The organism is Ancylobacter mangrovi (genome assembly GCF_024752335.1).
In the GTDB taxonomy this organism is placed as follows: domain Bacteria; phylum Pseudomonadota; class Alphaproteobacteria; order Rhizobiales; family Xanthobacteraceae; genus Ancylobacter; species Ancylobacter mangrovi.
On the sequence record NZ_JANTHY010000001.1, the window covers coordinates 1,112,373 to 1,170,043 of the forward strand.

A 57,671-nucleotide genomic window follows, 5' to 3' on the forward strand; every position below is an offset into this window, starting at 1 on the left:
GTCCGCATGGCGGCGACCGGGCAGACAGCGCGGAGGATCCGGCACCCGTGGTGCTGATCACTTACGCTACAACGGAAGACGCGGTTCGCCGGGCGATCGAGGCGATCGACGCGGACGGCGTCATCGCCTCGCCGCCGCAGGTGATACGGATCGAGAAAGACTGAGAGGGGCTCCGAATATGGCTGAAATCACGGTCAAGGCTGGCCAGGCTCTCGAGCGCATCCTGACGCTCGAACTGGTGCGCGTTACCGAGCGCGCGGCAGTTTCATCGGCCGGCCTGCGCGGTCGCGGCGACGAGAAGGCGGCGGACAAGGCGGCGGTGGACGCCATGCGCCGCGAGCTCAACCGCCTGCCGATCGCCGGCCGGATCGTGATCGGCGAGGGCGAGCGCGACGAGGCGCCGATGCTGTTCATCGGCGAGGAGGTCGGCACCGGCAAGGGGCCGGCGGTCGACATCGCGGTCGACCCGCTCGAGGGCACGACGCTCTGCGCCAAGAACATGCCGGGCTCCATCGCCGTGATGGCGATGGCCGAGGGCGGCACGCTGCTCTACGCGCCGGACGTCTACATGGAGAAGATCGCCGTCGGCCCGGGCTATCCCAAGGGCACGATCGACATCGACGCCTCGCCGGAAGAGAACATCCACTCGCTGGCCAAGGCGAAGGGCGTGAAGCCGTCCGAGATCACCGCGCTGATCCTCGACCGCCCCCGCCATGCCGGCCTGATCGCCGCCGTGCGCGGCACCGGCGCGGCGGTTCAGCTCATCACCGACGGCGACGTCGCGGGCGTGATCCACACCACCAACCCGGACGAGACCGGGGTCGACATCTACATCGGCACCGGCGGCGCGCCCGAGGGCGTGCTGGCGGCGGCGGCGCTGCGCTGCATCGGCGGCGAGATGTATACCCGCCTGATCCTCGACACCGAGGAGAAGCGCGAGCGCGCCAAGAAGATGGGCGTCGCCGACCCCAAGAAGATCTACACCATCTACGACATGGTGCGCGGCGACTGCCTCATCGCCGCCACCGGCGTCACCACGGGCAACCTGCTCAAGGGCGTGAAGTACGAGAAGGGCGTGGTGAAGACCCACACGGTGGTCATGCGCTCGGCCTCCGGCACGGTGCGCTGGATCGAGGCCGAGCACCGCGACCTGTCGAAGTTCCATCTCGGCTGAGCGGGCCCGCAGCGGTCGTTCTTGACGGACGGGGCGCTTCGGCGCCCCGTTTTCGTTTCCGCCCGCCGGTGGGGCCAACCGGGCCGTTTCACCGGCGGAAACGACGCGCTTTCCCGCCTCGACCCTTTGGCGATCGTCCTGTGTGCTGTATACCAAGGGCGTGACACGGCGCATTCTTCGTGAATGCCGAAGACCAGTTACAAGGGAACGACCCATGTCCGCTATGCATTCTGAGCTGCCCGGCCTGCTGAAGAACCTCACCGCCCTGATCGAGGCCAGCAAGTACACCGAGGCCGCCGAGGCCTACGCCGCCTTCGTGAAGGAGCACCCCACGACCCGCTTCCTCGCGTCCGAGCCCGTGCCGTTCAAGCTCGGCGACCATTTCGCGAAGAAGTTCGGCTCGTCGGCGACCTCGACCTTCACCCTCCAGCACATCACCTGGGCCGAGGACGTGAAGAAAGCGCTGAACGAAGGCCCCGCCGCCTTCGCCGAGCTCGCGACCCGCGACGAGGGCCGGGTGGCCGAGATCGCCAAGACGGTGAAGAAGGTCGCCTGAGCGACCTCGCATCCCGATGAAGAAAGGCCGGCTTCGCGCCGGCCTTTTGCTTGTCAGGGGAGGAAAGCCGCCCGGCTTCAGCCCCGCCGGGCGACGTCGCGCAGGAAATAGTCGACGCCGAGCTGCACCATGGCCGGCTGCGAGGCGTGCGGGCCGGGATGCTCGACATAGGTCAGATCGTAGCCGGCGCGGCGCAGCTTGCGCGCATGCGAGCGACCGGCGGTGCCGATCGGCGTCTGCGTGTCGCGCTGGCCGTGGGCGATGAACACCTTCGGCTCGCCTTCCTGCGCCAGCACGGTCATGAAGCCGGCCGAGAAGGCTAGGATGTGGCTGACGATCCGCCCGTTGCTGAGCCCGGTGGAGAGCGAGTAGCTGCCGCCGTCCGAATGGCCGGCGAAGGCGAAATGGCCGGGATCGAGGGTGAAGCGCGAGGCGACCTCGGCGAGGCCGACGTCGAGCCGCTCGCGGTCCGGCCCGTTGCCGGCGATGACGATATCCCAGGTCGGGAACAGCGACTGCGGCACCAGCAGCAGGAAGCCGCGCGTCTGCGCATGGGTGCGCAGGATCGGCATGATCTTCTCGGCGCTGCCGCCCCCGCCATGGAACAGCGTGACCAGCGGGGTCGGCGCTGCGGGATCGATTCCCTCCGGCACCACCAGCACATAGTCGCGGGTGTCGAACAGGCCGAGATCGTGCCGGCCGGGCGGAAGAGCGGGCCGGGTGGGCGGCGCATGCCGGAAGCTGAGCCGGCCCATGAGCGAGAGGTCGAGCATGGCGCGCACCATAATGCGCGTACCGGCCCGCGAAAAGCCGCGAGCGGCGGCGGAGGGCCCTCGGCCGCACCATGCCGTGGGTTTTTCACAGGCGCCGCGCCCCGGGGCCGCTCTCTCCGGACCCATCCTCCCAAAGTCGCATCCGGGACGACGCGCCGCGAGGGCGCGCCCCCTTTGCTTCGCGCGACGGCGGGGCTATTGCCGTGTCGTCGGCGCCGCCAAACCCGTGCGAATCGCCATCCTCGCATCATCTCCGGTTTGCCATGCCGATCCGGCACTCGATTCTCGCGCTCGCCGTCGTCTGTCTGTGGGCGCTCAACATGATCGTCATCAAGCTGGGCGTCGCCGAGATTCCGCCCATGCTGATGTGCGCCCTGCGCTTCATCCTGGTCTCCGCGCTCGTCGTGCCGTTCACGCGCTTTCCGCTGGGGCGCCTGCACGGCGTGCTGCTGGTCTCGCTCACCTTCGGCTCGCTGCATTTCGGCGCGCTGTTCGTGGCGCTGCAATCGGCCGAGGCGGGGACCAGCGCGGTGATCATCCAGCTCGGCGCGCCGATCGCGACGCTGCTGGCGTGCCTGTTCCTGCGCGAGCCGCTCGGCGCGATGCGCCTTGCGGGGCTCGCCATTTCGGTGCTCGGCATCGCCATCCTCGCCGCCGGGCCGACACTGCCGGGGCTGGCCCCCTTCGCGCTGCTCGTCGTCAGCGCCACCGCCTGGGCGGTGACCAACCTCATCATCAAGGCGATGCCCGATGTCGGGCCGATGGCGATGATGGGATGGTCGTCGCTGTTCGCCACGCCCCAGCTCCTGCTGGCCTCGTGGCTGGTCGAATCCGATCGCTGGAACATGGTTCCGCTGGCGGGCTGGAACGGCTGGTTCTCGGTGGTCTACAGCGCCATCGGCTCGTCCATCGTCGGCTACGGCGTGTGGTACTGGCTGCTGCGGCGGCACTCCATCAATGCGGTGGTGCCGTATTCGATGCTGAACCCGCTGCTGGCGGTGCTGTTCGGCATCGTGCTGATCGGCGACGACCCGTCCCCGGTCAAGATGATCGGCGCGCTGGTGATGGTGCTCGGCGTGGCGCTGATCCTGCGGCGCCGGGACGCGGCGTTGCCCGACACGGCCTGACACGCAAAAGGCCGGAGCGTCGCCGCCCCGGCCTTTGCCAATGCATGGGCTAGCAAGCCGGCGGGCGTCGAGACGCCGTCACTTCGCCTTCAGGAACTCGCCGACCTCGAGCAGGATCAGCTCGTTGTCGTCTGCCTTGTTCGGGTCGCGGCTGGAGGAGAAGGGCAGGTTGTTGTCGTTGCCGACCACGATGTGGGTGGCGTCGACCACGTCCACGTCCTCGATGGTGAAGAACGGGAAGGTGAGCACGCCCTCATTGAGTGGCTTGCGCGCCAGCTTGTCCGGATCGGCGATCTTCATCAGGTCAATATGGCCGATCTTGCGCGCCGGGCCGCCGACGTTGGCGTCGGTCATCTCGATCTTGTAGATGCGCTTGAATTTGGCGATGTCGCTGAAGCAGTCCGAACCCTTGGTGCCCTGCGCGCATGCCTTGTCGGCGGTGCCTTCGCCATTGTCGCGCTCGATGATCATGCCGGTGGTGGCGTCGATCATGTTGAAGTCGCCGATGGCGTTGCCGTTCTGGCCCAGCACATACTGCCAGGAGCGGCCGGTCCACTTCTCGTTCGCCACGTCGAATTCGAGGATCAGCAGATAGTCCTTGCCGTCGGCGGTCTGCTGCCAGGCCTTCTTGTCCGCGTCCCAGAGCGGGCCTTCGAGCAGCGGGTAAAGGAACCGCCCGTCCTTGGAGGCGGCCATGCCCTCGAAGCCCTTGGAGCGGCGCGCGTTGAACTTTCCGGTCTGGTCCGGCGCGGAGGGCGAGGCAACCTGGTAGTTGTCGGGCGAACGCACCGGCGTCTCGCCGGCCATGGTCTCGTAGATCGCCAGCACCTTGCCGCTCATGTCGGCCTTGATGAGGAAGGGGCCGAACTCTTCGCCGATCCACAGCGTGTCGCCGATGATCTGGAAGCTCTCGAGGTCGAAATCCGAGCCGGTGAGGTAGCGCGCATCCGTGTCCTCGTGGACGATGCGGAACGGCACCTTCTTGTCCGGGTCGCGCAGGAAGATGGTCTCCAGCGGCTCGAACGTGCCGGCCTTCCAGTCGATCCGGTAGCGATTGAGGTAGAGCGCCGAATCTGGGCTGTTGGCCTTCGAGCCGAAGCCGTTGTCGGTGAGGATCCAGAAGCTACCGTCCGGCATGGTCTTGATGCCGGAATTGCCCTGCCGGGGCTGGCCCTCGAAGGGCAGGGACACGCCGGTCGGCCGGCCGGCGGAGGTGCCTTCCACCGAGCCCAGCGTCTCGACGCGCTTGCCGGTGGTGTACTTGCCGGCGTTCCTGAGGTCCGCGGGCGCGTCGGCGGGCATCGCGATGAAGCTCTCGGCCGGCAGCACGGCGTGGCCGGCGAGCGTCGCGGGAAAGGCGTCGTCGGCGCGGGCGGCGGAAGCGGCGCCGAGCGCGGCGAGCGCCAGCGCGGCGCTCGCGAGCAGCGAGGTGCGGGACATGAGCGGTTCTCCAGTGGTTCGGCAGCAATGCCGCCGAACTTCCTGACCCCCGCTCATGTAGTTGACGTAACGGACGGGTGACGGGGGCGTGACATCCCCCGTCACGTCACCTCACGCCGCGTCGACCGACTGGCAGGCGAAGCAGATCTGCTCCACGTGGCGAAAGTCGGTACCGCAGCAGCCGCCGACGACATTGAGCCGGCGCAGGTGGCCGCGCAGGTCGCGGTACTGGCGGCCGAGCTCCACCGGATTGCCGTCGTCGAGGTCCGGCGCGGAATCGAGCTCGGCATGGCTGCGCATCGAGGCGTTCGCCCTCAGCCCGCGGATGCGGTCGAGGAACGCGCCGCCCCCGGCGACGATGTGATCGAAATGCGTCGGGTGGGCGCAGTTGATCATGAAGTAGACCGGCGCGGCGTCAGTCGCGTCGTCGACCTGCTCGATCGCCTCCGCCAGCGCCTGCCCGCTCGGCAGCCGGCCGTCGGTCTCCAGCGTGAAGGAGATCGCCGAGGGCAGGCCCGCCTCGCGCGCGGCGAGGGCGACGCCGATCGCTTCCTCCACGTAGTTGAGCGTGTAGGCGCTCACCATGTCGGCCGAGGTGTCCGCGAAAATGCCGATCTGCCAGGCGTGGTAGTCCGCCGCCTCCCCGGCCGTCATCCGCGCGCCGGGCGTGTAGCCGTCGCCGCGCGGGCCGACCACGCCGGAGAGCACGATCGGCGTTGCGGGCGTCTCGAACCGCTCGCGCAGGCGCGACATGAGGCCGATGCTGGTGCGGTTGAGCCAGCCCAGCTCCTCCTGCGTCAGGCCGAGCGGCGCCGCCCAGTCGGCGCTGGCCCGCCAGCTCGGCGCGTCCATCACGAAGCCGGTGCCGCGCTCGCGGGCAAGCTCGAGGAAGCGGGCATAGTAGGCCCGCAGCGCCTCGCGGCCACGCTGGCGGCGCATCAGGTCGATCGCGGCGAAGTGGGGCAGGTCGATGCCCTCGTGAAAGATGAGGCTCGTCTCCATGCCGCCATCCATCAGGAAAAGGCGGTCGGCGAGCAGGGGGAGCTCGTCGCGATACTTGGCGCGGACCGTGTTGAACCCGCGATTGTCGATACAGGTCATGATGATGTCCTCTCGTTCCGGGTGGCGGAAGGGCCCGCCGGTCGTCCGCTAGATGGCCAGAAACGGCGCGCCCGACCTAGCCGTCTCGTGGTCAAGTGGAGCGAAGAAACGAAATTGATTATTGTCTTCAATATATTATGACGATGAGGGTGCTTCGGCATCGAGGCGGAGAAGTCCGGCCGCGCGAGCTTACTGTACCTGTGGTACAGTTACGTCATGCTGGAACAGGTACCTCGGCGCCGCACCGACACACGCGAGCGCCTGCTCGGTCTCGCCGAGCAGGCGATTCTGGCGAAGGGGTTCGCGTCGACTTCGATCGACGAGCTGATCGCCGGCGTCGGCATCACCAAGAGTGGCTTCTTCTACCATTTCAGGGACAAGAACGACCTCGCCCGCGCGCTGCTGGAGCGGCACATCGCCCGTGACCGGGAGCTGCTGGACGACATCTTCCGCCGCGCCGACGAGCTGAACGACGATCCGCTGCACGGCTTCCTGGTCGGCCTGAGGCTGTTCGCCGAGATGATGGATGCGCTGCCGGAGGCCCATCCCGGCTGCCTCGCCGCGACGCTGTGCTACCAGGACCAGCTTTTCGACCGCACCGTCCATGCGCTGAACGCGGAGAGCGTGCTGGCTTGGCGCCGCCGCTTCCGCGCCCGGCTGGAGGCGATCGCCGCCAGCTACCCGTCGCGCCAGCCGGTCGATCTCGACGCGCTCGCCGATATGCTCTCGACGCTGGTCGAGGGTGGGCTGGTGATGGGCCGGGCGCTGAAGGACCCGACCATACTGCCGCGCCAGATCCTGCTGTTCCGCGATTTCCTGCGCCTGACCTTCGCTCCGTGAGCCCGCACGGGCTGCGCCCCCTCGACGTGGCGGCCGGCTTCGGGCTTATCCTTGCCGCATGAGTCTCGTTCAGCCCACCGCCGCGCCCGCGCCGCGGCCCTTCCTCGGCGTTGCGCATTCGGCCTGCGGCCGCTTCTGGCGCGAGCGCATCGATCTGCGCGGCGCGCAGGCCACCCTCACCATGGTGCAGCGCTTCGGCATGCCGGAAATCCTCGCCCGCGTGCTCGCCGGCCGCGGCGTCGGCATCGAGGAGGCCGAGGCCTGGCTCGACCCGACCGTGAAGCGCCTGCTGCCGGACCCGGATTCGCTCACCGACATGCCGGCCTGTGTCGCCCGCCTCGCCGACGCGGTGACCGCGGGCGAGAAGGTCGCGGTGTTCGGTGACTACGACGTCGACGGCGCCACCTCGACCGCGCTGCTGGTCGAGGTGCTGCGCGCGGGCGGGCTCGACCCCGCCTTCTACATTCCCGACCGCATCTTCGAGGGCTACGGCCCCAACGTGCCCGCCATCGAATCCCTCGCCGCCCAGGGCGCCACTCTGCTGGTCACGGTCGACTGCGGTACGATGAGCTTCGAGCCCTTCGCCCGCGCCCGCGAACTCGGCCTCGACGTGGTGACGATCGACCATCACCAGGCTGGCGAGGCGCTGCCCGAGGTGGCGGCGCTGGTGAACCCGAACCGGGCCGACGACCTGTCCGGCCTCGGCCATCTATGCGCGGTCGGCCTCGTCTTCGTGGTGGCAGTCGGCCTGCTGCGCGAGCTGCGCCGGCGCGGCTGGTGGACCGGCGCCCGCCCGCAGCCGGACCTGCTCGCCAGCCTCGACCTGGTGGCGCTCGGCACTGTGGCCGACGTGGTGCCGCTGGTCGGGCTCAACCGCGCCTTCGTCACCAAGGGGCTGATCGCGCTGCGCCAGCGCCACCGGCCGGGGCTGACCGCGCTGATGGACGTGGCGCGGCTTTCCGGGCCGCCCAAGGCATGGCACCTCGGCTTCCTGCTCGGCCCGCGCATCAATGCCGGCGGGCGCATCGGCGATGCCGCGCTCGGCACCAAGCTGCTGCTCAGCCAGGACCCGATCGACGCGCAGGTGATCGCCGCCGAGCTCGACCGGCTGAACGGCGAGCGCCAGGTGATGGAGCGCACCATCGTCGCCCAGGCCGAAGCGGAGGCCGAGGCCGCGCTCGGCCGCGAGGGGGCGACACCCGTCATCCTCGCCAGCGGGCAGGGCTGGCATCCCGGCGTGGTCGGCCTCGTGGCGGCGCGGCTGAAGGAGAAGTTCGGCCGCCCCGCCTTCGCGGTCGCATTCACCGGCACCCATGGCGCGGGTTCGGCGCGCTCCATCCCCGGCGTCGATGTCGGCCGGGCGGTGCGCGGCGCGGTCGAGCGCGGGCTGCTGGTCAAGGGCGGTGGCCACGCCATGGCGGCGGGCCTCACCGTGGAGCGCGAGCAGCTCGGCGCGCTGCGCGCCTATCTGGAAGAAGCGCTGGCCGACGCCGTGGACGAGGCCCGCGCGGTGGACGAGACCATGATCGACGGCGCGCTCTCCGCCGCCGGGGCGACGACCGAGCTGATCGAGCTGGTGGAGAAGGCCGGCCCGTTCGGTGCCGGCAACCCGCAGCCGGTATTCGCCTTCCCCGCGCACCGTGTGGTCTATGCCGAGGCCGGCAATGGCGACCATGTGCGGGTGCGCCTGCGCGGTTCCGACGGGGCGGTGCTGTCCGCCATCGCCTTCCGCTCGGCGGCGACCCCGCTCGGCCAGGCGCTGATCGCCGCGCGCGGACGGCAGGTCCACGCCGCCGGCGTGCTGGAGATCGACAGCTGGCAGGGGCGTTCGCAGCCCTCCCTGCGCATCACCGACGTCGCGCCGCTGGAAATGCCATGACAATCAGGACCATGCGGCAGCTTTCGGAATCGATGCCCGACCTTCCTGAAACGACATGTGAAGGGCCGACGGCGCACGCGCGGCCGGTGGAATCGGTTTCTCGACCGGCCGCGCCAGTCGTTTGCCGGCGCGGTTCTTTTCCCGGCGGGACCGGCTTGAATCGGATCGCGAGCAGGTGAGCGCAACTCCCTCGCGCGACTCGCGAAATCCGCGCATCGCCATCGTCGGTGCCGGCCCGGCGGGGCTGATCGCGGCGGAGGCGCTGGCGCAGGCGGGGTGCCGTGTGACGGTGTTCGACCGCATGGCCTCGCTCGCGCGCAAGTTCCTGATCGCCGGCCGCGGCGGGCTGAACCTCACCCATTCCGAGCCGCGCGAGGCCTTCCTCGCCCGCTACGGGCGCGCCGCCGACTGGCTCGCGCCGATGATCGACGCCTTTCCGCCCGGCCGGCTGCGCGCCTTCGCGGAAGGGCTCGGCCAGCCGACCTTCGTCGGCTCGAGCGGGCGGGTGTTTCCGCGCGCCTTCAAGGCCTCGCCGCTGCTGCGCGCGTGGATGGCGCGGCTCGCCGGGCTAGGCGTCGAGCTGCGGCTGCGCCATGACTGGCGAGGCTGGGGACCCGGCGGCGACCTGCTCTTCATCACCCCCGATGGCGAGCGGGCGGTGAGCGCCGAGGTGACCCTGCTCGCGCTCGGCGGGGCAAGCTGGCCGCGGCTCGGCAGCGACGGGCGCTGGACCGCGCTGCTGGAGCGGGACGGCGTCGCGCTTGCGCCGCTGCGCCCGGCCAATAGCGGCGCGCTGATCGCGTGGTCGGAGATCTTCCGTACCCGCTTCGCCGGCGCGCCGCTCAAGCGCATCGCGCTGTCCGCCGAGGGCGCGACGGTGCGCGGCGAGGCGGTGATCGCGCAGACCGGTCTGGAGGGCGGCGCGGTCTACGCCCTCTCGGCGGGGCTGCGCGAGGCGGCGGCCTGGGAGGGGCGGGCGCGTCTCCTCGTCGATTTGCGCCCGGACCTCTCACCTGAGGCGCTGGCGGCCCGGCTGTCGGGCAGCCGCAAGGGCGAGAGCATGGCGAACCGCCTGCGCAAGGCCGCCGGCCTGTCGCCCGCCGCCGCCGGCCTGCTGCGCGAGGCGGTCGCGGCGCTGCCGGCGGAGGCGGAAAAGCTCGCCGCGCTCATCAAGGCGGTGCCGCTGGAAGTGAGCGGCATGAGCGGGCTGGAGCGCGCGATCTCCTCCGCCGGCGGCATTTCCCGTTCGGCACTCGACGCCGGGCTGATGCTGCGCGCGCGGCCGGGCACCTTCGCGGCCGGCGAGATGCTGGATTGGGAAGCGCCGACCGGCGGCTACCTGCTGCAGGGATGTTTCGCCACCGGCCATGCGGCGGCGTGCGGCATGCTCGCCCATCTCGGCCTCGCGCCGCCCGACCCCTGGCGAGGGGCGTGGAGCGCGGCGGATTTAGGGGAAGCGAAAGCGCGGGACGACGGCTGAGGGAGCGCGTGCCGTCGTCCCGCGCGGTTCACGAGACCTGCCGGGAAGATGGCCTCGCGAAGCGGGCGCCGATCAACCTGCGTTCCGAAAGAAGGTAAGCAGGGCTGCCGGCGACTTCGCGTGGAGAAATACGCCGCTGCACTGCATTCGACAACGATTATCTTTAAATATTATTACAGTTCTAAACTATTCGCGCGTGCGATTACTTAGGAGCCGCGCCGTCGCCGCGCCGGCTTGCGACGCGCGGGCAGGCGGCGTACCCCCTAGGGGCGCGCAAGCGCGGGCGAACGGCCGGCCGAAATGCCGAGCGAGGAGTGGAGGACGGAATGGCTCGGCTGTTTTTCCGCCGCGGGCAGAGCGCCGAGGCGGCGCCGGACGCGGCGCGCGAGCTGGCCGCGCGGGCGCGGGCGCTGCTCGGGGTCGACGAGGAAACCACCATCTCCATCACCGAGATCGCCTGCGGCGACCCGGCCTGCGGCGGCGCGGAGACCGTGGTGCTGGTGATGCGCCCCGGTCGGCGTACCGAAGCGGCGAAACTCTTCAAGCCGCTGTCCGAAGTCCATGACGACGATTTGCGCGAAGCCTTGCAGCCGCTGCTTGACGCTGCGTCATGAGTATTTATTTAATCTCAAGTATTACTGAAGAATTACATGCGGTGGAGGGAGTTGCGGCCGGAGTTTTGATGTAAAACAATTCTAAAGTAAGTTCAAACACTTGCGAGTGTTTGATGCGCTGGCGTAGGAGTCTCCGCCAACACGGGCGCCGCTTTGGCGGCTGGGAGGAGATATCATGCGAGCCAGATCATTATTTGCCGCGCCGCTGCTGGCGGCCGTCGCGCTGGGCACCGTCGTCGTCGCCGGTCCGGTACGGGCCGAGGATGCGCCGAAGGTCCACGACATCGTCGTGAACTACGCCGACATCGCCGAGGCCATGTATGGCGACAGCCTGACCACCGCGCAGACGCTGCAGACGGCGGTCGACGCCTTCCTCGCCGCGCCGACCGAGGCCAATCTCGACAAGGCGAAGGCCGCGTGGAAGGCCGCCCGCGTTCCCTACCAGCAGAGCGAGGGCTACCGCTTCGGCAACGCCATTGTCGACGACTGGGAGGGCCGCGTGAACGCCTGGCCGCTCGATGAGGGGCTGATCGACTATGTCGACAAGAGCTACGGCGATTCCTCGGACGAGAACCCGCTCTACACCGCCAACGTGATCGCCAACACGCAGATCCGCGTCGGCAAGACGACCATCGACGCGACCACGATCACGCCCGAGGTGATCGACAGCCTGCAGGAAGCGGGCGGCGTCGAGTCGAACGTGGCCATCGGCTATCACGCCATCGAGTTCCTGCTGTGGGGCCAGGACCTCAACGGCACGGGTCCGGGCGCGGGCAAGCGGCCGGCGACCGACTACGACACCAAGAACTGCACGCACGGCCATTGCGACCGCCGCGCCGCCTATCTCAAGTCCGCGACCGACCTGCTGGTCTCCGACCTCACCGACATGCACAACTGGTGGGGCAAGGACGGCAAGGCCCGCGCCGCGGTCATGGAGCAGGACGACAACGCCGCGCTCGGCACCATCCTCACCGGCCTCGGCTCGCTCTCCTATGGCGAGCTCGCCGGCGAGCGCATGAAGCTCGGCCTCATCCTCCACGACCCGGAGGAAGAGCACGACTGCTTCTCCGACAACACCTACAACTCGCACTATTATGACGAGCTGGGCATCGCCTCCATCTATCGCGGCAAGTACACCCGCGTGGACGGTTCGGTGGTCGAGGGTGCGTCCGTCGCCGGCTATGCCGCGGCCAAGGCGCCGAAGGCGGCCGACGAAGCCAAGACCAAGGTCGACGCCGCGCTCGCCGCGCTGAAGGCGATCAAGGACGAGGGCGATAGCGGCAAGGAGGCCTATGACCAGATGATCGGCGAGGGCAATGTCGAGGGCAACGCGCTGGTGCAGAAGGGCGTCGATTCGCTCGTGGCCCAGGCCCGCGCCTTCGAGGGCGTGGTCGCCGCGCTCGGCCTGCAGATCAAGGTCGAGGGCTCCGACAGCCTGGACGATCCCTCCAAGGTCGGCCAGTGAGGTCGTCATGACGAGAAGCGGCGCGGGATTCTCGCGCCGCGCCTTCCTTCGTGCGGGCGCGGCTCTGGGCGCGATGGCGGCGATAGCCCCCTCGCGCACGGGCCGGGCCCATACGCCCGAGCCCTTCGTGCCGACCCGCACGCTCACGCTCACCTCGGGCGAGACCGAGCTGCACCTGCTCGGGCCCGACAAGCCGGCGACCCGCGTCTACGCCTATGACGGCCAGCCGCTGAGGTTGCTGCGCATGCCGCGCGGCACGCGGCTCGAGGCGACCTATGTGAACGGGCTCGACGAGGGCTCCTCGCTGCATTTCCACGGCATCCGCATGCCGAACGAATATGACGGCGTGCCGCCGCTGACCCAGCCGCTGGTCGGACCGGGCGAGCGCTTCGTCCACCGCTTGCCGCTCGACGATCCGGGCACCTATTTTTTCCATCCCCATTGCGACGAGACCGGCCAGTCCGGCCGCGGCCTTGTCGGCACGCTGATCGTCGAGGACGAGCGCGATCCGCCCTTCGATCTCGACGAGGTGCTGTGCCTCAAGGACTGGCGTCTCGACGACGACGGCAGCTTCCTCGAGCTGACCGAGCCGTCCGGCGCCTCCAAGGCGGGCACCTTCGGCCAGACCCGCCGCGTCAACGGCGTGCCGCAGCTCGAACTCACTGCGCCCGCCGGCGGCGACGTGCGCCTGCGCATCCTCAACGTCGATGCGAGCCGCGTCATGGGCATCGGCGTCGAGGGCGCCAAGGCATGGCTGATCGCGGTCGACGGCCACGCGCTCGATCCGATCCTGCTCGACGACCTGCCGGACGGCATCTGGCGCATGGGCCCGGCCCAGCGCATCGACGTCCATCTGCGCATGCCGACCGACGGCGCCCCGGTGCGTGTCGGCGACTACGCGGCGGCGGACATCTACTATTTCGCCAGCCTCGCCGCATCCGGCCCGGCCAAGGCGCATCCGGGGCAAGGGCCGCTGGCGCTGCCGCGCGCGGAGCTGCCCTTTCCCGACCTCGATTCCGCCGAGTTCCATTCCTTCACCCTGCAGCAGGCGACCGACCAGGCGGTGAAGCAGCTCGGCCTGCCGCCGGACGATCCGCTGTCCAAGGCGCTGGTGGCAAGCTTCTGCGTCGGCGCGACGACGTACTGGTCGATCGGCCAGGTGTCCTGGGCGACCGGAAACCGCCTCGGCCTGCCGCCGCCGCTGGCGGTGATGAACGAGGGTCGCAGCTACCGGATCCAGATCAAGAACGAGACCCGCTTTTCCCATCCCATGCACCTGCACGGCCACGCCTTCGCGGTGCTGAGCTCGTCGAAAGGGCGGCTGCCGCAGCATTTCGCCGACACCGTGCTGGTGCAGCCGAACGAGGCGGTCGAGATCGGCTTCGTCGCGGCGCAGGGCGACTGGGTGTTCCACTGCCACATCCTGGAGCATATGGAGACCGGGATGATGGGCTGGTTCCGGGTGATATGATGAACGCGCGCCGCCGGCAGGGCACTGTCGCTCCAGCCCCGCGCCGGGCGGGGCGGCGCGCCGTTGCCATGCTCGCCTTTCTCGGCACGCCGCTGTTCGGTCTCGCGCTGGCGACCTCCGCGACGGCGGACGATACCCGCCTCGACGCCGCCATCGGCAAGGCGCTGTTCGAGCGCCCCTGGGTGCCGGCGCCGAGCTCGACCCGCGCCAATGACGGCCTCGGCCCGCTCTTCGACGCGCGCTCCTGCTCGTCCTGCCATCCCGGCTCCGGCCACGGCGCCACCGCGCTCGATGCCGCCGGGCGACCCGAAGGGCTCGGGCTGGTGCTGTCGCTGTTCCGCGACGATGGCGGGCCCGATCCCGTCTACGGCCACAGGCTGGAGACGATGACGCTGCCGGGCGTTCCGGCGGAGGGGGCGATTGGCGTCTCGGTGGTGGATGGCCGGCGCGTGCCCCATGCGGACGCTCTCGGCTACGGCCCGCTCGATCCCGCCACTCATATCTCGCTGCGCGTGGCGCCGGAGCTGCACGGGCGCGGGGCGCTGGAGCGGGTCTCGGACGCGACCATCCTCGCCCTTCAGGACCCCGACGATCGCGACGGCGACGGCGTGCGCGGGCGCGCGCGGCGGCTGGAGACGCCGGAAGGCGGCTCCTCGATCGGCCGCTTCGGCTGGAAGGCGAGCCACGCCACCATCGCCAGCCAGACGGCGGAGGCGTTCTCGCTCGATCTCGGCCTGTCGACGCCGGAGCGCCTGGAACCCTGGGGCGACTGTACCGAGGCGCAGACCGCCTGCCGCAACGCCCCGCACGGGCGCGACGCCGAAGGCGAGCCGGAAATCTCCGACGCGATCGTCCGGCGCATCGTGCTCTATCTGCGCGGACTGAAGGCCCCGGCCGCCGCGCCGGACCCGAAGGGTGCGGCGCTGTTCGCGGCGGCGGGGTGCGCGGCGTGCCATCGGCCCTCGCTGCCGACCGAGGGCGGCGGGCAGGTGTCGCTCTACACCGACGTGCTGCTGCACGATCTTGGCAAGGGGCTCGCGGACAGCGCCGGCGTGCCGGGCGCGGGGGCGGGGGAGTGGCGCACCGCCCCGCTCGCCGGCCTCTCACGCTCGCTGGCGCATGGCGCCGGCCTGCTGCACGATGGCCGCGCGGCGAACGTCGCCGAGGCGGTGCGCTGGCACGATGGCGAGGCCGCCGGCGCGCGGACCCGATTCGAAGCGCTCGATGCGCGCGACCGGCAGACGCTGGTCGATTTTGTGTCCTCACTCTAGCGAGGCGATTATGAGACGTTCCCCCTATGCGCTGGCGCTCGCGCTGGCCGGCCAGTTCGGCCAGGCCGTGCAGGGCGTGCCCACCGTGGCCACGGTGGCGACCTTCCTGACCGGCATGTTCACGGTGCGCGCCCATGCCGCCGCCGTGTCCGCGCCCGAAGTGGTCGAGCAGTGGCTGCTGCCGCGCTACGACAAGCTGCGGACCGACGCGAAGACGCAGCTCGCCGCCTGGGAGGCGTTCTGCAAGGCGCCGTCCGCCGAGGGGGTGAAGACGCTGAAGGAGAGCTTCACCGCGCTCTCGCTCGACTGGTCGGGCGTCGAGTTCGTGTCCTTCGGCCCGGTGATGCTGTCGCTGCGCGGCGACCGGTTCAATTTCTTCCCGGAACGGCGCAACGCGGTCGGTCGCTCGGTCGCCGAGATCATCGCCGACGAGACCGACGAGCGGCTCCAACCCGACCATTTCTTCCGCCTCAGCGCCGCAGTACAGGGCCTGCCGGCGATGGAGCGCCTGCTCTATGACGAGGGCGCGGATGCCGACCTCGTCTCCGGCCCCGAATCGAAGCGCCGCTGTGCGCTCGGCCTCGCCATCGCCGGCAACCTCGCCAAGCTGGCGGGCGAATTGCGCGAGGGCTGGGGCGACCGCAGCTCCGGCCTGCTCGGCCAGCTCTATGCCGGCAAGTCCGACCCGGTCTACTTCCCCGACCCGAATGCGCTGCTCAGCCAGATGGTGACCGACCTCGCCGGTGCCTATCAGCGCGTCAACGACCTGCGCCTGCTGGTGGTGCTCGGCAAGAATGTCGACCAGGCCAAGCCGCTGCTCGCCGACCGGCGCCGCAGCGGGCTCTCCAAGGAGACCATCGTCGCCATCGTGACCAGCGCCGACGCGCTCGGCCGCCGGCTCGCCGAGGGGCTCGACGCGACGACGCAGGCGACCATCGACAAGAAGATGGCCGATGCCGACGCGGCGGCGAAGGCGCTTCCCGACGACATCGGCGCGGCCGCCGAGACCGAGGCCGGCCGCAAGCAGCTCAGCGATGCCATGGCGGTGTTCAAGGCGGCGCAGGCGAGCGTCGCCGATCCGCTGGCGTCCGGGCTCGGCGTGCCGCTCGGCTTCAACGCGCTCGACGGCGATTGAGGAGGCAGACATGGGCATTCTCGATCTCTCCCGCCGCAACCTCATGGGCCGGTTCGGCGATCTCGCCCGCGCTCCGCGCGTGCTGTTCGGCGGCGCGGCCCACGCCCACGACCATGCGCTCGACGCCGAATGGCTGGCGACCGCAGGCGTCGAGGGCGGCTTCGCCCCGGTCATGCTCGGCGCCGACTACGCCGCCACGCAGGTGAAGGCCGGCGCGCAGCGCCTGCACTGGGTCGAACCCAACCCGGACGGGCGCACGGCGATCGCCGTCGCCCGCCGTCCCGGCACCATGGCGGTGCTGTTCGAGTGCCGCTCCGGCGCCGTGCTCGCGACCTTCGAGCCGGGCGAGGGGCGGGTCTTCTCCGGCCATGGCCGCTTCATCGACGGGGGGCGCCGCTTCCTCGCGGTCGAGATCGAGCGCGCGAGCGGGCAGGGCGTGGTGACGCGCCGCGTGGTCGAGGCCGACTTCGCCATCGAGGCGGAATGGGCCTCCGCCGGCATCGGCCCGCACGACATGCTGCCCGCCGGCGGAGCGCTGGTGGTGGCGAATGGCGGCGTAGAGCCGCACACGCCCGAAGCGGTCGGTGCCGAGGTTGCCGGCGCCAGCGTTGCGCGTCTTGATCCGCAGACCGGCGAGGTGCGCTCGGTGGCGGAGCTGGGCGAGGATTTGGAGTCGCTCTCGCTGCGCCATCTCGCCAGCGGGCCCGACGGGCTCACCGTGATCGCCGCGCAGGACCTGCTCGCCGACGGCATGGCGCGCCCGCTCGTCTACGCGGTGGAGGGCGAGGGGCTGCGCGCCTTCGACGCTCCCGAGGAGGAATGGCGCGGGCTGCGCACCTATGTCGGCTCGGTCGCGGTCGACGCGTCCGGCTCCTTCGTCGCCGCGGCAAGCCCGCGCGGCAACCGCGTCGCGGTGTGGAAGCGCGACGGGCGCTTCCTCGGCTCGCTCACCCTTGTCGACGGCTGCGGCCTCGCGCCGACCCGCGAGGGCGGGCAGTTCCTCGCCACCAGCGGGCTCGGCGAAGTGGCGCTGATCGCCGCCGACGAGGTAGGCGTGGGCGTCGTCGCCCGCCGCTCGGGCGGGCCACGCTTCGACAATCACGCGGTGTTGGCGGCAGGCTGAGCCCGGCGCTGCGCCGGCGTTGCCTTTTGCCGGCGGCGGGCGGATAAAACAGCGGTGGCGCGACTTTCGCGCCTTTCCGCATGGATCGCCTGTAAATGAACAGCCTCTTCGCCGGCCTGCCGACCACCGTGTTCGAGACCATGTCGCGGCTCGCGCGCGAGCATGCGGCGGTCAATCTCGGACAGGGCTTCCCGGACGATCCCGGGCCGGAGGATGTGCGCCGCAAGGCGGCCGAGGCGGTGGTCGAGGGGTGGAACCAGTACCCGCCGATGATGGGCGTGCCGGAGCTGCGCCACGCCGTCGCCGCGCATTACCGCGACTGGCAGGGGCTCGATCTCGACCCGGAGGCGGAGGTGATGGTGACCTCCGGCGCCACCGAGGCACTGGCCGGCGCGCTGTTCGCGCTGATCGAGCCGGGCGACGAGGTGGTGCTGTTCCAGCCGCTCTACGACGCCTATCTGCCGCTGGTGCTGCGCGCGGGCGGCGTGCCGCGGCTGGTGCGGCTGGTGCCGCCGGAATGGCGGCTGACCGAGGAGGCGCTGGAGCGTGCCTTCACCCCGCGCACCCGCCTCGTCCTGTTCAACAACCCGCACAACCCGACCGGCCGCGTGTTCACGCGCGAGGAACTGGAGCTGCTCGCCCGCTTCTGCACCCGCTCGGGCGCGGTGCTGGTGAGCGACGAGGTGTGGGAGCACGTCATCTTCGACGGGCTGACCCATCATTCGGCGCTGGACCTGCCGGGCCTGCGCGAGCGCGCGGTGAAGATCGGCTCGGCCGGCAAGATCTTCGGCATGACCGGCTGGAAGGTCGGCTTCGTCTGTGCCGCGCCGGAGCTGATGCGCACCCTGTCGAAGGCGCACCAGTTCCTCACCTTCACCACCCCGCCGGCGCTGCAATACGCGGTCGCCTACGGCCTCGCCAAGGAGCGGGACTGGTTCGTCTCCATGCGCGCCGGGCTGCAGCGCTCGCGAGACAGGTTGGCGGAAGGGCTGAGCGCGCGCGGCTTCCCCGTACTGCCCTCGTCGGGCACCTATTTCCTCAATGTCGACCTCGCCCCGCTGGATCCAGCCGCGCGCGACGAGGCGTTCTGCCTCGATCTGGTGCGGCGCCACGGCGTGGCGGCGATCCCGGTCTCGGCCTTCTATGCGCAGGAGCCGGTGGAGAGCGTGGTCCGCTTCTGCTTCGCCAAGACCGACGCCACGCTCGACCGCGCTCTGGGGCGGCTGGAAAAGGCGACGGGAAAGGCATCGGATCGGCTTTCGTCGGAAAATGTATACACATAAATCCGGGAATGGACTCATTTTCGCCTGATATCGGGCACGACGCCTAAGTTTTGGGCGCGCCCGGCGGCAATCGTCGTTTTTGACCTTCGTCGTAGTGCGGGCTGGCGTCCGGCGGCCTTTGGCACGGCCATTGCAAAACTTTCCCTGGCACGCGGACGGGGGTCCTGCGTGCGAACTCCAGAAGGGAAAGAATATGCTCAACCTGTTCACCCAGGCGCGGCGCATAGCCGGCCGCGCCGCCGTCGGCGCGGCTGCCGTGGCACTGGCTGCGGCCAGCGTCCCCGCTCATGCGCAGGAAACGATCAAGGTCGGCGTTCTGCACTCTCTGTCCGGCACCATGGCCATCAGCGAGACCACGCTGAAGGACACCGTGCTGTTCATGGTTCAGGAGCAGAACGCCAAGGGCGGCGTGCTCGGCAAGAAGCTGGAGGCGGTGGTCGTCGACCCGGCGTCCAACTGGCCGCTCTTCGCCGAGAAGGCGCGCGAGCTGATCTCCAAGGACAAGGTGGCCGTGGTGTTCGGCTGCTGGACCTCGGTGTCCCGCAAGTCCGTGCTGCCCGTGTTCAAGGAGCTGGACAGCATCCTGTTCTACCCGGTGCAGTACGAGGGCGAGGAGAGCGAGCGCAACGTGTTCTACACCGGCGCCGCGCCGAACCAGCAGGCCATTCCCGCCGTCGACTACCTGATGGAGAACGAGGGCGTGCAGCGCTGGGTGCTCGCGGGCACCGACTACGTCTATCCGCGCACGACCAACAAGATCCTTGAAGCCTACCTGAAGTCCAAGGGCGTCAAGGACGAGGACATCATGATCAACTACACGCCGTTCGGCCAGTCCGACTGGCAGACGATCGTGGCGGACATCAAGAAGTTCGGTTCGGCCGGCAAGAAGACCGCCGTGGTGTCGACCATCAACGGCGACGCCAACGTGCCGTTCTACAAGGAGCTCGCCAACCAGGGCATCAAGGCGACCGACATTCCGGTCGTGGCCTTCTCGGTGGGCGAGGAAGAGCTCGCCGGCATCGACACCAAGCCGCTGGTCGGTCACCTCGCGGCCTGGAACTACTTCCAGTCGGTCGACACGCCCGAGAACAAGGACTTCATCGAGAAGTGGCGCGCCTACACCAAGAACGACAAGCGCGTGACCAACGACCCGATGGAAGCCACCATGATCGGCTTCAACATGTGGGTGAAGGCGGTCGAGAAGGCCGGCACCACCGACCCGGACGCGGTGATCGACGCGCTGATCGGCGTCTCGGTGCCGAACCTGTCGGGCGGCTACTCGACCATGATGCCGAACCACCACATCACCAAGCCGGTGCTGATCGGCGAAGTGAAGGATGACGGGCAGTTCGACATCGTCGAGCAGACCCCGGGCCTGATCGTCGCGCAGGAATGGTCCCCCTATCTCGAGGGCTCCAAGGACCTGATCGCCGATTGGCGCAAGCCGCTCAACTGCGGCAACTTCAACGTCAAGACCGGCAAGTGCGGCGGCGCCGGCCAGTGAGCCGCCCGCGCACGAGGCCCGTCCTCGCCTGACCTGTGCCGGTCGCCTCCGGGCGGCCGGCTTCCGCTTCCACATCCCGGGAAAGGCATCGGCGCCTTTCCGCCGCCGCAGGCGCCATTCCGGCCGTCCGCAGCGCTACACCGACGGATTGTGATGACCTCACCCGCCCGCTGCCGCAGCTTGTCCTGCGCGCTTCTCTTCGCCGCGCTGGCTCTCGCCACGCTCCTCTGCGCCGGCCGGGCCTCGGCCCAGGACATCAGCGGCGCCCTCGACCAGTTCACCCAGGGCAATTACGGCGCCACGGAAGCGGCGCTGGGCGAGCTCGCCGTCAGCGGCAGCCCGGCCGCCGCCGGCATCGTCCAGGCGCTCGCGGACGGCAAGCTGGTGTTCAGCAATGCGTTGCCGCGCAAGGTGTTCATCGAGACCGACAAGGGCCTGCTCGACCCGCTCACCATGCAGCCGGTGCCCGATCCGGGTCCGGTGAAGCCGGTGCGCGTGAACAACCGCATCCGCCGCGCCATCGAGGCCGCCAGCGGCACGCTCTCACTTACCAGCCCCGACGCCGCCACGCGGCTCTCCGCCGCGGGCGCCGTGCTGCGCACCCGCGACGAGGCCGCCCTGCCGGCGCTGGAGAAGGCGCTCGCCAAGGAGACCGACCGGCACGTGAAGTCGGCCATGACGCTGGCGCGCTCGGCCATCGTCATCGGCATGGACGGGGTGCCGCCGGAAGAGCGCATCAAGGCGATCGAGGTGGTCGGCGCCGAAGGCAACCAGGACGCGCTCGCGGTGCTGCGCGGCCTGCCCGACAACGCGCTGCCCGAGGTGAAGGAAGCCGCGGCGAAGGAGATCGCCGGCATCCAGCACAGCCTCGCCATGTGGGACGTGGTGCAGAACGTCTGGTACGGGCTCTCGCTCGGCTCGGTGCTGCTGCTCGCCGCCATCGGCCTCGCCATCACCTTCGGTGTGATGGGCGTCATCAACATGGCCCATGGCGAGATGGTGATGCTCGGCGCCTACACCACCTTCGTGGTGCAGCAGGCGATCCGCACCTACGATCCGGCCCTGTTCGACGCCTCGCTCATCATCGCCATCCCGCTGGCCTTCCTGTTCACCGGGCTGATCGGCGTCATCATCGAGCGCACCGTGATCCGCTTCCTGTACGGCCGGCCGCTCGAGACACTGCTCGCCACCTGGGGCATCTCGCTGATCCTGCAGCAGGCGATCCGCACCATCTTCGGGCCCACCAACCGCGAGGTCGGCGCGCCGAGCTGGATGTCCGGCTCGTTCGACATCGGCCAGCTCTCCATCACCTATGGCCGGCTGTGGATCATCATCTTCGCGATGCTGGTCTTCGCCGCGCTGCTGGCGGTGCTGCGGCTCACCCGCATCGGGCTCGAGATGCGTGCCGTCACACAGAACCGGCGCATGGCCGCCTCCATGGGCATCCGCACCAACTGGGTCGACGCCATGACCTTCGGCCTCGGCTCCGGCATCGCCGGCATGGCGGGGGTGGCGCTGAGCCAGATCGACAACGTCTCGCCCAATCTCGGCCAGGGCTACATCATCGACAGCTTCCTCGTCGTGGTGTTCGGCGGCGTGGGCAATCTGTGGGGCACGCTGGTCGGCGCCATGTCGCTCGGCGTCGCCAACAAGCTGCTGGAGCCCTATGCCGGCGCCGTGCTCGGCAAGATCGCGCTCCTCGTCATCATCATCCTGTTCATCCAGAAACGGCCCCGTGGCCTCTTCGCGCTCAAGGGGAGGTCGATCGAGGCATGAGTACGAGCGATACGCGCCCGCCCGCCCTGCTGGGCACGAGCGGCCTCATCTTCATCGCGGTCCTGGTCGCGGCGGCGATACTGGTGCCGGTGCTGAACCTGCTCACCGCGCCGGGATCGGCCCTGCATGTGCCGACCTATGTCGTCTCGCTGCTCGGGAAATACCTGACCTATGCGCTGCTGGCGCTCTCGGTCGACCTGATCTGGGGCTATGTCGGCATCCTCTCGCTCGGCCACGGCGCCTTCTTCGCGCTCGGCGGCTACGCGATGGGCATGTACCTGATGCGTCAGATCGGCACGCGCGGCGTCTATGGCGACCCGATCCTGCCGGACTTCATGGTGTTCCTGAACTGGAAGGAACTGCCCTGGTTCTGGTACGGCTTCGACATGTTCCCCTTCGCCGCCGTCATGGTGGTGCTGGCGCCGGGAATCCTGGCGCTGGTGTTCGGCTGGTTCGCCTTCCGCTCGCGCGTGACCGGCGTCTATCTGTCGATCATCACCCAGGCCATGACCTTCGCCCTGCTGCTGGCCTTTTTCCGCAACGACATGGGCTTCGGCGGCAATAACGGCCTGACCGATTTCAAGGACATACTCGGCTTCAACATCCAGGCCGACGGCACCCGCGCGACGCTGTTCGCGCTCTCCGCGCTGGCGTTGGCGCTCGGCTACGTGCTGTGCCGCTATCTGGTGCGCTCGCATTTCGGCAAGGTGCTGATCGCCATCCGCGACGCCGAGACCCGGGTGCGCTTCACCGGCTATAGGGCGGAGAACTACAAGCTGGTCGCCTTCGTGGTCTCCGCCGCGCTGGCGGGCATCGCCGGCGCGCTCTACGTGCCGCAGGTCGGCATCATCAACCCGTCCGAATTCTCGCCCGCCAACTCGATCGAGATCATCGTCTGGGTCGCGGTGGGCGGGCGCGGCACGCTGGTGGGCGCGGCGCTCGGTGCGGTGCTGGTGAACTACGCCAAGACCTATTTCACCTCCGGCTTCCTCGCGCCCTACTGGCTGTTCATGCTGGGCGGGCTGTTCGTCGCGGTGACGCTGTTCCTGCCCAAGGGCATCGTCGGCACCTTCTACGAGTGGCGCGACCGGCGGAAGGCAGCTGCCGGCGAGGCGGACGAGCCCGTTGCCGAACCCAGGCCCGCCGAGTGAAGGACGAGTCATGAGCGACATCGAAACGCTGGCTCCCGAAACCGCCGACGCCCCCGCCGAAGGGCTGGGTGCGGCCAAGACGGGCCTCACCGAGGCGCTGCTCTACCTCAACGGCGTGACCGTCACCTTCGACGGCTTCCGCGCCCTGAACGAGCTTTCCTTCACCGTCGACCCCGGCGAGATGCGGGCCATCATCGGCCCCAACGGCGCCGGCAAGACGACGATGATGGATGTCATCACCGGCAAGACGCGGCCCGACAAAGGCGACGTCTACTTCAACGAGGGCACGACCGACCTCACCAAGCTCGACGAGACCGAGATCGTCACGCTCGGCATCGGCCGCAAATTCCAGAAGCCGACCGTGTTCGAGAGCCACACCGTGCTCGACAATCTGCGCCTGGCGCTGAAGGGCCAGCGGGCGGCGCTCGCCAACATCTTCCGCAAGGAGACGGCGGCCGAGCGCGAGCGCATCGACGAGATCTTCGAGACCATCAAGTTGACCGAGCATCGCGACCGCCTCGGCGGCAATCTCTCGCACGGGCAGAAGCAGTGGCTGGAGATCGGCATGCTGCTGGCGCAGGACCCCAAGCTCCTGCTGGTCGACGAGCCGGTCGCCGGCATGACCGACGCCGAGACAGCCCAGACCGCCGAACTGCTGCGCGAGATCAACGCCAACGGCCATTCGGTGGTCGTGGTCGAGCACGACATGACCTTCGTGCGCGACCTCGGCGTGAGGGTGCTGTGCCTGCACGAGGGCTCGGTGCTGGCGGAAGGCACGCTTGACCAGGTCAGCGCCAATGAGCGCGTCATCGAAGTCTATCTGGGGCGCTGACGCATGCTGGAAGTGAACGACATCAACCTGTTCTACGGCGCCGCCCAGGCGCTGCGCGGCGTCTCGCTCAAGGCCGAAGCGGGCAAGGTCACCTGCGTGCTCGGGCGCAACGGCGTGGGCAAGACCAGCCTGATGCGCGCCATCGTCGGCCAGGCGCCGGTCGCGAAGGGCTCGATCCGCTTCGACGGCGAGGACATCACCACCATGGCGTCCTCAGAGCGGGCGCGGCGCGGCATCGCCTTCGTGCCGCAGGGGCGCGAGATCTTCCCGCTGCTGACCGTCGCGGAAAATCTCCAGACCGGCTTCGCCCCGCTCAAGCGCTCGGACCGTTCCATCCCCGACGACGTGTTCTCGCTGTTCCCGGTGCTCGATTCGATGATGCGCCGGCGCGGCGGCGACCTGTCGGGCGGCCAGCAGCAGCAGCTCGCCATCGGCCGGGCGCTGACCATGCGGCCCAAGGTGCTGGTGCTGGACGAGCCGACCGAGGGCATCCAGCCCTCCATCATCAAGGATATCGGCAATGCGATCCGCTACTTGCGGAGCAAGGGCGATATGGCCATCGTGTTGGTCGAGCAGTATTTCGACTTCGCCAAGGAGCTCGCGGACCATTTTATCGTGATGGAGCGCGGCGCGGTGGTGATGTCGGGCGATGGCGCCGCCCTCGAGGACCCGGATGTACGCAACCGAATTGCCGTGTGAGCCCGCCCGTCCCGCCTCGATCCCGGTCGAGCGGCGGGGGCACGGGCGGCTCTCGGTGGAGGCGCTGGCCCAGGCCGGGCGCACGGTGCGCGGGCGGATCGAAGAGTCGGGCTTCGCCCGCGCGCGCTTTCCCCTGTCGGGCCGGCGCGGCCACGCTCTGGAGGCGGTGCTGATCAACACCGGCGGCGGGCTCGCCGGCGGCGACACCTCGCACACGTCCATCCGCGCGGCATCGGGTGCCCATCTCGTGGTCACGACGCAGGCGGCGGAGAAGATCTACCGCTCCGACGGCTCGCTCTCGCGCATCTCGGTCGACCTTTCGGCCGGGGAGGGGGCGAGCCTCGACTGGATGCCGCAGGCGACCATCGTGTTCGACGGCGCGCGGGTCGAGCGCACCATCGCCGCCGAGGTCGCGCCGAGCAGCCGGCTTCTGCTGGTGGAGCCGGTCGTGCTCGGGCGTACCGCGCGCGGCGAGCGCTTCTCCATCGGCAGGCTGCACGATAGCTGGCGGGTCCGGCGCGGCGGGCGCCTGATCTATGCCGACGGGCTGGTGCTGGACGGCGACATCGCCGCCACGCTCGATCGCCGCGCCGCTGCCGGCGGCTGGGCGGCCTTCGCCACGCTGCTTCTTGTCGCGCCCGATGCCGAGGGCCGGCTCGCCGCGGTGCGCGCCGCGCTCGGCCTGCCGGACGGCGCCTCCGACGAGCCGCCGGACGTGCCCGGTCCCGCCGGTCGCGGCCCGGAAACGCTCGAGGCAGGGGCCAGCGCCTGGGACGGCATGCTGTCGGTCCGCCTGCTCGCGCGCGACGGCGCACCGCTTGAGACCGCCATCCGCCGGGCCATCGCCGCGCTCGGCGTGGCGGAGGTCCCGCGCATCTGGCATTCATGATGCAAGCATCGCCGACGCACGAACGCCGGCACCGACGACCCCGCCCGATTTAAGCTCAGCTTTTCAGTATCCGGAGACGCCCGATGAATTTGAGCCCGCGCGAGAAGGACAAGCTCCTGGTCTCCATGGCGGCGATGGTCGCCCGCCGCCGCCTGGAGCGCGGCGTCAAGCTCAACTACCCCGAGGCGGTGGCGCTCATCACCGACGTGGTGATCGAAGGCGCGCGGGACGGCAGGACGGTGGCCGAGCTGATGGCGCTGGGCGCGCAGGTGCTCACCGTCGATCAGGTCATGCCCGGCGTGCCGGAGATGATCTACGAGATCCAGGTCGAGGCCACCTTTCCGGACGGGACCAAGCTCGTCACCGTGCACGAGCCCATTCCCTGGCATCAGGGTTCCGGCGCGCCGGGCGAGTTCATCCTGGAGGAGGGCGAGATCGAGCTGCTCGCCGGGCGCGACTTCGTCACGCTCACCGTCGCCAATACCGGCGACCGCCCGATCCAGGTCGGCAGCCACTACCATTTCTTCGAAACCAACCCCGCGCTCGCCTTCGAGCGCGACAAGGCGCGCGGCATGCGCCTCGCCATCCCCTCGGGCACGGCGGTGCGCTTCGAGCCCGGCCAGTCGCGCGAGGTGAAGCTGGTGGCCCTCGCCGGCGACCGCGAGGTCTACGGCTTCCGCCAGGAGGTCATGGGCCCGCTCTAGCCCTTCGTTCGCCCGCGTTTTCCGCCGCCCTTCGCCGCCCGTTGGCCCGAGACGGATTTTTCCATGTCGATCAAGATTTCCCGCTCCACCTATGCCGAGATGTTCGGCCCCACCACCGGCGACCGCGTGCGCCTCGCCGACACCTCGCTCGTCATCGAGGTGGAGAAGGACCTCACCGTCTATGGCGAGGAGGTGAAGTTCGGCGGCGGCAAGACCATCCGCGACGGCATGGGCCAGTCGCAGGTGACGCGCGCCGGCGGCGCGGTGGACACGGTCATCACGAACGCGCTGATCCTCGACCACTGGGGCATCGTGAAGGCCGATATCGGCATCCGCGACGGTCGCATCGCCGGCATCGGCAAGGCCGGCAACCCGGCCATCCAGCCCGGCGTCGACATCGTCATCGGCGCCTCGACCGAGGTGATCGCCGGCGAGGGCAAGATCATCACCGCCGGCGGCTTCGACAGCCACATCCACTTCATCTGCCCGCAGCAGATCGAGCACGCGCTGATGAGCGGCGTCACGACCATGCTCGGCGGCGGCACCGGCCCGGCGGCGGGCACCAACGCCACCACCTGCACCCCCGGCGCCTGGCACATCGAGATGATGCTGCGCGCCTTCGACAGCTTCCCGGTCAACCTCGCCCTCTCGGGCAAGGGCAACGCCTCGCTGCCGGACTCGCTGGTCGAGCAGATCGAGGCGGGCGCCTGCGCGCTCAAGCTGCATGAGGACTGGGGCACGACGCCGGCCGCGATCGACAACTGCCTGTCGGTGGCGGACGACTACGACATCCAGGTGATGATCCACACCGACACGCTCAACGAGAGCGGCTTCGTCGAGGACACCATCGCCGCCTTCAAGGGCCGCACCATCCACGCCTTCCACACCGAGGGCGCGGGCGGCGGCCATGCGCCGGACATCATGAAGGTGGCGGGCCTGCCCAACGTGCTGCCGTCCTCCACCAACCCGACGCGGCCCTTCACCGTGAACACGCTCGACGAGCATCTCGACATGCTCATGGTGTGCCACCATCTCGACCCGCTGATCGCCGAGGACCTCGCCTTCGCCGAGAGCCGCATCCGCAAGGAGACCATCGCGGCGGAGGACATCCTGCACGACCTCGGCGCGATCTCGATGATGAGCTCGGACAGCCAGGCCATGGGCCGGCTCGGCGAGGTCATCACCCGCACCTGGCAGACGGCGCACAAGATGAAGCAGCAGCGCGGCCTGCTGCCGGGCGACAGCGAGCGCAACGACAACGCCCGCGCCAAGCGCTACGTGGCGAAGTACACCATCAACCCCGCCATCGCGCACGGCATGTCGACGCATATCGGCTCGGTGGAGAAGGGCAAGCTGGCGGACCTCGTGGTCTGGTCGCCGGCCTTCTTCGGCACCAAGCCGGACATGGTGATCAAGGGCGGGGCGATCGTCGCCGCGCTGATGGGCGACCCCAACGCCTCGATCCCGACCCCGCAGCCGGTGCATTACCGGCCGATGTTCGGCGCCTTCGGCAAGGCGCGCACGGCGACCAGCTACACCTTCGTCTCGAAGGCGGCGGTCGAGCTCGGCGTCGGCGCGCGGCTCGGCCTCGCCAAGCAGACGGTGGCGATCGAGAACGTGCGCGGCGGCATCGGCAAGGCGTCCATGGTCCACAACGGCGCGACCCCGGTGCTGGAGATCGATCCCGAGACCTACGAGGTGCGCGCGGATGGCGAACTGCTGACCTGCGCGCCCGCCAGCGAGCTGCCCATGGCGCAGCGCTACTTCCTGTTCTAAGGATGAATCGACGGCCCGGAGCCGGCCGGCGCTTGACCGGCCGCGGCGCGGCCACGACATGCAGGGCCTCATCCGGCCGCAATGCGGCGCCAGCGTTGCCGGCCAGGCCCTCGAGGAGACGATCATGATCCACGCCCGTTCGCTGCTGCCCGCCGGCACCTGGGATCCCGCCACCGCGGCCGACCGCGTCGTCCTGCCCCATGACGGGCGCCACCGCCGGCGCATCGCCATGCGCGGCGAGGCCGACGTCGCCTTCCTGCTCGACCTGCCGGAGGCGATGCGGCTGAAGGACGGCGACGGGCTGTCACTGGACGACGGGCGCACCGTCGCCGTGGTCGCGGCCGAGGAGCCGGTGGCGGAGATCGTCGCCACCGACCCGCACCACCTCGCCCGGCTGGCCTGGCACCTCGGCAACCGCCACGTGCCGGCCGAACTGCTCGCCGACCGCATCCGCATCGCCCGCGACAGCGTGCTGGAGGAGATGGCGCGCGGGCTCGGGGCGAGCGTCGAGATCGTCGAGGCGGCGTTCGAGCCGGAAGGCGGCGCCTATGAGGCGGCCGAGGCGCATGGCCATCATCATGGCCACGAGCACCATGCCCATGGCGAAGCCTGCGGCTGCGGCCATGACCATGGCGACCACGACCATGCCCACCATCACGACCACGGGCACGATCATGAGCATGCGCACACCAATGACGAAGGGCACAAGGCGCACGCCGGGAAGCATGAACACGCCCACGAACATGGCGAAGCGTGCGGCTGCGGCCACGACCACGGCGATCATGGCCATGGCGAGCACGACCACGCCAAGCACGACCACGCCAAGCATGCCCACGACCATCATGCCCACGACGATCACGCCCATCATGACCATGCCCATCACGATCATGGCCACCGCCATGGGTGAGCGGTGAGCGACGCCGACGGCGCGGCGGGAGCCGGCGCGGCGGACCTGCTGGCGCTGTTCGTCTGGCTGTCGCCCGCCTATCCGGTCGGCGCCTTCGCCTATTCGCACGGGCTGGAATGGGCGGTCGAGACCGGCGACGTCGCCGACGCGGCGTCGCTGCGGGGCTGGGTCGGCGATCTCCTGCTGCATGGCGGCCCGTTCTCGGACGCGGTGCTGCTGGCCCATGGCTGGCGCGCCATGGCGGCCGGGGACGAGGCGGGCCTGCACGAGGTGCTCGAGCTTGCCGCCGCCTTCGCGCCCTCGCGCGAGCGGCAGATGGAGACGCTGAACCAGGGCGACGCGTTCATGGCCGCCACCCGCCACGCCTGGCCGGCGGCGGCGCTGGAACGGATGGCGGCGATGTGCGACGGGCGGGTCGCCTATCCGGTCGCGGTCGGCGCGGCCGCCGCGGCGCATGGCCTGCCGCTGCCGGCGACGCTGGCCGCCTTCCTCAACGCGGTGGCGGCGAACCTGATTTCCGCCGCCGTGCGGCTGGTGCCGCTCGGCCAGAGCGACGGCAACCGGGTGCTGGCGGCGCTGCTGCCGACCGTCCGCCTCGCCGCGACCGAGGCGGGCGAGGTGCCGCTGGAGCGGATCGGCGGGGCGGCACTGCGCTCCGACATCGCGTCGATGCGCCACGAGACGCAGTATACGCGGCTATTTCGAAGCTGAAGGCGAGGGGAAGGTGATGGCACAGGACAGTTCGGGCCCGCTCAGGGTCGGCATCGGCGGGCCGGTCGGCTCGGGCAAGACGGCGCTGATGGAGGCGCTGTGCCGACATCTGCGCGAGCGCTACGACCTGTGCGCCATCACCAACGACATCTACACCAAGGAGGACGCGGAGATCCTGACCCGTGCCGGCGCCCTGCCGGCGGAGCGGATCATGGGCGTCGAGACTGGCGGCTGCCCGCACACCGCCATCCGCGAGGACGCCTCCGCCAACCTCGCCGCGATCGCCGAGATGCGCGGGCGCTTTCCCGCGCTCGACCTCATCCTGATCGAATCGGGCGGCGACAATCTCGCGGCGACCTTCTCGCCCGAGCTCGCCGACCTGACGATCTACGTGATCGACGTCTCCGCCGGCGAGAAGATCCCGCGCAAGGGCGGGCCGGGCATCACCCGATCGGACCTGCTGGTCATCAACAAGGTCGACCTCGCCCCCTATGTCGGCGCCTCGCTGGAGGTGATGGACCGCGATTCGCGCCGCATGCGCGGCCGGCGGCCCTTCGTCTTCACCAATATCCGCTCCGGCCAGGGCGTGGAGGACGTGGCCCGTTTCATCGTCGAGACCGGCGGGCTGGACGAAATGGCGTCCGTCGGCGCCGCGCACCCCTGAGACTCGAGCGATTCTATGGACGGGCGCGCGAAAACACGCTGAAATGCCGTTTGGTTTGCGCGCGGCGGCCGTACCGTATTCGGCATAGTCGAACCCCGTCGTCGCGCCGGGATGGCTTGGCGGGCGAGGGGTCGTTCGTCGGTTCGACTGCTGCCCTGTCAGGTGCGCGATGAACTATCCGGTGCCGGAGAACGAGGCGGAGAGGCTGGCGGAGCTCTATGCTCTCGACGTCCTCAATTCCGGCCGGTCCGCCGCGTTGAACGGCATCTGCCTGCTGGCGCGGCAGGTGCTCAATCTCAGCTTCGCCTGCGTCGGCCTCGTCGACCGCGACCGCCAGTGGTTCATGGCGCAGTCCGGCTTCGAGGAGATGGAAGGGACGACGCGCGAGGATTCCTTCAGCACCTGGACCCTTCTCGGCCCGGACGTGCTGGTGGTTCCCGACACGCGCGCGGACGAGCGCTTCCTCTCCAACTCCTTCGTCACCGGCGACCCGCATATCCGCTTCTATGTCGGCGCGCCGATCGCGCTGCGGCCGGGGCTCAACATCGGCTCGCTATGCCTGTTCGATCCCGAGCCGCGGGAGATCAGCGACGAGCAGCTCGACGTCGTCCGGCACCTGTCCAACATCATCGTCGACCAGTTCCGCCTGCATGAGGCGACCCGCCGGGCCAAGCGCGAGCTCGAGCACCGGCGCACCGGGCAGAGCCTGCTGGAGATGCAGAGCCGCGAATTGTGGCGCCGCCAGACGCTGCTGGCGCAGACCGAACGCCTCGCCAAGGTCGGCGGCTGGGAGTTCGACGTCGCCTCGGAGCGGCTCACTTGGTCCGACGGCGTCTACCGCATCTACGGGCTGACGCCCGGCCGGGAGACGACGGCGGAGATTGCGCTGTCCCATTTCCCGCCCGAGGCGCGCCAGCAGTTCCTGCGCAAATTCGAAACGGCGCTGGACCACCGCGAGCCGTTCGAGATCGAGCTGCCCTTCGTGAACGCGCACGGCCACCATCGGCTGGTGCGCAAGTCCTGCGAGCTGGAGGTCGACGGCAACGGGGTCGTGCGCGCCTTCGGCATCCTGCAGGACATCACCGAGCAGAAGGAAGCCGAGCAGCGCATGTGGCACATGGCCAATCATGACGCGCTGACCGGACTGCCCAATCGCGGCCTGATGCGCGACAAGCTGGACGCCGCGCTGCGGCGGGCGCGGCGCTCGGGCAAGCATGTCGGGGTGCTGCTCGCCGATCTCGACCAGTTCAAGGACGTCAACGACACGCTCGGCCACGATGCCGGCGACGCGCTGCTGATCGAGGCGGCGCGCCGGCTCAGCAACTGCGTGCGGGAGGTCGACACCGTCGCGCGTCTCGGCGGCGACGAGTTCATCATCCTGCTGACCGGGATCGACGGCCCGCAGGAGGGCATGGTGGCGGCGCAGCGCATTCTGGCCGCGCTCAGCTCGCCCTTCGTCTATCGCCGCACCGCGCTGTCCTGCCGGGCCAGCATCGGCGTGACCATGGCGCCGGCCCACGGCACCGACCCCTCGACGCTGCTGAAGAACGCGGATATCGCGCTCTACCGCGCCAAGGCCGCCGGGCGCGGCGTCGCGGTCGAATACGACCCGCAGATGCAGCAGGCGACGGAGAGCCGGATACAGCTTTCCGCGCGGGTGCGGCTGGCGCTGGAGAACGGCGAGTTCCTGCCCTACTACCAGCCCAAGGTCTGCCTCAACACCGGCGCGATCGTCGGCTTCGAGGCGCTGCTGCGCTGGCGCCATCCGCGCAAGGGGCTGCTCGGGCCGCAGGAATTCGGGCAGGTGTTCGAGGATGCCGACCTGTCCGTCGCCATCGGCGAGCGGCTGCTCGCTCTGACCACGCGCGACATGGCCTCATGGATGGAGCTCGGCTGTTCCTTCGGCCATGTGGCGCTGAATGTCAGCTCGCCCGAATTCGCCCGCGGCGAACTGCCCGAGCGCATCCTCTCCGCCCTCGATTCGGCCGGCGTGCCGCCGGAGCGGCTGGTGGTGGAGGTGACCGAGACGGTGTTCCTCGGCCGCACCGCGCAGACCGTGCGCCAGAGCCTGCAGGCGCTGCACCAGGCGGGCGTGTTCATCGCGCTCGACGATTTCGGCACCGGGTACGCCTCGCTGTCGCACCTCAAGCAGTTCCCCGTCGACCGCATCAAGATCGACCGTTCCTTCGTGCACGACATCGAGCACGACATCGACGACGCGGCGATCGTGCGCGCCGTCATCAATCTCGGCCAGAGCCTCGGCATAGAGACGGTGGCGGAGGGCGTCGAGACGCCGGCGCAGGCCGCCTATCTGCGCTCGAATGGCTGCGACTTCGCGCAGGGATTCCTGTATTCGAAAGCGCTGCCGGCCGCGCGCGTTCCGGGCCTGCTCAAGGGCTGGAACGCCAAGGAAGTCGCACTTCAGGCCTCCGCCTCGCTCGACCGGGCGGTCTGACACTAAGCCTTAGGCGCAATTTCATCTTTCCCTCCAGCCAGCTATGTTCAAACTCTCTTCAGGGGCCGACTCGATGAAGCCAGTGACGGCGCGCGAGCAGGAGCGCGGTGCGACGCACCTCCGGCGCGACGGCTGGCAGGTCGCCGCGCGGATCATGGCGCTGTTCGACGCCGCCGCCTCCTCGCATCGCCGGGCGGGGCTGTTCCTCGTGCTGCTGTGCCTCGCCGCGTTGCTGCCGGGCATGTTCGCCATCCCGCCGGTCGATCGCGACGAGGCGCGCTTCGCCTATGTGTCGCGCCAGATGGCCGAGACCGGCGATCTCGCCGAGGTCCGTGTCGGCCTCGAGGCCCGCCATACCCGCCCGCTCGGCCTGCACTGGATCCAGGCGGGCATCGTCAGGGCGGCCGAGGCGGCGGGCTATGCCAAGGCGCCGCGCACGATCGGCCTCTACCGGCTCACCTCGCTCGCGGGCGGCATCGCCGCCGCGCTGCTGACCTACTGGGCGGCGCTTGCCTTCACCAGCCGCCGCGCGGCGCTGTTCGCGGCGACGCTGCTGGTCTCCTCCGCCTCGTTCGGCGTTGCCGGCCGGCTCGCACTGCCCGACATGCCGCTCGTCGCCTGCATCGCCGCGATGATGGGCGCGCTCGGCCGGCTCTACATGCGTGACGAGGTCGCGGATGCGGGCGGCTGGCGGTTGCCGGCGATCCTCTGGAGCGCGCTGGCCTTGGCGCTGATGGTGAAGGGGCTGATCGTGCCGCTCTACCCGGCGCTGGCGGTCGGCGCGCTGGTCGCGATGGATCGCTCGGCGCGCGTGCTGCGCGGCAGCGCCCCGCTGGCTGGTCTCGGCCTGTGCCTCGTGGTCGGGGCGCTGTGGTTCGTGCTGCGCCATTTCGGCGGCTCGGAGGGGGATCCAGCCCTGCGCGCGCTGACCGGCGCGGTCCGGCCGGTGTTCGACGGGTTCCGCGCCCTGCCGGGCACCTATCTGCTGATGTTCTGGGGCATGTTCTGGCCGGGCGCGCCGCTGGCGGCGCTGGCGGTGCCGATCGTCTGGAAGGCGCGGCGGCTGCGCGCCATGCGCTTCCTGCTGGCCTGGGTGCTGCCGGCCTGGATCCTGTTCGAGCTGCTGCCGGCCAAGGTGCCGGCCCAGCTCATGCCGGTCTTCCCGGCCCTTGCGATCCTTATTGCGGTGGCTGTCGAGCGCGGGGCGCTGGCGCTTTCCAATACGCGGCTCGTGCGGGTGCTCTGGCTGTGGCCGGTGATCGGCGCGCTGATCGCGGTGCTGGCGCTGCTGGGGCTCGCGGTGTTCGACGGCACCACCAGCATGCTCGCCTGGCCGCTGCTGATCGCGGGCTTCTACGCGCTGGTGACGGCGGCCTCCTTCGTGCGCGACTACGGGATCGAGAAGGCGACGCTGCTCGCCATCGCCGGCATGCTGGTCTCCGGCTTCGGCGTGGTGCAGCTCGTGCTGCCGCAGATGCAGAGCCTGTGGATTTCGCCGCGCCTCGCCGCGCTCGCGTCCCGCACGCCCTGCGCCGAGGGCTCCGGCGAGCGGATCGTGGCGGCGGCCGGCTTCAGCGAGCCGAGCCTGCTCTTCGCCATGCCCGGCCCGGTGCGCTTCGTCGACGGGGAGGGTGCGGCCGACTTCCTCGACCAGCCCGGCTGCCGGGTGGTGTTCGTCGAGCGGCGCCAGGAGGCGCGGTTCGGGCGCCGCGCCGAATGGCTCGGCCTGCACATCGAGCGCGGCGCCGAGGTCGCGGGCTTCGATCCCGCGGCCGGGCGCCGGGTGCGCCTCTCGCTCTACCGCAACGCCGATTGAAGCCGCCTCCCGGCCGCTCCCACTGGCCTCGCGCCGCCGGCCCCGTCCTCGCTCAGCTCAGCGAGGCGAGGCGGGCGAAGCCGCGCGTCAGGTCGGCGATAAGGTCGTGCGTGTCCTCCAGCCCGACATGCACGCGGATGGCCGGCCCGCCGGGCTGCCAGCGCGTCGCCGTGCGGTAGGCCGAGCAGTCGAACGGGATGGCGAGGCTCTCGAACCCGCCCCAGCTGAAGCCGAGCCCGAAGAGTTGCAACTCGTCGAGGAAGCCGTCCACCGCCGCCTTCGGAACCGGCTTGAGGATGAAGCTGAACAGCCCCGAGGCTCCGGTGTAGTCGCGCTTCCACAGCGCATGGCCGGGGTCGCTCGGCAGGCCCGGATGGAGCACGCGCAGCACCTCCGGCCGCTCGGCCAGCCAGCGGGCGATGGCGAGGCCGGACTGCTGGTGCCGGGCGAGCCGCACGCCGAGCGTGCGCATGCCGCGCGCGGTGAGGAACGCGTCCTCCGGCGCCACCGTGATGCCGAGGTCGCCATGGGTACCCTTGATCCGCCCGAAGGTGCGGGCATTGCCGGAGACGGTGCCGATGTTCAGGTCCGAATGCCCGCCGAGATACTTGGTGCCGGCATGGATGGAGATGTCCACGCCGACATCGTGCGGCCGGAAGAACAGCGGCGTCGCCCAGGTGTTGTCCATCAGCGTGAAGATGCCGCGCTCGGCGGCGGCGGCCGTGATGGCGGGAACGTCCTGTATCTCGAACGACTGCGAGCCCGGCGATTCCATGAAGATCGCGCGGGTGTTGGGGCGGAACAGCGCGGCGATGTCGCCGCCGGCCAGCGGATCGTAAAAGGTGGTCTCGATGCCGAAGCGCTTGAGCGTCATGTTGCAGACGCGCCGGGTCGGCTGATAGGCGGTGTCGACCATCAGCAAATGGTCGCCGCTGTCGAGCACCGAGAGCAGGGCGAGGCTGACCGCGGAGAGCCCTGACGGCGCCAGCACCACGCCCTCGCCACCCTCGAGCCGCGTCAGCGCCTCTTCCAGCCCTTCCGTGGTCGGGTTGCCGCGCCGGCCGTATGCGTAGCGGCCGGTATGTCCCTCGAGGTCGGCGACGGTCGGCGAGAGCACGGTCGAGCCGCGCACGACGGGCACGTTCACAAAGCCGTAGGAGTGTTGGGGATCGCGACCGCCGATGACCAGTTCCGTTTCGACGGCATAGGCCGGTGAATTCTTGGTTCTTGCCTGCTTGGCCATGCCCTCTCGCTGTCCTTTGTCTGCTACTGAAACGCCATTGAGTCTTTCCCGCGAAGTATCGTCAAGCGCTTGACCAAGCATAAATACGGCGTTCTCATGACGTTAGGTCCGCTGCGGCAGGCCAGGACGAGCGTCTCTCTGCGCTCTGTTGGACGAATGACGGATGGCGCCTGCGGAAAATGATGCGCCGACCGGCACACGAATTGCTTCGACTTTCGCTAGCGTCAGGTGCGCCCGTTGGACCTGATGCCTCCGTCAAAACCGAAGAAAGAAGGCTAGAAACATGAAACGCCTCCTCTCCACGTTCGCCCTTGCGGGTGCGTTCGGCCTCGCGGCCGTGAGCGCTCAGGCGGCCACCAAGCTGGAACAGGTGAAGTCCAAGGGCTTCGTCCAGTGTGGCGTCAGCCAGGGCCTTCCGGGCTTCTCGAGCCCGGACGACCAGGGACATTGGACGGGCCTCGACGTGGATTTCTGCCGCGCGGTCTCCGCGGCGGTCTTCGGCGACCCTGACAAGGTGAAGTTCACGCCGCTGTCGGCGAAGGACCGCTTCACCGCGCTGCAGTCGGGCGATATCGACATCCTCTCGCGCAACACGACCTGGACCATCACCCGCGACACCTCGCTGGGCCTGAACTTCGCGGGCGTCACCTATTATGACGGCCAGGGCTTCATGATCCGCAAGGACAAGAAGGTGAACTCGGCCCTCGAGCTCTCCGGCGCCTCGGTCTGCACCCAGACCGGCACCACCACCGAGCAGAACCTCGCCGACTTCTTCCGCGCCAACAACATGACCTACGAGGTCATCGCCTTCGCCACCAATGACGAGGTGGTCAAGGCCTATGACGCGGGCCGCTGCGACGTGCTGACGACCGACCGTTCCGGCCTCGCCGGCGAGCGTCTCAAGCTCACCAACCCGGACGACCACATCGTGCTGCCGGAGATCATCTCCAAGGAGCCGCTCGGCCCGGTGGTCTCGCATGGCGACGACCAGTGGTTCGACATCGTGAAGTGGGTGCTCTACGCCCAGATCGACGCCGAGGAGCTCGGCGTGAGCTCCAAGAACGTCGACGACCAGCTCAAGTCCGCGACCAATCCCGAGATCCGCCGCCTGCTCGGCCTCGAGGGCAAGTACGGCGAGGGCATGGGTATCGACAACGCCTGGGCCTACAACATCATCAAGAGCGTGGGCAATTACGGCGAGATGTATGACCGCAACGTCGGTCCCGACACCCCCCTGAAGCTGCCGCGCGGCGTCAACGCGCTGTGGACCAAGGGCGGCATCCAGTACGGCATGCCGATCCGCTGACGTTTCGATGAAACGGGCCCCTGGTTATACCGGGGGCCCGCCTTTCCCGGCCAAGCTGGCGCCAAGTCCGGCCCCGGGCAATGATCTGGCCTCGCAAAGAGGCGAAGGGGGACCATGTCGGATATGGCCATGCCCGGCGAAGGGCAATCAAAGACGCTATTCATCAACGACCCGAAGGTGCGCAGCATCGGCCTTCAGGTGATCGCCCTGATCGTCGTGGTCGTGCTCGGGTGGATGTTCATCGACAATGCGCGCGAGAACCTCGCCGACCAGAAGATCGCCACCGGCTTCGGCTTTCTCGAGAACACCGCCGGCTTCGGCATCAACCAGACCCTGATCCCCTATACCGAGACCTCGACCTATGGCCGCGCCTTCGTGGTGGGCCTGCTCAACACCATCCTCGTCGCCGTCGTCGGCATCTTCCTCGCCACCATCATCGGCTTCATGGTCGGCGTCGGGCGACTTTCCAAGAACTTCGTGGTCCGCGCGCTCTCGACCGTCTATGTCGAGATCCTGCGCAACCTGCCGCCGCTGTTCCAGATCCTGTTCTGGTACCTCGCCGTGCTCAGCGCCCTTCCGGGGCCGCGCCAGAGCATCAGCGTGTTCGGCGAGTTCTTCCTCTCCAATCGCGGCATCTTCGCGCCCCGCCCGGTATTCGGCGAGGGCTCCGGCCTCGTGGTGTGGGCGACCGGTGCCGCGATACTTGCCGTCGTATTGATCAACTACTGGTCGCGTGCGCGCCAGGAGGAGACCGGCCAGCGCATGCCGATGCTGCGGATCGGGCTCGCGATCCTGATCGGGCTGCCGCTGGTGGCGCTGATCGTCACCGGCTTCCCGATCAGCTTCGACCATCCCGAATTGAAGGGCTTCAACTTCGCCGGCGGCATCCGCATCATTCCCGAATTCGTGGCGCTGACCGTGGCGCTGGCGACCTACACGGCGGCGTTCATCGCGGAGAACGTGCGCGCGGGCATCCAGGCGGTGAGCCACGGCCAGACCGAAGCCGCGCATTCGCTGGGCCTGCGCAACGGCCAGACGCTGCGCCTCGTTGTCATTCCCCAGGCGATGCGGGTGATCATCCCGCCTTTGACCAGCCAGTACCTGAACCTGACCAAGAACTCCTCGCTGGCGGTCGGCATCGGCTATCCCGACCTCGTCGCGGTGTTCGCCGGCACGGCGCTGAACCAGACCGGGCAGGCGATCGAGATCATCGCCATCACCATGGGCGTCTACCTGCTGCTGTCGATCATCACCTCGATCATCATGAACGCCTACAACAAGCGCGTCGCGCTCGTGGAACGGTGAGGGGGCGGCGATGAGCCTGACATTCGACGACGGAACCTTCATCCGCGCGGAGATGGAGACCCCCCTGCCGCCGCCGGTGCGCAATATCGGCGTCATCGGCTGGATGCGCGAGAACCTGTTCTCGAGCGTGCTGAACACCATCCTCACCATCGTGGGCGTCGGCCTGTTCCTCCTGATCGTGCCGCCGCTCCTCCGCTTCATGGTGATCGACGCGGTATGGACCGGCGACAGCCGCGAGGCCTGCCTCGGGCCGGACGTCGGCGCGTGCTGGCCCTTCATCGGCGCCAAGTTCGGGCAGCTCATCTACGGCTTCTACCCGATCGAGGAGCGCTGGCGCCCGAACGTCGTCTTCGCCCTCGGCGCGCTTCTGCTGGTGCCGCTGCTGGTGCCGAGCTGGCCGATGAAGCGCCTGAACGCGCTGCTGTTCTTCGTCGCCTTCCCGATCGTCGCCTTCGTGCTGCTGACGGGCGGCAACATCGACGCCTCGGCCTTCCTGTTCGAGCGCTTCGGGCTGATCCACCTGATCGTCGGCGACGTCACCATCGCCGGGATCAACATCGCCTTCTGGGTGGACTACATCCTGACAGCGATCGCGGTGGCGCTGCTGGTCGGCGCGGTGATCGGCGTGATCGGGGGCAGCGCGCCCTCGGCGGCCCGAAACACGCTGATGGTGTTCGCTGCCTTCGGCATGCTGGTGCTGATCTGGGACATCGATTTCGGCCTCCCTTACGTGGAGACGCGCCAGTGGGGCGGGCTGCTGGTGACGCTGGTGATCGCGGTCACCGGCATCGTGGCCTCGCTGCCGCTCGGCATCGCGCTCGCGCTGGGGCGCCGCTCGACCATGCCGATCGTGCGGCTGCTGTCCATCGTGTTCATCGAGTTCTGGCGCGGCGTGCCGCTGATCACGGTGCTGTTCTTCGCCACCTACATGCTGCCGCTGTTCCTGCCGGCGGGCGCCAACCCGGACGGGCTGCTGCGCGCGCTGGTCGGCGTGGCGCTGTTCTCGGCCGCCTACATGGCCGAGGTGGTGCGCGGCGGGCTCCAGGCCATCCCCAAGGGTCAGTATGAGGGCGCCATGGCGATGGGCCTCACCTGGAGCCAGATGATGCGCCTCATCATCCTGCCGCAGGCGCTGACGCTGGTGATCCCGGGCATCGTGAACAGCTTCATCAGCCTGTTCAAGGACACGACGCTGGTGCTCATCGTGTCGATCTTCGACTTCCTGGGCCAGCTTCGCGCCTCCTTCACCGACCCGAACTGGGCCAGCCCGGTGACGCTCTATACGGGCTTCGCCTTTGCCGGCCTGATCTATTTCTTCTTCTGCTTCGGCATGTCACGCTACTCGCTCTTCGTGGAGCGGCGGCTGAACACCTCCCACCGGCACTGACGCCGACCACGCCTCTGGCGTTAAACGACGGAGAACCTGTCCAATGAGCGAATCCCACTCCATCGTGCCGGACGACGAGCTGCACGCGGTGCATACGGCCCCAGGCCACGAGGTCGCGGTCGAGCTGGTCGGCGTCCACAAATGGTACGGCGAGTTCCATGTCCTGAAGGACATCAACCTCAAGGTGAAGCGCGGCGAGCGCATCGTCATCTGCGGGCCGTCGGGCTCCGGCAAGTCGACCATGATCCGCTGCATCAACCGGCTCGAGGAGCACCAGCAGGGGACCATCGTGGTCGACGGCATCGAGCTGACCGACGATCTCAAGCGGATCGACGAGATCCGGCGCGAGGTCGGCATGTGCTTCCAGCACTTCAACCTGTTCCCGCACCTCACCATCCTCGAGAACTGCACGCTGGCGCCGATCTGGGTCCGCAAGATGCCCAAGAAGGACGCGGAGGAGCTGGCGATGCACTTCCTCACCAAGGTGAAGATCCCCGAGCAGGCGAACAAGTATCCCGGCCAGCTCTCCGGCGGCCAGCAGCAGCGCGTCGCCATCGCCCGCGCGCTTTGCATGAAGCCGAAGATCATGCTGTTCGACGAGCCGACCTCCGCGCTCGACCCCGAGATGGTGAAGGAGGTGCTGGAGACCATGGTCAGCCTCGCCGAGGAGGGCATGACCATGCTGTGCGTGACCCACGAGATGGGCTTCGCCCGTCAGGTCGCGAACCGAGTCATCTTCATGGATGCCGGCCAGATCATCGAGATGAACGAGCCCGAGGCGTTCTTCTCCAACCCGCAGCACGAGCGCACCAAGCTGTTCCTCAGCCAGATCCTGCACTGAGCGGGGCGCGGCGCCGACAAGCAAACGGCCGGCCCGCGAGCGCGGCCGGCCGTTTTCGTCAGGGGCGGGGAAGGCGCGTCAGAAGACCGGGCCGGTGGCGACCGGCTTGGTGGACGAGCCCCATTCGGTCCAGGAGCCGTCATAGAGCGCCTTGGGCTGGGCGCCGATGCTCTCCAGCGCCAGCCACAATATGGCGGCCGTCACGCCGGAGCCGCAGCTCGTGATCATCGGCAGGCCGGGATCGATGCCCGCCGCCGCCACCGCGGCGCGGACCGTCTGCGGATCGACGAGATGCCCGTCCTTCACCATCTTCGAGGCCGGCACGTTGCGCGAACCGGGAATATGGCCGGCGCGCACGCCGGGGCGCAGCTCGGGCGTGTCGCCGCGGAAACGGTCGGGCGAGCGCGCGTCGAGCACCTGGGCGGTGCCGCCGGCGATCGCCTTCGCCACGTCGTCCATGCTGGCGACCCACGCGCGGTCGAGCTTGGCCTCGAAATGCGATGGCAGGTGCTTGACGTCGCCGCTCTCGACCGGGTGCCCCTCGGCCTGCCATTTCGGGAAGCCGCCATCGAGGATGACGACGTCGATGGCGCCGAAGGCGCGCAGCGTCCACCACACGCGCGGCGCCGAGAACAGGCCCTCGGTGTCGTAGACGACGATCTTCATCAGCCGGCCGATGCCGAGCGATTCCATCGCCGCCGAGAAGGCGATCTCCGACGGCAGCATGTGTGGCAGCGGGCTCGCCGCATCGGCGATGGCTTCGATGTCGAAGAACACCGCGCCGGGAATATGCGCCTGACGGTACTCGTCATGCGGTTTCCGGCCCGACGCCGGCAGGTGCCACGAACCGTCGACGATGACGAGGTTCGGTGCGCCCAGATGGGCGGCCAGCCATTCGGTGGAGACAAAGTGACTGTCACTGGACATGGTGGAACTCCAGGGTTTCGGGCGTGAGGCTCACGCCCAGGCCAGCCGCACGCGGCGGTTCTGCTGGCCCTTCTTTTCAATCTTGGTGACCTGCACCGGCCCGATTTCGGCCAGGCTTCGCACATGGGTGCCGCCGCAGGGCTGCAGGTCCAGCCCCGCGATCTCGACGAGGCGCACCCGCCCCGTGCCCATGGGCGGCTTGACCGACATGGTCTTGACGAGGCCGGGATTGGCGATGAGCTCCTCGTCGCTGATCCAGCGCTCGCTCACCTGCGCGCCGGTGGCGATCATCTCGTTGACCCGGGCGGTGATCTCGTCCTTGTCGAGCCCGGCCTCGCGGATGTCGAAGTCGAGCCGGCTCTCCTCCTCGCCGATCGAGCCGCCCGTCACCGGGTAGGGCAGGGCGACGGAGAGAAGATGCAGCGCCGTGTGCATGCGCATGCGTTTGTGGCGGGTCGGCCAGTCGAGCCGCAGCGTCACGCCCTCGCCGGCCTCGGGCCGCTCGGCGTCGGCGGAGGCGGGCACGTGGATCACCTCCGCCTTGTCCGGCCCGTAGACGGCGGTGGAGATGGCGATCTCAGCCCCATCCGCGCGCACCAGCACGCCGCGGTCGCCCGGCTGGCCGCCGGCGGTGGCGTAGAACACCGTGCGGTCGAGAACGATGCCGCCCTCCGGCGTCACTTTGACCACGGTGGCCGGGGTCTCGGCGAGATAGGCGTCGTCGCGGAACAGGAGAGTGGTCGTCATCACACCAGAACGTTCGGCAGCTCGATCTTGCGCTCCAGCCAGCCCGGCACGGGCAGGCCCTTCTCACGCAGGAAGGTGGGGTTGAAGAGCTTGGATTGGTAGCGGGTGCCGTAGTCGCAAAGCACGGTCACGATGGTGTGGCCGGGCCCGAGCTCCTTGGCGAGGTGGATCGCGCCGGCGACGTTGATGCCGGACGAGCCGCCGAGGCACAGGCCCTCATGCTCGAGGAGGTCGAACACGATCTGCACCGCTTCCGAGTCCGGGATGCGGTAGGCGAGGTCGATAGGCGCGTCCTTGAGGTTCTCGGTGATGCGTCCCTGGCCGATGCCCTCGGTGATGGAGGAGCCCTCCGACTTCAGCTCGCCGGTCGTGTAGTAGCTGTAGAGCGCGGCGCCGAACGGGTCGGCGAGCGCGATCTTGATGTGGGCGTTGCGCTCCTTCAGCGCCATCGCCGTGCCCGCCAGCGTGCCGCCGGTACCCACCGCCGCGACGAAGCCGGCGACCTCGCCCTCGGTCTGGTCCCAGATCTCCGGGCCGGTGGTTTCGACATGGGCCTGCCGGTTGGCAACGTTGTCGAACTGGTTGGCCCAGATCGCCCCGTTCGGCTCGGTCTTGGCGAGCGCCTCGGCGAGGCGGCCGGAGACCTTCACATAGTTGTTGGGATTGGCGTAGGCGACCGCGGGCACTTCCACCAGCGTGGCGCCGGCGAGCCGCAGCATGTCCTTCTTTTCCTGGCTCTGGGTCTCGGGAATGACGATCACCGAGCGGAAGCCGAGCGCATTGCCGACCAGCGCGAGGCCGATGCCGGTATTGCCCGCCGTGCCCTCGACGACGACGCCACCCGGCCGCAGCGTCCCGCGCGCGACCGCGTCCTGGATGATGTACAGGGCGGCGCGGTCCTTCACAGATTGACCGGGATTGAGGAACTCGGCCTTACCGAGAATGGTGCAGCCCGTCATCTCGGAGGCGCGCTGGAGCTTGATGAGCGGCGTGTTGCCGATGGCCTCGACAAGGCCGTTCTTGATGTTCATGAGAATACGACGCGTGGCGTTTTAAAGGATTCACGACGTTAGTCGCGCCGGTGGGGATCGGCAACCGCCGCCTGTCCTCAATCCTTGCCCAGCCGCTGGAAACGCTCGAGCGCGCGGCGGCGGGCGGTGTCGAGATCGAGCGCCGGGCGCGGATAGGTCTCGCCGAGGACGATTCCCGCCTTGTGCAGCACCTCTTCCGGAGCCTGCCACGGCTTGTGGATCACCTTTGCGGGAAGAGCCGCGATCTCGGGCACGAAGCGGCGGATATAGGCGCCGTCCGGGTCGAACTTCTCGCCCTGCAGCACCGGATTGAAGATGCGGAAATAGGGCGCGGCGTCGGCCCCGCTGCCGGCGACCCACTGCCAGCTCGCGGGGTTGTTGGCCGGATCGGCGTCGACCAGCGTGTCCCAGAACCATTCCTCGCCCCGCCGCCAGTCCACCAGCCCCTGCTTGATGAGCAGCGAGGCGGCGATCATGCGCACGCGATTGTGCATCCAGCCCGTCTGCCAGAGTTGGCGCATGCCGGCATCGACGATCGGAAAGCCGGTGAGGCCGCGCTGCCAGGCGCGCTCGAATGCGGCGTCGCGCTGCCAGGCGAAACCGTCGAAGCGGGCGTTGAAGTTGCGCGTCGCGAGGTCCGGATTGTGAAACAGCAGGTGGTAGGAGAATTCGCGCCAGTAGAGCTCGCTGAGGAACTTCTCGACATCGGCGGGCCGCGCCTCGCCGCTCGCCTCCGCATGCAGGACCGCTGCGCGTATCTGGTGCGGCGAGATGTTGCCGGCGCGCAGATAGGGCGAGAGCCGCGAGGTATTCTCGCGGTCGGGCCGGTCGCGGCCGGCGGCATAGCCGTCGATTCCGTCTTCCAGAAAGCGTTCCAGCGCGGCGCGGGCGCCGGCCTCGCCGGGTGTCCAGGCGGCGCGCAGCCCGCCGGCCCAGTCCGGCGCCTGAGGCTCGAGCCGCCAGTCCTCCAGCCTGTCGCCGGCGGGGGGCTCGGCCCAGGGCCAGCGGGCATGGCTCGCGGCGAGCGGCTGGCGCACCTCGCGGCTGCGGGCGGCGCGGTAGAACGGCGTGAAGACGCGATAGGGGCCGTCCTCACGGGTCAGCACCGTCCAGGGCTCGTGCAGCAGGGTGGCGCTGAAGCTCTCGGTCTGGATGCCCTCGTCGCGAAGGGCGGCCTTCAGCGTCGTGTCGGTCGCGACCCCGGCGCCGTCATAGCGCCGGTTCCAGTAAACCGCGCCGGCACCCGTCTCGCGCACGAGCGCGGGCAGGATCTCGCGCGCATCGCCGCGGCGCAGCGTCAGCGTGCCGCCGTGCCGGGCGAGGTCGCGTGCGAGGGCCGCGAGCGAACGGCCGAGCCACCAGCGCGCCGCGCCGCCGGGCGGGCGGATGTCCGGGCCTTCTTCCAGCACATGGAGCAGCACCAGCGGGCGGGCGCTGGCCCGCGCGGCGTCGAGGGCGGGATTGTCGGCAAGCCTCTGGTCGTCGCGGAGCCAGACCAGGGCGGGGCGAGCGGCGGGAGCGTTCATCGCGCACCTTCTGTGGAAGCGGACGAGACCGCTTTTACGATCAGGATCCTGGCGCGGATCACGCCGCCCGGCAGCAGATAGTTCGTGCCCTCCGACCGAGAAGGGCTGGCCCCATTGGCAATTTTTATATGATGATGATAATGTAAAAAACATCTTGGGCATGCCGCCCGTCGAACATTGGAGATCCTCATGAATTCCCAGTCACTTGGAACCGCCGTCGTCACCGGCGCCTCGTCCGGAATCGGCCGCAGCTACGCCACCCAGCTCGCGCGCAAGGGCTACGACCTCGTCCTCGTCGCCCGCAATCGCGGGCGGCTGGAGGCGCTGTCGGGCGAACTCGCAACCGCTTCGCCGGGCCGCAGCTTCGAGGTGCTGGTGGCCGATCTCGAAAGCGCGGCGGACGTCACCGCGCTCGCGGATCGCATCGCCGGCGACCCGGCCATCACCCTGCTGGTCAACAATGCCGGAGCCGGCACGGAAGGCCCGGTGATTGGCGCCGATGTCGGCAAGATCGACGCCATGGTCCAGCTCAACGTGGTGGCGCTGAGCCGGCTGGCGGTGGCGGCGGCCAATGCCTTCGCAGCCCGCGGGCGCGGCACGCTGGTCAATATCGCCTCGGTGGTGGCGCTGATGCCGGAGAACCTTCTCGGTGCCTACAGCGCGACCAAGGCTTACGTGCTCGCGCTTACTCAATCGCTGCACAACGAGCTGAAGGACGGCCCGGTGCGGATTCAGGCGGTTCTGCCGGGGCTCACCCGCACCGAGTTCTTCGACCGTTCGGGGCTCGATATCGCGTCCTATCCGCCGGAGATGATGATGGAGGTGGACGAGCTGGTCGCCGCCGCCCTCGCCGGGCTCGAGATGGGGGAGGTGATCACCATCCCCTCGCTGCCGGATGCCGGTGCCTGGGACGCGCTGGTCGCCGCCCGCATGGCGATGCTGCCGGATCTGTCGCGCGATCACGCGGCGGCGCGCTACGGGCTGAAGGCCGAGGCGGCCGAATAGCCGCGCCAACCGGTGGCCGGTGCGGCGCTCAGTAGTCCCACTGGGCGCCGATGCCGACCTCGGCCGCGCCGCTGGCGCTGGTCGCGCCCTGCAGCTTGATGTTGCGGGTGACGTCGATGTCGACCGTCACGCGGCTCGAATTCGACGAGGTGCCCTGGCGCACGCCGAGATAGATGTTGTCGTTCAGCCGGCGGCCAAGGCCGACCTGTCCGCCCTTGCCGGTCGAGTCGGCGCCGACGTCGAGATTGTCGACCCCGAGCGAGCGCCGCACGCTGTCGAGCACGGTGCCGCCGCCGGAGAACTGGGCGACGATCTGCGCGAGCTGGATCGCCTGGCTGGCGTTGAGCGCGCCGGCATTGCGCCCGAACAGCAGCCGCGAAAGCACCTCGTCCTGCGGCAGGGTGGGGGTCGAGGTGAAGGTGATGTCGGGCTGCGAGGCCGGCCCGGAGATGAGCACGCGGGCGGTGATGTCCTGCGCCGTGGTCTCGGCCACGAAATCGAGCTCGGGGTCGGTGTTGCCGGTGAAGGTGATGCGCCCGCGGGTGAAGGTGAGCCGGCGCGAGCCGAGCTCGAAGGTGCCGCGGCGCATCTCGAACGCGCCGTTGGTCACCGGCGCGTGGCTGGTGCCGGTGAGGCGCAGCTCGCCGCCGAGCTGGGCGTCGACGCCCATGCCGCGCACGAACACGGTGTTGTTGGGCGCGGCGATGACGAGGTCGAGCGGCATGCCGCCGCTGCTCGGGCCGCTGGCGGTCGCCTCCGACGGGCGTGCCGGATGCGCCTGCCGGTACCTCTGGCTGGCGTTGACGTGACGCACGTCGAGGTCCTGCACGCCGCCGGGGAAGCGGTCCGGGATGCTGATGTCGAGCGCGCGCAGCGTGATGCGGCCGGTGATGCGCGGGTCGCGCAGGAACGCACCCTCGACGCTGAGCGGCCCCTCGGCGACGAGGCGCATCAGGTCACTGTTGACCAGCGCCGCGTTGCTGAGGGTGAGGTCGATCTTGCCCGGCAGGCCGGCGGCGGGATCGAGCGCGACATTGCCGCGCCCGGTCACCGTGCCGCCATTGGAGGTGCGGGCGGAAAAGGAGGTGAGGGTGACCGAGCGCTCGGTGCCGGTGATCACCGCCTCGATGCGGTCGAGCGACACGCCGTTGACCGCGTCGTCGAAGCGCCCGCCGCTGATGCGCACCGTGCCACCTGCGCTCGGGGCGGCGGCGGTGCCGCGCAGCGTGGCGTCGATATTGGCGTTGCCGGTCAGGCGCGCGCCGGTGGTGCCGAGCAGCGGGTTGATGATGGCGAGATCGATGGCCCCACGGATGGCGAGGTCGAGATTGCCGCCCGCGATCGGCACTGAGCCGTTCACGGTGACGCCGCGCAGATTGCGCCCGCTGATGGTGGAGGTGATGCTGGCGCGGCCATTGGCCAGATTGCCGTTGGCGGCGATGTCGAACGGGCCGGCGCCCGCATTGGCGATGTCCGGGCTGCTGAGCCGGGAGACCGTAACCTGGTAGTTGCCGGTCGGCGCGCTAGCCGTGCCGGTCACGCGCGCCGTGGCGGCCAGCGTGCCGGTAAGGCCGAGGCCGGGCACCGCCATGTCGGCGAGCGAAAGCGGCAGGGCGCGGATGTCGACCGACAGGTCGAGCGTCTGCCCCGCCTTGCCCGAGACCGTGGCGCTGCCGCTGCCGGCGGTCAGCGCCAGCTTGTCGATGCTGACCGAGCCGTCGGCGACCGTGAAGGTGACGGGCTGGGTGGTGCGGATCGTGACCTTGCCGCGCGTCGCGTTCAGCGTGTCGAGGCGCAGCCGCGCGCCGTTATTGTCGAGCGGGTCGAGCCGGCCGGCGGTGCTGAGCCGCACGCCCTGCGCCTGCGCGTCGAGGGTCAGGTCGGTGCCGGCCGTGCTGCCCTTGGCGTTGAGTTTGGCGCTTTCGATCACCACACCCGAGACGTCCACGGCGGCGAGGTCCACCGTGCCGTTGATCAGCGGCACACGGGCGGGATCGACGACGGTAGCGTCGATCTTCGCCGTGCCCACGCGCTGGCCGGCGAAACGCACATCGGCGGCGTCGGCCTTCACGGCGACGCGTTGGCGCCCGTCCGCCGCGTCGAGCGTCACATCGGCGTCGAGCCGCCCCGACGCCTCGGTGAGCGTCAGTGCCGAGATGTCGGCGAGGTTGCCCGCCTTCACCGCGAGCGTGCCGGTGACGAGATTGCTCGGCGCCAGCGCTACGTCACCGCGCGCGGTTACCGAGCCGATGGCGATGTCGAGGCCGGTGAGGCGGCGCGTCTCGTCGGCGAGCGTCTCGAGGCTGCCGGCGCCGGTCGCGGGCTTGCCCGCCACGTCGCCCGAAAGCTGGAAGCGCCCGCCGACCTTGCCGGTCAGGTCGGTGGCGGTCACGTCGAGGGCGAGGTCCTTGATCGGGCGGTCCATCGCCCGGCCGTCCGGGATCGAGATCTTCGCCGTCACGCCGAGATTCTCCAGCGTACCGGAGAAGGCGGCGTCGGCGTCGAGCGCGCCGGAGACGCGCGGATCGAGGCGGGCCAGGTTGTCGAGCGTGAGCTTGGCCTTGAGGTCGGCGAGGTCGGTCGCGACCCGCCCGTCGAGGACGAGGGCGAGGCCCTGCGCATTCACCTTCAGCTCGTTGACGGAGATCGCGTTCTCGCCGTTGCGGGCGAGCGCGCCGTCGATGCTGAGCCCGCCGCCGATCAGCCCGTCGAGCTGGGCGAGGCCGGTGGCAAGCTTGTCGGCACTGCCCTTCACGGTGAGCGACAGCCGGCTGAGGTCGGTGGTGCCGTCCACATCCGCGTCAAGCGTGGCGACGCCCGCCAGCGGACGGCCGGCGAGCGGGCCGAAGGCGGCGAGATCGAGCCGCTCGACATTGAGCTTGCCGGCGATGGTCTGCGCGTCCGCCCGCCCGTCGAAGCGGGCCGTCAGCGCGCTGAGGCGCAGCGCGACGTCGGTGAGGACGGCATTGGCGAAATCCGGGCCCGAGGGAACGGTGGCCGAGAGGCTGAAATCGCCGCTGGTGCCGAGTGCACCGGCGACCTGCGGGTCCTCCGCGCTCAGCCCGCCGGCGGTGCCCTTGGCGGTGACGGCGAGGGTGCCGCCAGTGCCGGGCGTGGTGGCGAAGGTGGCGTCGAGCGTCGAGGCGCCGTAGCCCATGCCCGAAAGGCCGGCGGCGGCGAGGCTGGCGTTCAGCGCGGGGGCGGCCTGCGTCCCCTTCAGCGTGCCGTTGAGCCGCATGCTCTGCCAGCTCACGCCGGGCGCGAGGGCGGAGAAGCGGGCGGCGTCGCCCACGGTGACGTCGAAGGCGAGGTCGAACACGCGCGCCGGGCTGATCGTGCCGTTGAGCGCGGCCCCGAAACCGGCGGCGCGCGCGCTCACCTTCTCCAGCGCGACCGTCTGGTTCGGATCAATCGTGGCGGCGCCGGAAAGCTCCGTGCGGCCCTCGAACAGCGGGGCGATGTCGCCGGGCAGCAGCCGCGCGATGTCGGCGTCGAGCGCGAAGGTGATGCGGTGGGCGTCGCCCACGGCGCGGATGCCCGCGACCCCGCCTGCCTCGGCGACGTCGCCGGCCTTCAGGGTGAGGCGGCCATCCCAGTTGTCCAGCGGGCCGGCGCCCTTCAGCGTCGCCGCGATCTCGGGCAGGCCGTCGAGGCCGGCGGCGCGGGCGATCAGGCCGCCGGCGGGCTCGCTGGCGGCGATGTCGAGCTCGAGCCGGCTGGTCTCCGGCGCATAGGCGGCGCGGCCCTTGACGCTGCCCGGCTCGTCGAGCCGCTTGAGGTCGAAGTCGAGCGACAGGCCGCGCGCCAGCGAGGCGACGTCGGCCGAGGCCTCGAAGGACAGGCGCGCGGCGTGGCCGAGCACCGGCTCGGCGATGTCGATGTCGCCGATGGCGAGCCGCGCGACCCGCACCGGCAGCGCGAAGGAGGTGCCGTCCGTGCTCTCCGAGGGCGCGGCGGGCGGCAGATCGGGCAGGCGCGCGAGCTTCAGCGCGTCGGCCTGGAGGCGCGTGACGTCGAGCGTGCGCCGCAGCAGCTCCAGCGGGCGCCAGGCGAGGCGTAGATTGTCGATCTCGGCGAAGGTGCCCTTGGCATCGGCGGCCTCGATGCGCCCGACGCTCATGTCGAAGGGCACGAAGCCGCGAATGTCGCTGATGCCGACCTTCAGCCCCTCCGAAGAGGCGAGCGAGGAGCCGAGGCGCGCCAGCATCGCCTTGCCCGGCGGGGTCTGGATCGCGCCGAAGGCGAGCAGCACCACGCCCACGAGGGCGAGCAGGGTGATGCCGAGGACCTTCAGGATTCGCTTCATCAGAAAGCCTGCCCCAAGCTGACATAGAGCCCGAAATCGCCGTCATCGGGCCCCGGATTGATCGGGAAGGCGAGGTCGAGCCGCAGCGGGCCGACCGCCGTATAGTAACGCAGGCCGATGCCCGCGGAATATTTCAGCCCATCAAAGTCCGGTGTGGCCGACGAGAAGGCCGCGCCCATGTCGAAGAACGGCACGATGCCGATCGTGTCGGTGACACGGATGCGCGCTTCCGCCGAGGCCTCGAAATAGCTGAGACCGCCGATGATGATGCCGTCCTCGTTGCGCGGGCTGATCGACTGGTAGTCGTAGCCGCGCACCGAGCCGCCGCCGCCGACATAGAAGCGGCGTTGCGGCGGGACGTCGTAGATGTCGTTGGCGCCGATGACGCTGCCGCCGGCCACCCGCCCGGCGAGGATGAAGCGCTTCTCCTCGTCGAAGGCGTGGTAGGTGGAGAACGCCACATCCACCATGGTCGGCCCCGCGCCCGCGTCGCCGAGATAGGCGTAGGGCTCCGCCGTGCCGGAGAAGCGGATGCCGCGCGAGGGGTCGAGCTCGCTGTCGGTGGTGTCGTACTTCAGATAGAACGGGACGCCGACGATGCTGTAGTCGTGCGTGCCGGTGGTGTCCTCCACCTGCGACTGCTCGAGGTCGAGGCTCACCTGCAGGCTGAGCTGGTCGTTGAAGCGGTGGCGCACGCCGGCGACGAAGGTCACGGCCTCGCGCACATAGGCGTTGGTCACCTCGCGCAGCACCGCCGCGTCCGCCAGCAGGTCGTCCTGCGCGGTGTAGATGCCCGGCTTCATGAAGGACGCCGAGATCTTGTAGCCGAACGGGTCGGCGTCGGGAACCGCCTCGGGCTGCTCGCCGAACCAGGAGGCCTGCGCGTCGAGGCGCAGCGTCTCGCCACCGCCAAACAGGTTGCGGTGACCCCAATAGACGTCGATCAGCGAGCCGTCGGTCGAGGAATAGGAGGCGGAGAAGCCGAAATAGCGGGGCTTGCGCGGCGAGACGACGATCTCGATCGGCAGGGTGCCGTCCGGGTCGAGCTTCGAGGCCTCGTTGATGCGCACGCTGCCGATGGACTCATAGGTCAGCAGGCGCCGCCGGAGCCGGTTCAGCGCGTCCGACGAATAGGGCGTGCCGGGCGGGATCTCGATCCGCTGCTCGACGAAGCCTGGGGTGAGGAAGTCCGCGCCGGAGACGGTGAAGCGCCCGAAGGCCGCGTGCGGGCCGGGATCGACCTTCAGCGTCACGTCGAGCGTGTGCGTGGCGTGGTCGGCGACCACATCGCGCGAGACGACGCGCGCGAAGGGGCGCGCATGCAGCCGGTAGTAGTCGACGATGATGCCCTCGGAGCGCACCACCTCGGTCGCGAGTGCCGGCTCGCCGGGGCGCAGGCGCAGCTCGTTCAGCGTCGGGCCGTCGGCGAGCGGGCGTCCGCTCGAAGCGTCGAGCACGCGGACGGTGCCGAAATGGAACAGCGCGCCGGGCTGGACGTCGACCATCACCGGCACCGGGCCGCGCTTGCGGGCGGCCTCGACGATCTCGAAGATGTTCGGCGCGTCGGGCGCGTTGCCCGCGATAAGGATGCGCACCGTACCGGCGTAATAGCCGGCCGAGTAGAGCGCGGCGTTGATGTCGCGCTGGTCGGCCAGGGCCCGGCGGACCAACCCGGCCGCCCCCGAGGGAGGACGCGCCTTCAGCGTTTCGAGATTGGAGGCCGCTTCCACCTGCTTGCGCAGGTCGCTGTCGCCATGGACCTCGATCTTGACCGTATAGGGCGTGGCGTCGGCCGGCGGCGGGCCGGCATCGGCAAGGCGCTGTGGATTAAAAAGATTCGCCAAGTCATTGAAAAGACCCGGCTCCGTCTTCTTCTCGACGTCCGTCTCGGTGGCTGTCTGGGTCGAGGTCTGGGCGCGTGCCGGGTGCGGGGCGGCGAGCGTGGCGAAGGCGAGCGCAAGGAGCACGCACGGAGCGCGTCTCATTCCCCCCAGGACCCTAGCTACGCCACCCTTCAATACTCTTCATCCGACGTCAGGTTCGAACCGGCGCCTCGCACGCCGCAGCACGAAGACACGATGAAGCCGCGAACCTATCGCCACGGCAATGAATTTTCACTTTCCAAACCTAATTATAGAAGCTGATTGCCGCGATACCGTCGCTGGGTCAACCGGTCACGGGCCTGGATATCAGCGAAAAAAGGCGCGGACGTTGCCGTCCGCGCCTTTCGAAGGTCACGATCTCCGACGAAGCGGAGACGATATTCTCGCGAGGGACCTCAGCGTCAGCCGCCCTTGTGGTCCTGCTCGATCTGCTTGCCGATATAGGGCTCGACGCCCGGGCGGTACCAATCCGGCACCGGATTCGGGTAACCGCGATAATAGGTGCCCGTCGGGCCCTGCTGCGGCACCGCGACGTTGCGGCCCTCGATGATGACCGGGGCGTGCTGCGGCACCATCTGGCGTTCGACCACGACCGGATTGCCATAGCTGTCGACGATCACGTCGGCATTGGCGGCGGCGGCGGAAAGACCCAGCGTGCCCGCGGCGGCAGCGGCGATGATGAGCTTCTTCATGTCACGTCTCCCTTCTCTGAGCGCCGGGGCAATCAGGCTGCCACAGCGGCGCGTGTTGCTGGAACAACGGGTTGGGACGGGAGAGGTTCCCCGGAAGCCGCACGGGCAGGCCATGGAATCGGCCGTGGTGGGGATCGGAAGGGGGATCAGGAGGGCGGTCAGTCGGCGATCTGCGCGCGGATCTCCTGCGCCAGGGCGTCGACCTCGTCCGCGCCCTTGCTGCCGGGCGCGGTCTCCATCACCGTCAGCCCGTCGCCCATGCTGGCGGCGAAGGCGACGCGGTTGCCGAGGCGGGTGACGGCGGCCGGGTGGCCGAGCGCGCGGATCGCCTCGGTGATCTCCTGCGTGAGCGCTACCCGCGCCAGCGCGCGGTTGATGACGAGGAGGCTGGGAATGCCCTCCTTGGCGATCATCTCCAGCGTCGGCTGGGTCGCCCACAGGTCGATGGGGGTCGGCTGCACCGGCACCGCGACGAGGCTGGCGGCCTCGATCGCCGGACGGGATTCGATGTCGGATTTGGGCGGGGTGTCGATGACGACGAAGTCGTAGTCGCGGCCGAGGGCGCGGGCCTCGCGCCGGGCGCCCCAGCCGCTGGCGGTGCGGAAGGAAAGGCCGGTACCGTCCTCGCCGAGCGTCTGCTCGCGCGCCTCGAACCACTCGCCGAGGCTGCCCTGGGGGTCGCAGTCCACCAGCACCACGCGCCCGCCGCCGCGCGCGAGGGCGACGGCCAGATGCGCGGCCAGCGTCGTCTTTCCCGAGCCGCCCTTCTGCTGGGCGATGGTGATGATTCGGCCGCTCATCGGTCTGGCCCCCCGCCGGCGCAGGTTTGCACTGCAGCGGGCGGGCGGCAACGATTATTCGCGGAGGGCGGCCCTGCCGACGGCCGGCGGGATAGCCCCCGCCGGGTCAGGCTCCCGGCGTCAGACGCCGGCGCGCGAGCCGAGCACGACCACCTTGGTGCCCACCGCGACCCGGCTGTAGAGGTCGATGGCGTCCTGGTTGATCATGCGGATGCAGCCGGAGGAGACGTTGGTGCCGATGGTGGTGGGCTCCAGCGTGCCGTGGATGCGGTAGAGCGTGTCCTTGCCGTTCTGCCACAGATACATGGCGCGGGCGCCGAGCGGGTTGGACAGGCCGCCCGGCACGCCGATGCCGCTCTGAAGCTGGGAGAGCTGCGGCTTGATGTCGGGCCGGCGCGCGATCATTTCCTTGGGCGGATACCAATCCGGCCATTCCTGCTTGGAATTGATGGTCGCGGTGCCCGACCAGCCGAAGCCTTCCTTGCCGACGCCAACGCCGTAGCGGATCGCCCGCCCGCCGGGCTGCACGTAGTAGAGGAAGTGCTCGCGCGGATCGATGACGATGGTGCCCGGCGGCTGGCTGGTGGTGTAGGGCACCTCGTGGCGCAGATAGACCGGGTTGATGGACGATGTGTCGAAGGCGGCGATCGTGAAGCGGTCAGACACCTCGCCGTAATGGTCGGCGGTGTTGCCCATGCTCGCATAGCTCGACACCGAGGAAATCGGCTCCAGCGGCGCGCCGGCGGTCGTGGTCCTCTGGCATCCGCCAAGCGCCATCGCGGCTCCGGCGAGCGAGAAGCCGAGCACAGCGCGACGATCGAAACTTTTCATGATCCGCAACCCTCCAGCGATCAACTTGGCACATATTAATGCGCTTATGGTGAATAAGTTGTTGCCAGACGCGTGAGGCGGACACGGGCGGGCAGGTGTGGTCGGCGGGCGCCGCGGACGCGGTCAGGCCGGCCGCGGCAGGGAGCGCAGCTCCTCGACCCAGGCGAAGTCGAAATAGCCGCAGCGGGCGAGGGCGTGGAGCCGGTCGGTGCGCACCAGGCCGTCCTCGATGAAGGCTTCGTCGAGGTGGACACCGACGATCTCGCCGAAGATCAGGTGGCGCCCGGAGGCGGCACCGTGCCGGTCCCTGGCCTCCAGCGTCTCGGTCACCACGCATTCCAGCGCGCAGGGCGTGGCGGCGACGCGCGGCGGCTTGACCATGCGCGAGGGCGCGGTGGCGAGGCCGGTGAGCTCGAACTCGCTCTGGTCCGGGGGAATGGGCTTCGAGGACAGGTTGACCTGCTTGATCAGCTCCAGCGTCGCGAGGTTGCAGACGAACTCGCCGCTGGCGATGGCGTTGCGCGCCGAATCCTTGATGCCGGCGCTGGAGAACATGACGATGCTCGGATTCTCGCTTACCAAGTTGAAGAAGGAGTAGGGGGCGAGGTTGGCGGTTCCGTCCTCCGCCAGCGTCGAGATCCAGCCGATCGGGCGCGGGGCGACAAGGGCCTTGAGCGGGTCGTGCGGCAGTCCGTGATTGCGGCGGGCGGGCTCGTAGAACATGGATCAGAACCTCGTGACGATGTCGGCGAGAGCGGGGCGGGGGCGATCCTCCGGCGGGTGCGCCGGGGTGCCGATATGCACGAAGCCGATGAAGCGCTCGTCCTCCGCCAGCCCCAGCGCGCCGCGCACCCGCGCGTCGTAGCTGAACCATTGGGTGAGCCAGGTGGCGGAATAGCCGAGCGCATGGGCGCCGACCACCAGCAGGGTCGCGGCGGCGGCACCCGAGAGGGTCTGCTCCCACTCGGGAATCTTCACATGCGGACCGGCCTTCGAGACGACCGCGATCACCACCGGCGCGTGGGTGAGGCGGCTGCGCTCGATGGCGACGCGGTCGGCATCGGCATCGGGATTGTCCGCGAGGAAGACCTTGGCGATGGCCACGCCCGCGCGCTCGCGCGCCTCGCCCTCGAACACGATGAAGCGCCAGGGCGTGAGCTTGCCGTGGTCGGGCACGCGCGAGGCGATGGCGAGCAGCTCGTCGACCTCGTCCGGCGTCGGCCCGGGGCCGGCCATGTCGAGCACCTTCGGGCTCTTGCGGGTCTTGAGGAGGGAGAGGGTGGCGTTCGTCGGGGCGTGGGGGGAGGCGGCAGGTGCAGCGGTCATGGAGAGCATCCTTCTACCCTAGCCGGTAGCACGCCGGGCGGCCACTGACCAACAGCGCGCATCGCAGCCGGGCCATGCGGATGAGGGCTCTAGATGACTTGAATTTGCCGCCGTTTGCGGTCACCAGTGCCACATGGTCCAGCCCGCCCGCCATCGCCCCGCCTTCCGTCCAGCTCCGGCGTTTACCGCCCTGCGGATTGCCCTTGCGGCAGTCGTCGTCATGGGGACGATGCCGGCAATGGCGCAGGGCGCGCCGGCCCAGAACGGGGCCCCGAAGGCGCTGCCCTTCGTCGGCGACGAGCCGATCTCGCCCACCAACCGCATGGCGCCGCCGCTGGTGCCTCCCGCTGCCGCCGGCACGCCGGCCCATGGCGACCCGCACACGATCCTGCCGCAGCCGCCGCCCGGAAAGGCCGCCATCGGCATGAGCGCGCGCTTCGGCGACAAGGAGCCGCTGATCCCGCGCGGGCTGGTCTGGCGCGTCTTCGCCGACCGCGCCGAGGCTTCCGGCGCCTATCCGCTGGTGGCGGAGGCGGCCGAGCCGGCGCCGGTGTTCTTCCTCTCGCCGGGCGGCTACGTGGTGCACGTCTCCTACGGGCTGGCGAGCGTCGCCCGGCGCATCGTGGTCGGGCAGGAATCGCGCCGCGAGCAGCTCATCCTCAGGGCCGGCGCGATCCGGCTGGAGAGCGACGTCGCCGACAAGCCGATCCCGGCGCAGAAGGTGACCTACGACATCTACGAGGGCAGCTTCCTGCAGGGGCGGGCGTCGAGCCGCCCGTTCTTCCGCGGCGCCAATTCGGGCGATCTGGTCGTGCTGCCGGCCGGCAATTACTACGTCGTCTCCACCTATGGCGACGGCAACGCCACCATCCAGGTCGACGTCTCGGTCGTCGCCGGCAAGGTGGCCGAGGCGACGCTGCACCACCGCGCGGCGGAGGTGACGCTTCGGCTGGTGAACGCCGCCGGACAGGAGCCGCTGCCGGGCACCCAGTGGTCGGTGCTCAGCCCCGGCGGCGATGCCATCAAGGAATCGATCGGCTCGACGCCGACCCTCGCGTTGGCCGAGGGCGAATACACCGCCGTCGCCCGCTACGAGGGCAAGACCTACAGCAAGGACTTCAACGTCGAGGCCGGCAAGGACGGCCCGATCGAGGTGGTCGTCGGCGAGCAGGCCGCACCGCCCGACCTGACCGAGGGATCGGGCGACTGACGGGCCCGCCGGCGCCCTCGAGGGCCGGCGGTATTATGGTCAACGCTTTCTTAATCAAGGCGCCTTCATCATTGCCTCTCCCCTAGAGACGGAGGGCATTGAGATGATCGTGCGTCAGTTTCTGCTGTGGGCCCGGACGGCGCCGGACGCGGCGCGGGCCAAGGCGATCTCCGCTCTCGCGCGCGCCTATACGAGCGCCGATCTCGGTGCCGCGGACCGTGCCGCGCTGGAGACCGCGCTGCCGCTGCTGGCCGCCGATCCCTCACCCGACGTCCGGCTCGCTCTGGCGAGCGCGCTGAGCCGCCACCCGCTGGTGCCCGTCGACATCGTGCTGACGCTGGCCGAGCTCGACGGCGAGGCGGGGCAGGTGATGCTCACCCACTCCCCGGTGCTGAATACGCGCGAACTGATCGAGTTCTGCGAGAGCGGCGACGCGGTGCGCCAGGCCGCCATCGCCTCGCGCGAGGGCCTGCCGGCCCCGGTCGCCGCCGCGCTCGCCGAGACCGGCCACGCCGAAGCCTGCCTCGCGCTGGTGCGCAATGTCTCGGCCGACATTCCCGGTTTCGCGCTCGGGCGCATCGTGGTGCGGCACGGCCATGTCGGTACCATCCGCGAGGCGCTGCTGGCGCGTCCGGACCTGCCGGCGGCGGCGCATCAGGCCGTCATCCGCGCGGTGGCGGGAACGCTGT

49 protein-coding genes (2 of these 49 cut by a window edge) are annotated in these 57,671 nt (G+C 69.5%); 34 read left to right on the plus strand and 15 right to left on the minus strand.

Annotation, left to right across the window (positions count from 1 at the left end; all coding sequences use genetic code 11):
* The 3 genes from NVS83_RS05400 to NVS83_RS05410 all read left to right on the plus strand — a co-directional run.
* On the plus strand, positions 1-164 hold the 3' portion of the coding sequence (locus NVS83_RS05400) for a homoserine dehydrogenase (protein WP_258738385.1). The gene continues 1,156 nt to the left of window position 1, outside the view; only the last 164 of its 1,320 coding nucleotides appear in the window; its start codon lies beyond the left edge, outside the window; its stop codon occupies positions 162-164.
* Between the two features lie 14 nt (positions 165-178).
* On the plus strand, positions 179-1,174 hold the full coding sequence (gene glpX / locus NVS83_RS05405) for a class II fructose-bisphosphatase (RefSeq protein ID WP_258730484.1): 996 nt from the start codon (positions 179-181) through the stop codon (positions 1,172-1,174).
* A gap of 214 nt (positions 1,175-1,388) precedes the next feature.
* Positions 1,389-1,730: a hypothetical protein gene (locus tag NVS83_RS05410; RefSeq protein ID WP_258730483.1), complete on the plus strand. Its 342-nt coding sequence runs from the start codon at positions 1,389-1,391 to the stop codon at positions 1,728-1,730.
* Positions 1,731-1,807: 77 nt separating this feature from the next.
* Here the strand turns inward: NVS83_RS05410 and NVS83_RS05415 are convergent, their stop codons facing one another.
* Positions 1,808-2,515 carry an alpha/beta hydrolase gene (locus NVS83_RS05415; RefSeq protein WP_258730482.1) on the minus strand — a complete coding sequence of 236 codons (708 nt, stop codon included), beginning with the start codon at positions 2,513-2,515 and terminating at the stop codon, positions 1,808-1,810.
* A 251-nt stretch (positions 2,516-2,766) separates the two neighbouring features.
* On the opposite strand from NVS83_RS05415, the gene NVS83_RS05420 reads away from it, so the two are divergent.
* Entirely contained in the window at positions 2,767-3,630 is an 864-nt protein-coding gene (locus tag NVS83_RS05420; protein WP_258738386.1) for a DMT family transporter, read from the plus strand.
* Positions 3,631-3,708: 78 nt separating this feature from the next.
* Here NVS83_RS05420 and NVS83_RS05425 read toward each other — a convergent pair whose 3' ends face one another.
* Entirely contained in the window at positions 3,709-5,070 is a 1,362-nt protein-coding gene (locus tag NVS83_RS05425; RefSeq protein WP_258738387.1) for an esterase-like activity of phytase family protein, read from the minus strand.
* Between the two features lie 111 nt (positions 5,071-5,181).
* Entirely contained in the window at positions 5,182-6,171 is a 990-nt protein-coding gene (locus NVS83_RS05430) for a homocysteine S-methyltransferase family protein (protein ID WP_258738388.1), read from the minus strand.
* A 216-nt stretch (positions 6,172-6,387) separates the two neighbouring features.
* On the opposite strand from NVS83_RS05430, the gene NVS83_RS05435 reads away from it, so the two are divergent.
* The 23 genes from NVS83_RS05435 (at position 6,388) to NVS83_RS05545 (ending at position 34,616) form a co-directional block, all read left to right on the plus strand.
* A complete protein-coding gene (locus NVS83_RS05435) occupies positions 6,388-7,011 on the plus strand; it encodes a TetR/AcrR family transcriptional regulator (RefSeq protein ID WP_258738390.1) in 624 nt (207 codons plus the stop codon).
* Between the two features lie 58 nt (positions 7,012-7,069).
* Positions 7,070-8,890: a single-stranded-DNA-specific exonuclease RecJ gene (recJ, locus tag NVS83_RS05440; RefSeq protein WP_258738392.1), complete on the plus strand. Its 1,821-nt coding sequence runs from the start codon at positions 7,070-7,072 to the stop codon at positions 8,888-8,890.
* Positions 8,891-9,065: 175 nt separating this feature from the next.
* On the plus strand, positions 9,066-10,370 hold the full coding sequence (locus NVS83_RS05445; protein WP_258738393.1) for a TIGR03862 family flavoprotein: 1,305 nt from the start codon (positions 9,066-9,068) through the stop codon (positions 10,368-10,370).
* A gap of 326 nt (positions 10,371-10,696) precedes the next feature.
* Positions 10,697-10,984, plus strand: coding sequence for a hypothetical protein (locus tag NVS83_RS05450; RefSeq protein WP_258730471.1), 288 nt, complete (start codon positions 10,697-10,699; stop codon positions 10,982-10,984).
* A 175-nt stretch (positions 10,985-11,159) separates the two neighbouring features.
* Positions 11,160-12,449, plus strand: a complete 1,290-nt coding sequence (locus NVS83_RS05455) for an imelysin family protein (protein WP_258738394.1) — start codon at positions 11,160-11,162, stop codon at positions 12,447-12,449.
* A 7-nt stretch (positions 12,450-12,456) separates the two neighbouring features.
* Entirely contained in the window at positions 12,457-13,920 is a 1,464-nt protein-coding gene (locus NVS83_RS05460; protein WP_258738395.1) for a multicopper oxidase family protein, read from the plus strand.
* Complete coding sequence (locus tag NVS83_RS05465) at positions 13,920-15,191, plus strand: di-heme oxidoredictase family protein (protein WP_258738396.1); 1,272 nt, start codon at positions 13,920-13,922, stop codon at positions 15,189-15,191. The genes NVS83_RS05460 and NVS83_RS05465 overlap by 1 nt, the downstream gene beginning before the upstream one ends.
* A 10-nt stretch (positions 15,192-15,201) precedes the next feature.
* On the plus strand, positions 15,202-16,326 hold the full coding sequence (locus NVS83_RS05470) for an imelysin family protein (RefSeq protein WP_258738397.1): 1,125 nt from the start codon (positions 15,202-15,204) through the stop codon (positions 16,324-16,326).
* A gap of 10 nt (positions 16,327-16,336) precedes the next feature.
* On the plus strand, positions 16,337-17,449 hold the full coding sequence (locus NVS83_RS05475; protein ID WP_258738398.1) for a DUF1513 domain-containing protein: 1,113 nt from the start codon (positions 16,337-16,339) through the stop codon (positions 17,447-17,449).
* 95 nt (positions 17,450-17,544) lie between these two features.
* Entirely contained in the window at positions 17,545-18,732 is a 1,188-nt protein-coding gene (locus tag NVS83_RS05480) for an aminotransferase (protein WP_258738399.1), read from the plus strand.
* Between the two features lie 193 nt (positions 18,733-18,925).
* On the plus strand, positions 18,926-20,236 hold the full coding sequence (gene urtA / locus NVS83_RS05485; RefSeq protein ID WP_258730464.1) for an urea ABC transporter substrate-binding protein: 1,311 nt from the start codon (positions 18,926-18,928) through the stop codon (positions 20,234-20,236).
* A 153-nt stretch (positions 20,237-20,389) separates the two neighbouring features.
* Complete coding sequence (urtB, locus tag NVS83_RS05490) at positions 20,390-22,012, plus strand: urea ABC transporter permease subunit UrtB (RefSeq protein WP_258738400.1); 1,623 nt, start codon at positions 20,390-20,392, stop codon at positions 22,010-22,012.
* Positions 22,009-23,163 (plus strand): urea ABC transporter permease subunit UrtC, encoded by a 1,155-nt coding sequence (gene urtC, locus NVS83_RS05495; protein WP_258738401.1) that lies wholly within the window; start codon positions 22,009-22,011, stop codon positions 23,161-23,163. Before urtB ends, urtC begins: the two co-directional genes overlap by 4 nt.
* A gap of 10 nt (positions 23,164-23,173) precedes the next feature.
* On the plus strand, positions 23,174-23,995 hold the full coding sequence (urtD, locus tag NVS83_RS05500) for an urea ABC transporter ATP-binding protein UrtD (protein ID WP_258738402.1): 822 nt from the start codon (positions 23,174-23,176) through the stop codon (positions 23,993-23,995).
* 3 nt (positions 23,996-23,998) lie between these two features.
* Positions 23,999-24,694, plus strand: coding sequence for an urea ABC transporter ATP-binding subunit UrtE (gene urtE / locus NVS83_RS05505; RefSeq protein ID WP_258738403.1), 696 nt, complete (start codon positions 23,999-24,001; stop codon positions 24,692-24,694).
* The gene (locus NVS83_RS05510) at positions 24,669-25,583 is read left to right on the plus strand and encodes an urease accessory protein UreD (protein ID WP_258738404.1); all 915 of its coding nucleotides are present in this window, start codon (positions 24,669-24,671) and stop codon (positions 25,581-25,583) included. The genes urtE and NVS83_RS05510 overlap by 26 nt, the downstream gene beginning before the upstream one ends.
* Positions 25,584-25,666: 83 nt before the next feature.
* Positions 25,667-26,287, plus strand: coding sequence for an urease subunit gamma (locus tag NVS83_RS05515; protein ID WP_258738405.1), 621 nt, complete (start codon positions 25,667-25,669; stop codon positions 26,285-26,287).
* A 63-nt stretch (positions 26,288-26,350) separates the two neighbouring features.
* Entirely contained in the window at positions 26,351-28,063 is a 1,713-nt protein-coding gene (ureC, locus tag NVS83_RS05520; protein ID WP_258730456.1) for an urease subunit alpha, read from the plus strand.
* A gap of 124 nt (positions 28,064-28,187) precedes the next feature.
* Entirely contained in the window at positions 28,188-28,970 is a 783-nt protein-coding gene (locus NVS83_RS05525; RefSeq protein WP_258738406.1) for an urease accessory protein UreE, read from the plus strand.
* A gap of 3 nt (positions 28,971-28,973) precedes the next feature.
* Positions 28,974-29,681, plus strand: a complete 708-nt coding sequence (locus NVS83_RS05530; RefSeq protein WP_258738407.1) for an urease accessory protein UreF — start codon at positions 28,974-28,976, stop codon at positions 29,679-29,681.
* A gap of 16 nt (positions 29,682-29,697) precedes the next feature.
* Complete coding sequence (gene ureG / locus NVS83_RS05535; RefSeq protein WP_258738408.1) at positions 29,698-30,345, plus strand: urease accessory protein UreG; 648 nt, start codon at positions 29,698-29,700, stop codon at positions 30,343-30,345.
* Between the two features lie 169 nt (positions 30,346-30,514).
* The gene (locus NVS83_RS05540; protein WP_258738409.1) at positions 30,515-32,800 is read left to right on the plus strand and encodes a putative bifunctional diguanylate cyclase/phosphodiesterase; all 2,286 of its coding nucleotides are present in this window, start codon (positions 30,515-30,517) and stop codon (positions 32,798-32,800) included.
* A 73-nt stretch (positions 32,801-32,873) separates the two neighbouring features.
* The gene (locus tag NVS83_RS05545) at positions 32,874-34,616 is read left to right on the plus strand and encodes an ArnT family glycosyltransferase (RefSeq protein WP_258738410.1); all 1,743 of its coding nucleotides are present in this window, start codon (positions 32,874-32,876) and stop codon (positions 34,614-34,616) included.
* Between the two features lie 52 nt (positions 34,617-34,668).
* On the opposite strand, the gene metC is transcribed toward NVS83_RS05545, so the two are convergent.
* Positions 34,669-35,859, minus strand: a complete 1,191-nt coding sequence (gene metC, locus NVS83_RS05550) for a cystathionine beta-lyase (protein WP_258738411.1) — start codon at positions 35,857-35,859, stop codon at positions 34,669-34,671.
* A gap of 283 nt (positions 35,860-36,142) precedes the next feature.
* Between metC and NVS83_RS05555 the strand changes: the two genes are divergently transcribed.
* The 4 genes from NVS83_RS05555 to NVS83_RS05570 all read left to right on the plus strand — a co-directional run bounded on the left by NVS83_RS05555 (position 36,143) and on the right by NVS83_RS05570 (position 40,698).
* Positions 36,143-37,165, plus strand: a complete 1,023-nt coding sequence (locus NVS83_RS05555) for an amino acid ABC transporter substrate-binding protein (RefSeq protein ID WP_258730449.1) — start codon at positions 36,143-36,145, stop codon at positions 37,163-37,165.
* 114 nt (positions 37,166-37,279) lie between these two features.
* Positions 37,280-38,470 (plus strand): amino acid ABC transporter permease, encoded by a 1,191-nt coding sequence (locus NVS83_RS05560; protein WP_258738412.1) that lies wholly within the window; start codon positions 37,280-37,282, stop codon positions 38,468-38,470.
* A gap of 10 nt (positions 38,471-38,480) precedes the next feature.
* Positions 38,481-39,857, plus strand: a complete 1,377-nt coding sequence (locus NVS83_RS05565; RefSeq protein WP_258738413.1) for an amino acid ABC transporter permease — start codon at positions 38,481-38,483, stop codon at positions 39,855-39,857.
* Between the two features lie 43 nt (positions 39,858-39,900).
* Positions 39,901-40,698 (plus strand): amino acid ABC transporter ATP-binding protein, encoded by a 798-nt coding sequence (locus NVS83_RS05570; protein ID WP_258738414.1) that lies wholly within the window; start codon positions 39,901-39,903, stop codon positions 40,696-40,698.
* Positions 40,699-40,776: 78 nt separating this feature from the next.
* On the opposite strand, the gene sseA is transcribed toward NVS83_RS05570, so the two are convergent.
* The 4 genes from sseA to NVS83_RS05590 form a co-directional block, all read right to left on the minus strand.
* A complete protein-coding gene (sseA, locus tag NVS83_RS05575; RefSeq protein WP_258738415.1) occupies positions 40,777-41,625 on the minus strand; it encodes a 3-mercaptopyruvate sulfurtransferase in 849 nt (282 codons plus the stop codon).
* 30 nt (positions 41,626-41,655) lie between these two features.
* The gene (locus NVS83_RS05580) at positions 41,656-42,372 is read right to left on the minus strand and encodes an alanyl-tRNA editing protein (protein WP_258738416.1); all 717 of its coding nucleotides are present in this window, start codon (positions 42,370-42,372) and stop codon (positions 41,656-41,658) included.
* Positions 42,372-43,403, minus strand: a complete 1,032-nt coding sequence (locus tag NVS83_RS05585) for a cysteine synthase A (RefSeq protein WP_258730443.1) — start codon at positions 43,401-43,403, stop codon at positions 42,372-42,374. Before NVS83_RS05585 ends, NVS83_RS05580 begins: the two co-directional genes overlap by 1 nt.
* 77 nt (positions 43,404-43,480) lie before the next feature.
* Entirely contained in the window at positions 43,481-44,929 is a 1,449-nt protein-coding gene (locus tag NVS83_RS05590) for a cryptochrome/photolyase family protein (RefSeq protein ID WP_258738417.1), read from the minus strand.
* A gap of 189 nt (positions 44,930-45,118) precedes the next feature.
* Between NVS83_RS05590 and NVS83_RS05595 the strand changes: the two genes are divergently transcribed.
* The gene (locus NVS83_RS05595; RefSeq protein WP_258738418.1) at positions 45,119-45,934 is read left to right on the plus strand and encodes an SDR family NAD(P)-dependent oxidoreductase; all 816 of its coding nucleotides are present in this window, start codon (positions 45,119-45,121) and stop codon (positions 45,932-45,934) included.
* Between the two features lie 28 nt (positions 45,935-45,962).
* Here the strand turns inward: NVS83_RS05595 and NVS83_RS05600 are convergent, their stop codons facing one another.
* From NVS83_RS05600 to NVS83_RS05630, 7 genes are all read right to left on the minus strand, one after another.
* Positions 45,963-50,240 (minus strand): translocation/assembly module TamB domain-containing protein, encoded by a 4,278-nt coding sequence (locus NVS83_RS05600; RefSeq protein WP_258738419.1) that lies wholly within the window; start codon positions 50,238-50,240, stop codon positions 45,963-45,965.
* The gene (locus tag NVS83_RS05605; protein WP_258738420.1) at positions 50,240-52,207 is read right to left on the minus strand and encodes an autotransporter assembly complex protein TamA; all 1,968 of its coding nucleotides are present in this window, start codon (positions 52,205-52,207) and stop codon (positions 50,240-50,242) included. Before NVS83_RS05605 ends, NVS83_RS05600 begins: the two co-directional genes overlap by 1 nt.
* Before the next feature lie 317 nt (positions 52,208-52,524).
* Entirely contained in the window at positions 52,525-52,815 is a 291-nt protein-coding gene (locus tag NVS83_RS05610) for a hypothetical protein (RefSeq protein ID WP_258730437.1), read from the minus strand.
* A 158-nt stretch (positions 52,816-52,973) separates the two neighbouring features.
* Positions 52,974-53,615 (minus strand): ParA family partition ATPase, encoded by a 642-nt coding sequence (gene parA / locus NVS83_RS05615; protein WP_258738421.1) that lies wholly within the window; start codon positions 53,613-53,615, stop codon positions 52,974-52,976.
* Between the two features lie 120 nt (positions 53,616-53,735).
* On the minus strand, positions 53,736-54,446 hold the full coding sequence (locus tag NVS83_RS05620) for a L,D-transpeptidase (protein ID WP_258738422.1): 711 nt from the start codon (positions 54,444-54,446) through the stop codon (positions 53,736-53,738).
* Between the two features lie 123 nt (positions 54,447-54,569).
* The gene (locus tag NVS83_RS05625) at positions 54,570-55,169 is read right to left on the minus strand and encodes a flavin reductase family protein (RefSeq protein WP_258738423.1); all 600 of its coding nucleotides are present in this window, start codon (positions 55,167-55,169) and stop codon (positions 54,570-54,572) included.
* 3 nt (positions 55,170-55,172) lie between these two features.
* Positions 55,173-55,772 carry a nitroreductase family protein gene (locus tag NVS83_RS05630; RefSeq protein WP_258738424.1) on the minus strand — a complete coding sequence of 200 codons (600 nt, stop codon included), beginning with the start codon at positions 55,770-55,772 and terminating at the stop codon, positions 55,173-55,175.
* 238 nt (positions 55,773-56,010) lie between these two features.
* Here NVS83_RS05630 and NVS83_RS05635 point away from each other — a divergent pair, with 238 nt between their 5' ends.
* Both NVS83_RS05635 and NVS83_RS05640 read left to right on the plus strand, forming a co-directional pair.
* Positions 56,011-56,982, plus strand: a complete 972-nt coding sequence (locus NVS83_RS05635; RefSeq protein ID WP_258738425.1) for an RgsD C-terminal domain-containing protein — start codon at positions 56,011-56,013, stop codon at positions 56,980-56,982.
* A 103-nt stretch (positions 56,983-57,085) separates the two neighbouring features.
* On the plus strand, positions 57,086-57,671 hold the 5' portion of the coding sequence (locus NVS83_RS05640) for a DUF2336 domain-containing protein (protein WP_258738426.1). It continues 551 nt past the right edge of the window; 586 of the gene's 1,137 nt are visible here — the first part of the coding sequence; it begins with the start codon at positions 57,086-57,088; the stop codon falls past the right edge of the window.

Coding starts and splice junctions, on each gene's coding strand:
- glpX (WP_258730484.1), top strand. CDS start 179: ATGGCTGAAATCACGGTCAAGGCTGGCCAGGCTCTCGAGCGCATCCTG.
- NVS83_RS05410 (WP_258730483.1), top strand. CDS start 1,389: ATGTCCGCTATGCATTCTGAGCTGCCCGGCCTGCTGAAGAACCTCACC.
- NVS83_RS05415 (WP_258730482.1), bottom strand. CDS start 2,515: ATGGTGCGCGCCATGCTCGACCTCTCGCTCATGGGCCGGCTCAGCTTC.
- NVS83_RS05420 (WP_258738386.1), top strand. CDS start 2,767: ATGCCGATCCGGCACTCGATTCTCGCGCTCGCCGTCGTCTGTCTGTGG.
- NVS83_RS05425 (WP_258738387.1), bottom strand. CDS start 5,070: ATGTCCCGCACCTCGCTGCTCGCGAGCGCCGCGCTGGCGCTCGCCGCG.
- NVS83_RS05430 (WP_258738388.1), bottom strand. CDS start 6,171: ATGACCTGTATCGACAATCGCGGGTTCAACACGGTCCGCGCCAAGTAT.
- NVS83_RS05435 (WP_258738390.1), top strand. CDS start 6,388: ATGCTGGAACAGGTACCTCGGCGCCGCACCGACACACGCGAGCGCCTG.
- recJ (WP_258738392.1), top strand. CDS start 7,070: ATGAGTCTCGTTCAGCCCACCGCCGCGCCCGCGCCGCGGCCCTTCCTC.
- NVS83_RS05450 (WP_258730471.1), top strand. CDS start 10,697: ATGGCTCGGCTGTTTTTCCGCCGCGGGCAGAGCGCCGAGGCGGCGCCG.
- NVS83_RS05455 (WP_258738394.1), top strand. CDS start 11,160: ATGCGAGCCAGATCATTATTTGCCGCGCCGCTGCTGGCGGCCGTCGCG.
- NVS83_RS05460 (WP_258738395.1), top strand. CDS start 12,457: ATGACGAGAAGCGGCGCGGGATTCTCGCGCCGCGCCTTCCTTCGTGCG.
- NVS83_RS05465 (WP_258738396.1), top strand. CDS start 13,920: ATGAACGCGCGCCGCCGGCAGGGCACTGTCGCTCCAGCCCCGCGCCGG.
- NVS83_RS05470 (WP_258738397.1), top strand. CDS start 15,202: ATGAGACGTTCCCCCTATGCGCTGGCGCTCGCGCTGGCCGGCCAGTTC.
- NVS83_RS05475 (WP_258738398.1), top strand. CDS start 16,337: ATGGGCATTCTCGATCTCTCCCGCCGCAACCTCATGGGCCGGTTCGGC.
- NVS83_RS05480 (WP_258738399.1), top strand. CDS start 17,545: ATGAACAGCCTCTTCGCCGGCCTGCCGACCACCGTGTTCGAGACCATG.
- urtA (WP_258730464.1), top strand. CDS start 18,926: ATGCTCAACCTGTTCACCCAGGCGCGGCGCATAGCCGGCCGCGCCGCC.
- urtB (WP_258738400.1), top strand. CDS start 20,390: ATGACCTCACCCGCCCGCTGCCGCAGCTTGTCCTGCGCGCTTCTCTTC.
- urtC (WP_258738401.1), top strand. CDS start 22,009: ATGAGTACGAGCGATACGCGCCCGCCCGCCCTGCTGGGCACGAGCGGC.
- urtD (WP_258738402.1), top strand. CDS start 23,174: ATGAGCGACATCGAAACGCTGGCTCCCGAAACCGCCGACGCCCCCGCC.
- urtE (WP_258738403.1), top strand. CDS start 23,999: ATGCTGGAAGTGAACGACATCAACCTGTTCTACGGCGCCGCCCAGGCG.
- NVS83_RS05510 (WP_258738404.1), top strand. CDS start 24,669: ATGTACGCAACCGAATTGCCGTGTGAGCCCGCCCGTCCCGCCTCGATC.
- NVS83_RS05515 (WP_258738405.1), top strand. CDS start 25,667: ATGAATTTGAGCCCGCGCGAGAAGGACAAGCTCCTGGTCTCCATGGCG.
- ureC (WP_258730456.1), top strand. CDS start 26,351: ATGTCGATCAAGATTTCCCGCTCCACCTATGCCGAGATGTTCGGCCCC.
- NVS83_RS05525 (WP_258738406.1), top strand. CDS start 28,188: ATGATCCACGCCCGTTCGCTGCTGCCCGCCGGCACCTGGGATCCCGCC.
- ureG (WP_258738408.1), top strand. CDS start 29,698: ATGGCACAGGACAGTTCGGGCCCGCTCAGGGTCGGCATCGGCGGGCCG.
- NVS83_RS05540 (WP_258738409.1), top strand. CDS start 30,515: ATGAACTATCCGGTGCCGGAGAACGAGGCGGAGAGGCTGGCGGAGCTC.
- NVS83_RS05545 (WP_258738410.1), top strand. CDS start 32,874: ATGAAGCCAGTGACGGCGCGCGAGCAGGAGCGCGGTGCGACGCACCTC.
- metC (WP_258738411.1), bottom strand. CDS start 35,859: ATGGCCAAGCAGGCAAGAACCAAGAATTCACCGGCCTATGCCGTCGAA.
- NVS83_RS05555 (WP_258730449.1), top strand. CDS start 36,143: ATGAAACGCCTCCTCTCCACGTTCGCCCTTGCGGGTGCGTTCGGCCTC.
- NVS83_RS05560 (WP_258738412.1), top strand. CDS start 37,280: ATGTCGGATATGGCCATGCCCGGCGAAGGGCAATCAAAGACGCTATTC.
- NVS83_RS05565 (WP_258738413.1), top strand. CDS start 38,481: ATGAGCCTGACATTCGACGACGGAACCTTCATCCGCGCGGAGATGGAG.
- NVS83_RS05570 (WP_258738414.1), top strand. CDS start 39,901: ATGAGCGAATCCCACTCCATCGTGCCGGACGACGAGCTGCACGCGGTG.
- sseA (WP_258738415.1), bottom strand. CDS start 41,625: ATGTCCAGTGACAGTCACTTTGTCTCCACCGAATGGCTGGCCGCCCAT.
- NVS83_RS05580 (WP_258738416.1), bottom strand. CDS start 42,372: ATGACGACCACTCTCCTGTTCCGCGACGACGCCTATCTCGCCGAGACC.
- NVS83_RS05585 (WP_258730443.1), bottom strand. CDS start 43,403: ATGAACATCAAGAACGGCCTTGTCGAGGCCATCGGCAACACGCCGCTC.
- NVS83_RS05590 (WP_258738417.1), bottom strand. CDS start 44,929: ATGAACGCTCCCGCCGCTCGCCCCGCCCTGGTCTGGCTCCGCGACGAC.
- NVS83_RS05595 (WP_258738418.1), top strand. CDS start 45,119: ATGAATTCCCAGTCACTTGGAACCGCCGTCGTCACCGGCGCCTCGTCC.
- NVS83_RS05600 (WP_258738419.1), bottom strand. CDS start 50,240: ATGAAGCGAATCCTGAAGGTCCTCGGCATCACCCTGCTCGCCCTCGTG.
- NVS83_RS05610 (WP_258730437.1), bottom strand. CDS start 52,815: ATGAAGAAGCTCATCATCGCCGCTGCCGCCGCGGGCACGCTGGGTCTT.
- parA (WP_258738421.1), bottom strand. CDS start 53,615: ATGAGCGGCCGAATCATCACCATCGCCCAGCAGAAGGGCGGCTCGGGA.
- NVS83_RS05620 (WP_258738422.1), bottom strand. CDS start 54,446: ATGAAAAGTTTCGATCGTCGCGCTGTGCTCGGCTTCTCGCTCGCCGGA.
- NVS83_RS05625 (WP_258738423.1), bottom strand. CDS start 55,169: ATGTTCTACGAGCCCGCCCGCCGCAATCACGGACTGCCGCACGACCCG.
- NVS83_RS05630 (WP_258738424.1), bottom strand. CDS start 55,772: ATGACCGCTGCACCTGCCGCCTCCCCCCACGCCCCGACGAACGCCACC.
- NVS83_RS05635 (WP_258738425.1), top strand. CDS start 56,011: ATGGCGCAGGGCGCGCCGGCCCAGAACGGGGCCCCGAAGGCGCTGCCC.